The organism is Maribacter sp. Asnod1-A12, from assembly GCF_045063735.1.
Classification (GTDB): Bacteria; Bacteroidota; Bacteroidia; order Flavobacteriales; family Flavobacteriaceae; genus Maribacter.
This window is the reverse complement of sequence record NZ_JBEFNZ010000006.1, coordinates 574,316-631,986: the sequence shown is the minus strand read 5'-3', so window position 1 is coordinate 631,986 and position 57,671 is coordinate 574,316. Positions and strand designations below refer to the sequence as shown.

At 34.1% G+C, this 57,671-nt stretch carries 45 protein-coding genes and 2 tRNA genes (2 of these 47 running past the window's edge); 24 read left to right on the top strand and 23 right to left on the bottom strand.

Annotated elements, in window-relative coordinates; translation table 11 throughout:
* The 4 genes from fabD to ACJJVP_RS02720 all read left to right on the top strand — a co-directional run.
* Positions 1 to 14, top strand: the 3' end of a protein-coding gene (gene fabD / locus ACJJVP_RS02735; RefSeq protein ID WP_405410558.1) for an ACP S-malonyltransferase. 874 nt of this gene lie to the left of the window's left edge; 14 of the gene's 888 nt are visible here — the last part of the coding sequence; its start codon lies off the left edge, out of view; its stop codon occupies positions 12 to 14.
* A gap of 156 nt (positions 15 to 170) precedes the next feature.
* Positions 171 to 4,634, top strand: a complete 4,464-nt coding sequence (locus tag ACJJVP_RS02730; RefSeq protein ID WP_405410556.1) for a Calx-beta domain-containing protein — start codon at positions 171 to 173, stop codon at positions 4,632 to 4,634.
* 8 nt (positions 4,635 to 4,642) lie between these two features.
* Positions 4,643 to 5,623, top strand: coding sequence for a type IX secretion system membrane protein PorP/SprF (locus ACJJVP_RS02725; RefSeq protein ID WP_405410555.1), 981 nt, complete (start codon positions 4,643 to 4,645; stop codon positions 5,621 to 5,623).
* Positions 5,624 to 5,634: 11 nt separating this feature from the next.
* Complete coding sequence (locus tag ACJJVP_RS02720; protein WP_405410553.1) at positions 5,635 to 7,545, top strand: OmpA family protein; 1,911 nt, start codon at positions 5,635 to 5,637, stop codon at positions 7,543 to 7,545.
* A 129-nt stretch (positions 7,546 to 7,674) separates the two neighbouring features.
* Here ACJJVP_RS02720 and ACJJVP_RS02715 read toward each other — a convergent pair whose 3' ends face one another.
* From ACJJVP_RS02715 to mutS, 4 genes are all read right to left on the bottom strand, one after another.
* The gene (locus tag ACJJVP_RS02715; RefSeq protein ID WP_405410552.1) at positions 7,675 to 8,310 is read right to left on the bottom strand and encodes a vancomycin high temperature exclusion protein; all 636 of its coding nucleotides are present in this window, start codon (positions 8,308 to 8,310) and stop codon (positions 7,675 to 7,677) included.
* 101 nt (positions 8,311 to 8,411) lie between these two features.
* Positions 8,412 to 8,498, bottom strand: a tRNA-Leu gene (locus tag ACJJVP_RS02710).
* A 42-nt stretch (positions 8,499 to 8,540) separates the two neighbouring features.
* Positions 8,541 to 8,612: transfer RNA gene (locus ACJJVP_RS02705), tRNA-Gly, on the bottom strand.
* Between the two features lie 97 nt (positions 8,613 to 8,709).
* Positions 8,710 to 11,292, bottom strand: a complete 2,583-nt coding sequence (gene mutS, locus ACJJVP_RS02700) for a DNA mismatch repair protein MutS (protein ID WP_405410551.1) — start codon at positions 11,290 to 11,292, stop codon at positions 8,710 to 8,712.
* 167 nt (positions 11,293 to 11,459) lie between these two features.
* Here mutS and ACJJVP_RS02695 point away from each other — a divergent pair, with 167 nt between their 5' ends.
* Positions 11,460 to 11,990 (top strand): RNA methyltransferase, encoded by a 531-nt coding sequence (locus ACJJVP_RS02695; protein ID WP_405410549.1) that lies wholly within the window; start codon positions 11,460 to 11,462, stop codon positions 11,988 to 11,990.
* Between the two features lie 118 nt (positions 11,991 to 12,108).
* On the opposite strand, the gene folK is transcribed toward ACJJVP_RS02695, so the two are convergent.
* A complete protein-coding gene (gene folK / locus ACJJVP_RS02690) occupies positions 12,109 to 13,251 on the bottom strand; it encodes a 2-amino-4-hydroxy-6-hydroxymethyldihydropteridine diphosphokinase (RefSeq protein WP_405410547.1) in 1,143 nt (380 codons plus the stop codon).
* 71 nt (positions 13,252 to 13,322) lie between these two features.
* Between folK and sppA the strand changes: the two genes are divergently transcribed.
* From sppA to ACJJVP_RS02675, 3 genes are read left to right on the top strand one after another with little or no spacing between them, the layout of a single operon-like run.
* Complete coding sequence (sppA, locus tag ACJJVP_RS02685; protein WP_405410545.1) at positions 13,323 to 15,083, top strand: signal peptide peptidase SppA; 1,761 nt, start codon at positions 13,323 to 13,325, stop codon at positions 15,081 to 15,083.
* Between the two features lie 3 nt (positions 15,084 to 15,086).
* Entirely contained in the window at positions 15,087 to 15,806 is a 720-nt protein-coding gene (locus ACJJVP_RS02680) for a queuosine precursor transporter (protein WP_405410543.1), read from the top strand.
* A 28-nt stretch (positions 15,807 to 15,834) separates the two neighbouring features.
* Positions 15,835 to 18,579 (top strand): AsmA-like C-terminal region-containing protein, encoded by a 2,745-nt coding sequence (locus tag ACJJVP_RS02675; RefSeq protein ID WP_405410541.1) that lies wholly within the window; start codon positions 15,835 to 15,837, stop codon positions 18,577 to 18,579.
* On the opposite strand, the gene ACJJVP_RS02670 is transcribed toward ACJJVP_RS02675, so the two are convergent.
* Positions 18,572 to 19,366 (bottom strand): DUF2797 domain-containing protein, encoded by a 795-nt coding sequence (locus ACJJVP_RS02670; RefSeq protein WP_405416120.1) that lies wholly within the window; start codon positions 19,364 to 19,366, stop codon positions 18,572 to 18,574. The genes ACJJVP_RS02675 and ACJJVP_RS02670 overlap by 8 nt on opposite strands.
* Before the next feature lie 79 nt (positions 19,367 to 19,445).
* Here ACJJVP_RS02670 and ACJJVP_RS02665 point away from each other — a divergent pair, with 79 nt between their 5' ends.
* Positions 19,446 to 20,960 (top strand): GH3 auxin-responsive promoter family protein, encoded by a 1,515-nt coding sequence (locus ACJJVP_RS02665; RefSeq protein WP_405410539.1) that lies wholly within the window; start codon positions 19,446 to 19,448, stop codon positions 20,958 to 20,960.
* A 252-nt stretch (positions 20,961 to 21,212) separates the two neighbouring features.
* Positions 21,213 to 21,770 carry a hypothetical protein gene (locus ACJJVP_RS02660; protein ID WP_405410538.1) on the top strand — a complete coding sequence of 186 codons (558 nt, stop codon included), beginning with the start codon at positions 21,213 to 21,215 and terminating at the stop codon, positions 21,768 to 21,770.
* Positions 21,771 to 21,850: 80 nt separating this feature from the next.
* Here the strand turns inward: ACJJVP_RS02660 and clpX are convergent, their stop codons facing one another.
* The 6 genes from clpX to ACJJVP_RS02630 all read right to left on the bottom strand — a co-directional run bounded on the left by clpX (position 21,851) and on the right by ACJJVP_RS02630 (position 27,226).
* Positions 21,851 to 23,086 carry an ATP-dependent Clp protease ATP-binding subunit ClpX gene (gene clpX / locus ACJJVP_RS02655; protein ID WP_405410537.1) on the bottom strand — a complete coding sequence of 412 codons (1,236 nt, stop codon included), beginning with the start codon at positions 23,084 to 23,086 and terminating at the stop codon, positions 21,851 to 21,853.
* A gap of 87 nt (positions 23,087 to 23,173) precedes the next feature.
* Positions 23,174 to 23,854, bottom strand: a complete 681-nt coding sequence (clpP, locus tag ACJJVP_RS02650) for an ATP-dependent Clp endopeptidase proteolytic subunit ClpP (protein ID WP_405410535.1) — start codon at positions 23,852 to 23,854, stop codon at positions 23,174 to 23,176.
* 88 nt (positions 23,855 to 23,942) lie between these two features.
* A complete protein-coding gene (gene tig / locus ACJJVP_RS02645) occupies positions 23,943 to 25,265 on the bottom strand; it encodes a trigger factor (protein WP_405410533.1) in 1,323 nt (440 codons plus the stop codon).
* Positions 25,266 to 25,365: 100 nt separating this feature from the next.
* On the bottom strand, positions 25,366 to 25,713 hold the full coding sequence (locus ACJJVP_RS02640) for a phage holin family protein (protein WP_084684625.1): 348 nt from the start codon (positions 25,711 to 25,713) through the stop codon (positions 25,366 to 25,368).
* A gap of 26 nt (positions 25,714 to 25,739) precedes the next feature.
* Positions 25,740 to 26,516, bottom strand: a complete 777-nt coding sequence (locus tag ACJJVP_RS02635) for an alpha/beta fold hydrolase (protein ID WP_405410531.1) — start codon at positions 26,514 to 26,516, stop codon at positions 25,740 to 25,742.
* On the bottom strand, positions 26,513 to 27,226 hold the full coding sequence (locus tag ACJJVP_RS02630; protein ID WP_405410530.1) for a pyridoxine 5'-phosphate synthase: 714 nt from the start codon (positions 27,224 to 27,226) through the stop codon (positions 26,513 to 26,515). Before ACJJVP_RS02630 ends, ACJJVP_RS02635 begins: the two co-directional genes overlap by 4 nt.
* A 92-nt stretch (positions 27,227 to 27,318) precedes the next feature.
* Here ACJJVP_RS02630 and ACJJVP_RS02625 point away from each other — a divergent pair, with 92 nt between their 5' ends.
* The 7 genes from ACJJVP_RS02625 (at position 27,319) to ACJJVP_RS02595 (ending at position 34,546) form a co-directional block, all read left to right on the top strand.
* Positions 27,319 to 27,975, top strand: a complete 657-nt coding sequence (locus ACJJVP_RS02625; protein WP_405410529.1) for a CBS domain-containing protein — start codon at positions 27,319 to 27,321, stop codon at positions 27,973 to 27,975.
* Between the two features lies 1 nt (position 27,976).
* Positions 27,977 to 28,858, top strand: coding sequence for an NAD kinase (locus ACJJVP_RS02620; protein WP_405410527.1), 882 nt, complete (start codon positions 27,977 to 27,979; stop codon positions 28,856 to 28,858).
* Positions 28,859 to 28,971: 113 nt separating this feature from the next.
* On the top strand, positions 28,972 to 29,658 hold the full coding sequence (locus tag ACJJVP_RS02615; RefSeq protein ID WP_405410525.1) for a DUF6089 family protein: 687 nt from the start codon (positions 28,972 to 28,974) through the stop codon (positions 29,656 to 29,658).
* An 8-nt stretch (positions 29,659 to 29,666) separates the two neighbouring features.
* Entirely contained in the window at positions 29,667 to 30,407 is a 741-nt protein-coding gene (locus ACJJVP_RS02610; protein ID WP_405410524.1) for an isoprenyl transferase, read from the top strand.
* A gap of 4 nt (positions 30,408 to 30,411) precedes the next feature.
* Entirely contained in the window at positions 30,412 to 33,006 is a 2,595-nt protein-coding gene (locus tag ACJJVP_RS02605; protein WP_405410522.1) for an outer membrane protein assembly factor, read from the top strand.
* A 103-nt stretch (positions 33,007 to 33,109) separates the two neighbouring features.
* Positions 33,110 to 33,982, top strand: coding sequence for an OmpH family outer membrane protein (locus tag ACJJVP_RS02600; protein WP_405410520.1), 873 nt, complete (start codon positions 33,110 to 33,112; stop codon positions 33,980 to 33,982).
* Between the two features lie 54 nt (positions 33,983 to 34,036).
* Positions 34,037 to 34,546 carry an OmpH family outer membrane protein gene (locus ACJJVP_RS02595; protein ID WP_405410518.1) on the top strand — a complete coding sequence of 170 codons (510 nt, stop codon included), beginning with the start codon at positions 34,037 to 34,039 and terminating at the stop codon, positions 34,544 to 34,546.
* A gap of 48 nt (positions 34,547 to 34,594) precedes the next feature.
* Here the strand turns inward: ACJJVP_RS02595 and ACJJVP_RS02590 are convergent, their stop codons facing one another.
* The 4 genes from ACJJVP_RS02590 to gcvP form a co-directional block, all read right to left on the bottom strand.
* Positions 34,595 to 35,449 carry a glycosyltransferase family 2 protein gene (locus ACJJVP_RS02590; protein ID WP_405410517.1) on the bottom strand — a complete coding sequence of 285 codons (855 nt, stop codon included), beginning with the start codon at positions 35,447 to 35,449 and terminating at the stop codon, positions 34,595 to 34,597.
* Positions 35,450 to 35,464: 15 nt separating this feature from the next.
* On the bottom strand, positions 35,465 to 35,986 hold the full coding sequence (locus ACJJVP_RS02585) for a methyltransferase (protein ID WP_405410515.1): 522 nt from the start codon (positions 35,984 to 35,986) through the stop codon (positions 35,465 to 35,467).
* Positions 35,987 to 35,988: 2 nt separating this feature from the next.
* The gene (locus ACJJVP_RS02580) at positions 35,989 to 37,047 is read right to left on the bottom strand and encodes a 3-oxoacyl-ACP synthase III family protein (protein ID WP_405410513.1); all 1,059 of its coding nucleotides are present in this window, start codon (positions 37,045 to 37,047) and stop codon (positions 35,989 to 35,991) included.
* Positions 37,048 to 37,210: 163 nt separating this feature from the next.
* Positions 37,211 to 40,063: an aminomethyl-transferring glycine dehydrogenase gene (gcvP, locus tag ACJJVP_RS02575; protein ID WP_405410511.1), complete on the bottom strand. Its 2,853-nt coding sequence runs from the start codon at positions 40,061 to 40,063 to the stop codon at positions 37,211 to 37,213.
* A gap of 129 nt (positions 40,064 to 40,192) precedes the next feature.
* Here gcvP and ACJJVP_RS02570 point away from each other — a divergent pair, with 129 nt between their 5' ends.
* Positions 40,193 to 41,026 carry a hypothetical protein gene (locus ACJJVP_RS02570; protein ID WP_405410510.1) on the top strand — a complete coding sequence of 278 codons (834 nt, stop codon included), beginning with the start codon at positions 40,193 to 40,195 and terminating at the stop codon, positions 41,024 to 41,026.
* A 219-nt stretch (positions 41,027 to 41,245) separates the two neighbouring features.
* Here the strand turns inward: ACJJVP_RS02570 and ACJJVP_RS02565 are convergent, their stop codons facing one another.
* Positions 41,246 to 41,800, bottom strand: a complete 555-nt coding sequence (locus ACJJVP_RS02565) for a sigma-70 family RNA polymerase sigma factor (RefSeq protein ID WP_405410508.1) — start codon at positions 41,798 to 41,800, stop codon at positions 41,246 to 41,248.
* 72 nt (positions 41,801 to 41,872) lie between these two features.
* Between ACJJVP_RS02565 and ACJJVP_RS02560 the strand changes: the two genes are divergently transcribed.
* Positions 41,873 to 42,226 (top strand): rhodanese-like domain-containing protein, encoded by a 354-nt coding sequence (locus tag ACJJVP_RS02560; RefSeq protein ID WP_405410506.1) that lies wholly within the window; start codon positions 41,873 to 41,875, stop codon positions 42,224 to 42,226.
* Here the strand turns inward: ACJJVP_RS02560 and ACJJVP_RS02555 are convergent.
* Together ACJJVP_RS02555 and ACJJVP_RS02550 are read right to left on the bottom strand one after the other, a co-directional pair.
* Positions 42,223 to 42,636, bottom strand: a complete 414-nt coding sequence (locus ACJJVP_RS02555) for a response regulator (RefSeq protein WP_405410505.1) — start codon at positions 42,634 to 42,636, stop codon at positions 42,223 to 42,225. The two genes, ACJJVP_RS02560 and ACJJVP_RS02555, sit on opposite strands and share 4 nt — an antisense overlap.
* A 9-nt stretch (positions 42,637 to 42,645) precedes the next feature.
* The gene (locus ACJJVP_RS02550) at positions 42,646 to 46,416 is read right to left on the bottom strand and encodes a PAS domain-containing protein (RefSeq protein WP_405410504.1); all 3,771 of its coding nucleotides are present in this window, start codon (positions 46,414 to 46,416) and stop codon (positions 42,646 to 42,648) included.
* 351 nt (positions 46,417 to 46,767) lie between these two features.
* Here ACJJVP_RS02550 and ACJJVP_RS02545 point away from each other — a divergent pair, with 351 nt between their 5' ends.
* The gene (locus tag ACJJVP_RS02545) at positions 46,768 to 49,341 is read left to right on the top strand and encodes a toxin-antitoxin system YwqK family antitoxin (protein WP_405410503.1); all 2,574 of its coding nucleotides are present in this window, start codon (positions 46,768 to 46,770) and stop codon (positions 49,339 to 49,341) included.
* Between the two features lie 175 nt (positions 49,342 to 49,516).
* Here the strand turns inward: ACJJVP_RS02545 and ACJJVP_RS02540 are convergent, their stop codons facing one another.
* The 4 genes from ACJJVP_RS02540 to ACJJVP_RS02525 form a co-directional block, all read right to left on the bottom strand.
* Complete coding sequence (locus ACJJVP_RS02540; RefSeq protein WP_405410501.1) at positions 49,517 to 50,527, bottom strand: hypothetical protein; 1,011 nt, start codon at positions 50,525 to 50,527, stop codon at positions 49,517 to 49,519.
* A 207-nt stretch (positions 50,528 to 50,734) separates the two neighbouring features.
* Complete coding sequence (locus ACJJVP_RS02535; protein WP_405410499.1) at positions 50,735 to 52,753, bottom strand: M3 family metallopeptidase; 2,019 nt, start codon at positions 52,751 to 52,753, stop codon at positions 50,735 to 50,737.
* A gap of 51 nt (positions 52,754 to 52,804) precedes the next feature.
* Positions 52,805 to 53,293: a 5-(carboxyamino)imidazole ribonucleotide mutase gene (gene purE / locus ACJJVP_RS02530; RefSeq protein ID WP_299321156.1), complete on the bottom strand. Its 489-nt coding sequence runs from the start codon at positions 53,291 to 53,293 to the stop codon at positions 52,805 to 52,807.
* Between the two features lie 5 nt (positions 53,294 to 53,298).
* Entirely contained in the window at positions 53,299 to 54,453 is a 1,155-nt protein-coding gene (locus ACJJVP_RS02525) for a 5-(carboxyamino)imidazole ribonucleotide synthase (RefSeq protein ID WP_405410497.1), read from the bottom strand.
* A gap of 136 nt (positions 54,454 to 54,589) precedes the next feature.
* On the opposite strand from ACJJVP_RS02525, the gene ACJJVP_RS02520 reads away from it, so the two are divergent.
* The 4 genes from ACJJVP_RS02520 to ACJJVP_RS02505 form a co-directional block, all read left to right on the top strand.
* On the top strand, positions 54,590 to 55,699 hold the full coding sequence (locus ACJJVP_RS02520; protein ID WP_405410495.1) for an adenylate kinase: 1,110 nt from the start codon (positions 54,590 to 54,592) through the stop codon (positions 55,697 to 55,699).
* Positions 55,700 to 55,755: 56 nt separating this feature from the next.
* Positions 55,756 to 56,757, top strand: coding sequence for a GTPase ObgE (gene obgE, locus ACJJVP_RS02515; RefSeq protein WP_405410494.1), 1,002 nt, complete (start codon positions 55,756 to 55,758; stop codon positions 56,755 to 56,757).
* Between the two features lie 8 nt (positions 56,758 to 56,765).
* Positions 56,766 to 57,470 (top strand): ion transporter, encoded by a 705-nt coding sequence (locus tag ACJJVP_RS02510; RefSeq protein ID WP_405410492.1) that lies wholly within the window; start codon positions 56,766 to 56,768, stop codon positions 57,468 to 57,470.
* Between the two features lie 97 nt (positions 57,471 to 57,567).
* A protein-coding gene (locus ACJJVP_RS02505) for a DUF4136 domain-containing protein (protein ID WP_405410490.1) crosses the window boundary here: on the top strand, positions 57,568 to 57,671 show its start. It continues 415 nt past the right edge of the window; the window shows 104 of its 519 coding nt (coding positions 1-104); the start codon lies at positions 57,568 to 57,570; its stop codon lies beyond the right edge, outside the window.

The following is a 57,671-nucleotide window of genomic DNA, read 5'->3' as shown; positions in this document are numbered from 1 at the left end:
AGCTAGCGGACTAGGTACTAATTACTTAATATTACCATTTAACCCATAAATCCTTTTTTCAACTGTTTCTGAGGAGTTTACCTTGATTTTTTTGTAATATTGAGACCCTCATTTTTGATTGTAGATGTAGAACATTCCCAATCAGAATGTTGGGTATGATAAAGAATGCTATGAAAATAAGTAAATACAATAGTACGTTTAATAATCTTGAGAATAGTGGTTTTAAGAAGTATCTGTTAATTTTCGGATTTATTTTTTTAGGATTATTTTCGCAAGATGTTTTGTCTCAAACTGTAAACATTGAAAAAATAGAAGATGCTTCAGAAGAGGATGAGGTGTCCGGTATATTTAGGATAAGTGTAAGTAATTTGGGATTTGGAGGAGGTAATGTAAATGTTATTTATAATGTTTCAGCTATTAGTTCGGCGTCATCAGATCTTGATTATGATGAGTTAGATGAGGCGATTCAAATTAATTATCCCTCTTTCGGTACTGGAGAGGCATTTATAAATATTGAAGTGAATGATGATAATTTTATTGAGGGACTAGAGACTATTGTTATTGAATTAGTTGAAGTTGATTCCGAATATACGGTAGGTACAAATGATGAGATAACGGTCAATATTGTAGATAATGATTTTGGCGAAATAACCGTTGAGGCTGACAGACCAGAAACGTTTGAAGGGGCTACGCTTGCTGCGGATAGAGGAAGATTTAGATTAGACTTAAGTTCGCCTAATAATACTGGCGGTAATGTTGTAGTAGACTATACTTTATCTGGTACTGCTACTGAAGGAGCTGCTGCTGATTATACAACTACAGGAAACGCAACTTTTGTAAATACCGCATCTTTTTCATATATTAATATAGTACCTGTTAATGATGAATTGGTAGAGGGAGATGAAACAGTGTTTATAACACTAAATAGTGTTAATAATAGTTCTTTCTCCATCGCAGCTCCCGGTACGGATAATGTTACTATTTTAGATAGTGAAGTATTTACAGCGTCTATTGGTGCAACAGATAATGAAGCTACAGAAACAAATACGGTAACTGATACTGGTGTTTTTACAGTCAGACTAGACAAAATAAATGATACAGGTAATCCTATTACAGTAAATTATAGTGTTGCAGGTACTGCTACCTCTGCTTTGGATTATACGGTTCTAAGTGGCGAAGTAGTTATTGAGAATGGAGAACAAGATAAAACATTTTTTGTGACTCCTATTAATGATGAATTAGTTGAAAATCCAGAAACTGTAGTTGTAACTCTGGTAACAGGTAATGGTTATGTTCTTGATAGTGTAGATTCTATTACAGGCACTGTTACCATAAATGATACCGATACTTTTGAGGTGTCAATTGAATCAACGATTGCAACAGCGTATGAAAATCCGTTAAGTGAAGGGGTTTTTACAGTAGATGTAAATAAAGTTAATGAAACAGGTGCAACTTTAGATGTTGAATACTCGATTGACGGTACAGCTGATGTTGGAGATGATTTCACTGCTCTTTCCGGTATAGTTTCTATCGAAAATGGGGAAAGTACAGGTATTATTAGATTAACTCCTGTTGATGATGATGATATAGAAAGTAACGAAACAGTCGTTTTAACTTTAGAAGATGATATAAGTTATAATGTTGGTACACCAAACAGTGCAACTATTGTTATAGTTAGTGAAGATATCAATCAAGTTCAGATTACAGCATCTGATGCTACTGCAGCAGAAAGTAACGGGGCTGTCTCTACAGGCGAATTTACTGTAAGTCTTAGTGAAACTAATAATACAGGAAGCCCAATTACTATTAATTATGTAGTTAGCGGTACATCTGTTAACAGTACAGACTATACCGCGATTAGTTCAAATGCCGTTAATATATTAAATGGGCAATTGTCAGCGGCAATTGAAATTGAACCTATAGACGATTTAATTCAAGAGGGTACGGAAACGGTGATAATTACTTTGGCTAGCGGAACAGGTTATATTCTAGGTGCAACAAATACACGAACTGCAACAGTTCAAATTAATGATAATGATCAGGCTACACTGACAATTTCGAACGAGGCTGTAAATGAGGATATTGTATCGGGTGAATTGGAGTTTGAGGTAGTTTTAGATATAGCAGTTGTAGGTGGTACAACGGTTTCCTACTCATTTGTTGATGATACGGCAACAGGTGGTGGTGTCGATTATACCGGTACAAATGGCTCATTGGAATTTGATGGTACTGCCAATGAAACTATTAGTATAATTGTGCCTGTGAATAATGATGCAATTTTAGAAAACACAGAAACCTTTGAAGTTCAATTAGGAGTACCTTCCAATAATGTTCAATTAGTGAATGGTGGGTCGGCTATCGGAACTATTCAAGATGACGATAACTGTGTTGCTGCGCCGGTTTTAGATGAAACTGTTTCTAATATTTACTGTGTAGAAGCTGCCGGAGATTCTTTTTCTGCTAATTTATTCGATTTTACAAGTAGCACAGCCCCTACAGGAACTGTATTGACATGGAGTAGAATATCAGACCCTTTAAATACAAATTCTCATTTAACCGCGGCAGAAGCTGAAAATGTTGGGTTGCCAGCATCTTATTACGGGTTTTTCTATGATGAAACCAATGAGTGCGCGAGTGGTACTATAGAAGTTCAAATTGTTCGTAACGTAATTCCACAATTAATTAAAATTAACGATAATGAACGTTGTGGTCCTGGTACTTTATTATTAAGCGTTGAGCCATCTGAAGGTGCATCTATAATTTGGTATGATTCTTTAGAATCTACTAATTCAATTGCAATGGGCGAAACCTATACAACTCCATCTTTAAATGCTACCGCTACTTACTATGTGGAAGCTGAAGAAAACGGATGTATTTCTGAAAGAGAACCGGTTGTTGCACGAATTGGCTTTCAGGCAACTACGGGTACAGCGCAAAATGGAGCTATATGTAATATTGCGGCAAACGGTCTAACGAGTTTAGATTTAGATACGAGATTATTCGGTGCTGATCCAGGTGTCTGGGTGTTTCTTTCTGGGCCTGAGAGTAATGTAAATATTAGTTCTACAAATGTTGTGGAGTTTGATGGTTTAGAATCTGGTGCATATATTTTTAGTTTTACTACAACAGATTCTACAGCCCCATGTGAAAATATTAGTGTAGAGGTAACCATAAACGTTAGTGACTGTGAAACCGATGATGACGAAGATGGGCTTTTGGGTGGTCAAGAGGTAGCTTTAGGTACAGATTCTAATGATTCTGACACTGATGGTGATGGTGTTGAAGACGGTGATGAGGTTGGTGACGATATTAATAACCCTTTAGATGAAGACGGTGATGGAATTATTGACGCTTTAGAGTCAAATATCGATGATGCTGATAATGATGGGGTTAATGACCAACAGGATCCTGCAAATAACAACCCATGTCTTCCTAATAGATTTAATGGTAGTTGTGATACCGATGGAGATGGTATTTCAGATTTGGACGAACAAACAAGTGGTTCTGACCCCGATGACCCGTGTGATCCAGTGGCTACTCCAAATTGTGATGATCCAATTGACTTAGAAGTTTTGAAATCTGTTGATAATATCGATGCATTGATAGGTGATACTATAATCTTCAAAATTTTGGTGACCAACCTGTCTGATAGAACAGCTAGGGCAATTGTAATAGGTGATTTGCTGGAACTTGGCTTTGATTTTGTGTCTGCCGATTCTGCAGATTATGATGAAATATCTGGTAATTGGTCAATTTCAGAGCTTGCCGCAGGTATTTCTACAGAGCTTTCAATTACTGCAATAGTAGCTGAACAAGGACCATATACGAATACGGCTACCTTATTAGAATCTATACCAGCTGATAATAACTCTGAGAATGATGAAGCAACTGTAGAATTGAGTACAGAAGCTCCAGAAGGTATAGATCTTGAAGTTGTAAAGAGAGTTAGCAATATGACTCCATTAGTCGGAGAAGAAATTACCTTTACCATTAGTGTGGAAAATAAATCTAAAAATAGAGATGTTATTGGTAATATTGAAATTGATGATATTCTTCCAAGTGGCGAAGAAGCTGGATTTGTTTATGTAAGTGATTTTTCAAGTACAGGTGATTATGATGAATCAACAGGAAGATGGAGCATCGCATCACTTGAATTTGGTGAACAAAATGCGGCTACTTTAGATATTACTGTTTCTGTGCCTATTGTTGGTACATTTAGTAATACCGCTACGTTGATAAGGTCTTCGCCAGGAGACAGTAATGTGGATAATAACAGTGATGAGGTTATGGTAGTGGTAGATGTGCCTACCGCAGCAGATCCAGGATTTCTTTTTAATCAATTTTCCCCAAATGGAGATAATACTAATGATGTTTTAAGAATAAACCTTCGAGATGAAGATTCTGGTTTAGATGCAGGAATAAATTATAAAATTATCATTCATGACCGTTATGGTAATCGTGTTTTTGAAGGTGGTGAGATTATAAATGACAATACTCAAAGAACTGCCGATGTATGGGATGGTACTTATGAAGGAAAAGAAGTACCTAAAGGAACTTATTTCTACATCATGAATTATAGAATTAATAATGAAGACCCAATTATAGATAAGGGTTGGATACAGCTTATTAGATAAAATAAATTATGGATTATAACTTTAATAAATCGAGTTATACTATTGCTCTTGTTCTATTTACTCTGTTAAGCTTTAATGCATTTTCACAGAAAGAACCTCAATACACGCAGTATATGTATAACATAGGTAGTTTCAACCCGGCCTATGTAGGTACGGTAGAAACGCCAGAGTTGTCTGGTTTATACAGGGCGCAATGGATCGATATTCCAGGTGCGCCAAGAACTTTTCGGTTCGGAGCGAATTTGCCTTTTAAAAATGAAAAAGTTGGTTTAGGACTTAATGTTGTTAACGATGAGTTGGGGCCTGTAACTCAAACTTATGCCGACATTTCTTATTCCTATCAAATAATGGTGACCGATGAGACTAAACTTTCTTTTGGTATTGATGCAGGTGGTTCATTTTTGAATGTTGATTTTTCAAAGGGGACTTTTGAAAATCCAGGTGAAAACCTTAGTCAAGAAACGTTAAGTAAGTTTTATCCAACAGTAGGTGCCGGTGCTTTTTTATATTCAGAAGATTGGTATTTAGGTGCTTCTGTACCAAATTTTTTAACAGAAGGGGTGTACAATGACGAGGTTGCATCAATAGTAGAAGATAAGCTACAGTTTAATTTTATTGGTGGTTACGTTTTTGAGCTTTCAGATAATTTAAAGTTTAAGCCGGCTTTTTTGGTTAATACCATTTCTGGTTCACCTGTTAATCTTAATTTATCGAGTAATTTTTTGATTTCTGAAGTTGTTACTGCTGGTGTTTCTTATCGTTTAGATAATGCATTTAGTGGCTTGGTAGGTTTTCAAATTTCCAATCAATTATTTGCAGGGTATTCATACGATTATAATACAAATTTACTGGGGGAATTTAATAATGGCTCTCATGAGATTATTCTTAAATTCTATTTAGGAAGAAAAGGACCTTCAAAATCAAAAGGGAGTAGTGATAAGAATGCTAAGGGTAAACCGAAACAAATTGATTCACCTCGATTCTTTTAAACTGAACTATAATGAGATTTAAACTAATCATAGCATTTCTAATTTTTGTACCATTTTTAAGTACGGCTCAAGATAAAAAATCTAAAGCCGATAATCTTTTTTATGGCTATCAATATGAAAAAGCCATAACGGAGTATAATAGTGAAATGGAGAAAAATCCATTAACTAATCATCAGTTATTAAACTTGGCTGATTCTTATTTTAGTACGAATAATTATGAAAAGGCGTCTAAATTGTATTTAGAAGTCAACAAGAATGATACTATTATGTCTGTTAACAGATTTAATAAAATGTTACAGAGCCTTTCGAAAAATTCTGAAAGAGATAGAGTAAAGACATTTTTAGGGTCTAAGGCCGATAAATTATCTCCAGAATTGTTAGAAAATGCAGAGTTTAATTACAGCTTGTTGGAAATTCCGACAAATACAGATAACAGTTTTGTACGTGATTTGGGTGTCAATAGTGCGCAAGGAGATTTTTCGCCTACGTTTTATAAGAACGGAATATTGTTTAGTAGCAGTAGAGGGCGAAATAGTAAAAACGTATACGAGCCTACTGGTGAATCTTATTTAGATATCTATTTTGCAAGACTAAGTTCTAGTAACATTTTGGTAGATGTTGAAACATTTAAGGTAATTCCAGCGACGGACTTTCATAAGGCTACCCCATATTATTCTGAAAAACTGGAAACTTTTTTTTATATCCTATCCAATGAAGAAGATGGTGAGCTTAGGTATAATGAGAATGGTAAAAATGCATTGGCAATAGGTACGCTTACAAAGGATAATAGATTTCGATTTATATTAAAAGATTTAAGTACGTCATTTTACTATCCTTTCTTTGATGATGCTACAGGGCGTTTATATTTTGCAGCCAATTTTGAAGATAGCTATGGCGGCACAGACTTGTATTATGTGTATACGAATAACGGGCAAATTATGTCTGCGCCAATAAACTTGGGACCTAGAATAAACTCGCCAGGAAACGAAATTGCTCCATACGTTTTTGACGGTAGTTTGTACTTTTCTTCGGATATTTTCTATGGTCTTGGAGGAATGGATATTTACAAATCTAATATGTTACCTAATGATGCTTACACTATACCGGTAAACCTTGGTGAGGGAATTAATTCAACAGCAGATGATTTCGGATTCATAATTAGGAATATTGAGAACACAGGGTTGTCAGGTTTTTTTGCTTCTAATAGAACGGGTGGAAAAGGTGGAGATGATATTTATGGTTTTCAGCTTAAAAATGCACCAGGCTTAAAAACATTTGCTTTAGGTGGTAAAGTGGTTAACCTTAGAAATAAAGTAGGCTTAAAAGGAGCCCAGGTAAGATTATTAAATCAACAGGGAGAGGTATTAAAAGAAGTTATTGCAGGTAATGATGGTACCTTTAGAGTAGAAGTGCCTTGGATGTCTCAGGTGACCATACAGGCTATGAGTGACGGTTATTCTATTTTTTCAACTACTTACTCTGAAGAAGGGATGGAAGAAATTCAAAATACGTCTTATAATATGGGGCTTGCAAGAATGGAAGACTTGGTAACTCAAACAGAAGATAAAACGGTAATAAAACTTAATAAATTCTATTTCGATAAGGGTAAATCGGTACTTAACCCTCAAGTTGAAACTGAATTGAATAAAGTTGTAGATGCTATTGTGCGTTTTCCACAGATGAGGTTGAGAATACAATCCTATACTGATACAAGAGGTAGTACGTCGTCTAATAAAAGGTTGTCGCAGGCGAGAGCAGACGTAATTAAGAACTATCTTTTAAGTAATGGATTGAATTCAAGTAATATTATTGAAGCAACCGGTTATGGTGAAGAAAACATTGTAAATAATTGTGTTAATGGTGCTTACTGTTTAGATTTTCTTCATAAACAAAACGAGCGTACTTTATTTATCGTTGAATAGCTAAGAGTTTATCTTTGAGGTCTTAATTGTTTAAGCAGCACAAAAGTTTTTAGAATTTTAGCTGTTTTAAACGTTGTCAAGAAACTTGTTATTGTAGAGATATTAGTTGTAAATAAGTTTTAGTGTAATTTATTTTATTTCGATAGTTGTACCGTAAAATTTAGGTTGTGTATTAAGAATCATGTCTATAAATACTTTTACACGGGCAAGGTATTCTCTGATTTGAACTTTTAAACCTTGGCTTGTAGAAACATCTTTTGCATTAAACCCTATAGCATTTAATCCTTTTTGTTTGGCAATATATATAGCTCTTTCATTATGGAATTTTTGCGAGATAACGGTAACATTGTCTAAGCCGAATATAAACTTTGCCCTAAACATGGAATCTAGGGTTCTGAAACCTGCATAGTCCAAGAATATAACTTTTTCTGGTATACCCGCTTTTACCAAATCTTTTTTAAAGGTATCCGGTTCGTTATAATAGATGCTGCCATTGTCCCCGCTAACCAATATAAATTTAATCTTACCGGCATTGTAAAGTGCTTTGGTTGCATTTATTCGGTAGGTGTAATATGGGTTGGGAGAACCGTCTGTTAATCTGTTAGAGGTCCCTAAAACAAGACCGACACGATTACTTGGAATTGAGGATATATCAGAATAAGTTTTTTCTTCTGCAGTGCTAGAAATAATACTATTGCAGACAAATATCATTAGAATTAATGCTAATAGTAATAAGCCAGATATTTTTAATATTTTTTTCAGCATGCACTTATAATGAAAACTAAAGTTAATGAATAACTGAAGACTTCGATTTGAAATGTATATAAAATAAAAAACCCCTGAAATCAATTGATTTCAGGGGTTTGTGGTACTCGAGGCGGGACTTGAACCCGCACGCCCCAAAGAGCACAGGATTTTAAGTCCGGCGTGTCTACCAATTCCACCACTCGAGCATACTTAGCATTGAAAAAAATGTTGACCGGCAACATTTTCTGAGCGAAAAACGGGATTCGAACCCGCGACCTCCACCTTGGCAAGGTGATGCTCTACCCCTGAGCTACTTTCGCAAATTTTAAAGAACGTGCATCTCTTAAAAGATGCGGGTGCAAATTTAATACAATTCTGTAAAAACCAAAGTAAAAATGCGCAAAAGAATTAAAAAAATTACGAAGTCGCTTTTTTGTCCTTGGTTAACAGCCTTTTAATCTCATTTAATTTCATCAAAGCTTCTACCGGAGTTAGCGTATCTATGTCTAAATGTGTGATTTCTTCCTTAATTTCTTCCAATAATGGGTCGTCTAGGTTAAAAAAGCTGAGTTGCATTTCGTCAGAATCACTTTTAAGTTTATCACTTACATCTTCACTAACATGTTTATTTTCCAACTTTTTCAAAATCTTGTTTGCCTTCTGAATTACTTGTTGTGGCATACCCGCCATTTTAGCCACATGTATACCAAAACTGTGTTCACTACCACCAGGAACTAATTTTCTTAGGAATAAAACGGTATCTTTTAATTCTTTAATAGCTACATTATAGTTTTTGATGCGATTAAAGGTGTTGGTCATTTCATTGAGCTCATGATAATGTGTGGCAAACATGGTCTTTGCTCTTGCCGGGTGTTCGTGTAGGTATTCTGAAATTGCCCATGCAATGGAAATACCATCATAGGTACTTGTACCTCTACCGATTTCATCTAAGAGAACCAGACTGCGTTCAGATAGGTTGTTAAGAATAGATGCTGTTTCATTCATTTCTACCATAAAAGTAGATTCTCCCATTGAAATATTATCACTAGCGCCTACACGTGTAAATATTTTATCTACAACACCAATTTTTGCTGTTTCAGCGGGTACAAAACTACCCATTTGCGCAAGTAAAACTATTAATGCCGTTTGTCTTAATAAAGCAGATTTACCACTCATATTAGGACCGGTAATCATTATAAATTGTTGATTGGAACGGTCTAACTGTAAGTCGTTGGCAATATATTGCTCACCTAATGGTAATTGTTTTTCTATAACGGGGTGTCTTCCATCTGTTATTTCTAAATCTGTGGAATCGTTTAAAGACGGACAATTGTATGCGTTTTCTTTTGCCAATTGAGCAAAACCGCAAAGGCAATCTAGCTGAGCTATTAAGTATGCGTTATTTTGAACTGGGGCAATGTATTCTTGCATCCATACCACCAGTTGTGAAAATAATTGTTGCTCCAAGGTTGAGATACGATCCTCTGCACCTAGAATTTTTGCTTCATATTCTTTAAGCTCATCGGTAATGTAACGCTCGGCATTGACCAAGGTTTGTTTACGGGTCCAGGTTTCTGGAACTTTATCTTTATGGGTGTTTCTAACTTCTATATAATAGCCAAATACATTATTAGATGCTATTTTTAGGGAGGTAATACCTGTTGCGGCAGTTTCCCTTTCTAACATATTGTTCAAGTAATTTTTACCCGATGTCGCCAAACCTCTTAATTCGTCTAGTTCTTCTGAAAAACCTTCGGCAATGGTGCTACCTTTTAAAATGTTAACGGGTGCCTCTTCGCTAAGCATCTCTTTTATTTTGGCTCGTAATAAATCGCACGACTGTATTTGGTCTCCCGTTAAGGCTAACGATTCGTTTTTAGAAGAGGTGGCTAATTGTTTAATAGGAATTAAAGCTTCTAGAGAATTTTTTAATTGAACTACTTCTTTCGGGTTGACTTTGCCTGTAGCGACTTTAGAAATCAATCGTTCTAAATCGCCCATTTGTTTAATATGGTGTTGAAATTTTTCTAGTATAACTTCTTCATCATACAGAAAGGAAACAATCTGCTGTCTCCTTTTAATTTTTTCTAAATTTTTAAGAGGTAAGGCAAGCCATCTTTTGATCATACGCCCACCCATGGGTGAGATGGTTTTGTCAATGACGTCTAAAAGTGTTACTGCATTGACATTAGTTGAATGGTAAAGTTCTAAGTTTTTAATGGTGAATCTATCCATCCATATATAATCATCTTCCGCAATACGTTGCAGTTTTGATATATGCTGCAATTGGCGATGTTGGGTTTCACCTAAGTAATGTAAAACTACGCCAGATGCTATGATGCCACAGGTTAAATGGTCAACACCAAAACCTTTTAGGGTATTGGTGTTAAAATGTGATGTAAGATTTTCTAAAGCATAATCTTCTTGAAAAACCCAATCCTCTAGATAAAATAGGTGGTGATTTTTACCGAAGACCTCTAAGAATTCTTTTTTATGCGCTTTGGATATTAATACTTCATTAGGTGAAAAATTCTGAAGTAATTTGTCAATCTGTTCTTCACTACCTTCTGACGTTAAAAACTCACCTGTAGAAATATCTACGAACGAAATTCCTATTTTCTTTCTTCCAAAGTGAACGGCACAAAGAAAATTATTTGTTTTAGAGTTTAAGATGTCATCGTTCATTGCCACTCCTGGGGTAACCAATTCGGTAACACCTCTTTTGACAATGGTTTTGGTCTGCTTAGGGTCCTCTAACTGATCACAAATAGCAACTCGCTGACCTGCTTTTACCAATTTTGGTAAATAGGTATTTAAAGAATGATGCGGAAAACCAGCTAATTCGGTTCTTTCTCCACCATTATTTCTGTTGGTTAAAATAATACCTAATATGCGTGAAGCCTTTACTGCATCTTCACCAAAAGTTTCATAGAAATCACCTACACGAAACAGCAATAATGCATCAGGATACTTGGTCTTGATGGTGTTGTATTGCTTCATTAAAGGAGTTACCTTTTTTGTCTTGCTTTTATCCGCCACTTTATCTTTATCTCATTAATTTTGCTCCTTCACGAAAGTATAATTTAATCTCTGGAAATTAAATCATTGTTGATATTTCAGGATAAGTTTATAACCTTTTCAAACTAATGAAAATTGAATTTTAAAGTATGAGAAAATTAAGAAATGAGGAGTTGGATAGAATTGATGTGGAAGGGTATAAGCTTGCCGGAAAATCTCCTATGATAATTGTTCTTGATAATATAAGGAGTTTAAATAATATTGGTTCTGTTTTTAGAACCGCGGATGCTTTTTTGGTCGAAAAAATATACTTGTGCGGAATTACCGCTACGCCACCTCATAAAGATATTCATAAAACCGCTTTAGGAGCTACGGATAGTGTTGACTGGGAACATGTAGCAGATACTGTTGAATTGGTAACTAGGCTTAAAGTAGATGGATGTCATATTATTTCTGTTGAACAGGCAGAAAATTCAACTCAGCTAAATGACTATGCGCCAGCAAAAGATAAAAAGCAAGTGCTTATTTTTGGAAATGAGGTTAAGGGTGTTGCTCAGAACGTAGTTTCTGCTAGTGATGAGGTTTTGGAAATTCCGCAATTCGGCACCAAACATTCTTTGAATATCTCAGTGAGTGTTGGCGTTGTGGTTTGGGATTGTTGGAGTAAGTTAAACGCATAAAAAAACCTGGTCGTAGACCAGGTTTTTTAGTATAGTTTGAGTTAGTTAGTTGCACGTATGCTTGCACAATAAAAGATTTTCTTTTCATTTACGCAAGAAATAATTTAATTTATTATCGTTATAAGTTAGCTAGGGCAAAGTCTTCGATCTTGGTTAAAATGGCTTCATAATCTCTTGAATGTCTCACGAAATCTAGCTCGCTAACGTCTATAATCAATTGATTTTCTTTAGGGTATGTCTTTAAAAAGTCGAAATAACCCCGGTTAATTTTTTCTAGATAGGTAAGCTCTATATTTTGCTCATAATCTCTGCCACGTTGCCTTATTTGTTGTAATAATCTTTCTGTGGTTTGGTACAGATAAACGTAGACTTTTGGCTTTTTAACTTCCTTATACATGAAATTGAATACCTTTCTGTATAAATCAAATTCGTTTTGTTGTAGTGTAACCTTGGCAAAAATCAGCGATTTAAAAATATCATAATCGCTTACCATAAAACTTTTAAATAAATCTAATTGATTGGTGTCTTCTGTAAATTGTTGATATCGATCTGCTAAAAACGACATTTCTAACGGAAAGGCATATCTGGCCTGGTCTTCATAAAAATTAGGTAAAAACGGATTTTCGGCAAATCGTTCTAAAATCAATTTTGCATTGAAATCTTCTGAGATTTTAGTAGCCAATGTTGTTTTACCTGCACCAATATTACCTTCTATGGCAACATATTGTAGGCTAGCAAAAAATGAATGTCTACTTTTAAAAAGTCTTTTTATTTGTTTGGTTATAGTACTCTTATCTTTACATTCTTGCAGTAAATTTCTAGTGTCTTTGTTGAATATGGGGTGATAGAATTGCGGAGTAATATCTGCAAGCGGTTTTAGAATAAACTTTCTGTCTTGCATTTTAGGGTGTGGAACCGTTAAGTTCTCTGTCTTGATAATATCTTTTTCGTAATAGATAATATCAATGTCTAAAGTTCTACTTTGGTAATTGTCACTTTCGTTTCTTTCTCTTCCAAAATGAGTCTCTATAGCTAATAGCTTGTCCAATAAATCTTCTGGAGCAAGTAATGTCTGCAATTCTAAACAGGCATTCAAGAAATCTTCCCCTTCAAAACCCCATGACGGAGTTTCATAGACAGCGGAAACTTGCCTAATTTCACCGGTTATTTTTCCGATTTCGAAAATGGCTTTTTGTAATAACAATTGACGATTGCCTAGATTACTGCCTATAGATAAGAATGCTGTTTTGTATACTCCCATAATATTAGGACAAAATAACTAAAACATATCCACATTAGTTATCTTTGTTTACTATTAAAATAAAGATTTAAATGAATTTTTTAAGAAATTTTCTTGCTTCAATTTTAGGTTCCTTGTTTGCATTTGGGATCATGTTTGTTATGTTTTTAATTTTTGTAAGCCTTGTCAGTAGTGGTGAAGACACCGTTGCTGTTGAGGATAACTCTGTACTTGAATTACAATTGCAAAGACAGATTTCAGATTATACGGGTAGTAATGAGTTGGATCCATTTGCAGGTATTTTTGAGGAGTCGCAAGGGTTAGATGAAATAATACAGGCTATTGAAGTAGCAAAAAATGATGATCGTATTAAAGGTATCAGTATCAATAACAATTTCATTATTGCTGGTTTAGCTCAAACGCAAGCTATTAGAAAATCATTGGAGGATTTTAAGGCTGAGGGGAAGTTCATATACGCATATGCGGATTTTTTTATGCAGCGCGATTATTATTTGGCCAGTGTTGCCGATTCAATTTTTATTAATCCAGTAGGGGTTTTAGATTTTAAAGGTTTGTCAACAGAGGTGCTTTATTACAAAGAGCTTCAAGAGAAATCTGGAATTAAGATGGAGGTTATACGTCATGGTAAGTATAAAAGTGCTGTTGAACCATATCTTGAGAATAACATGAGTGAAGCCAATAGGAGCCAATTGACTTCATTGCTTCAATCTCTTTGGAATTCTATGATTGTAGATATTTCAAAAACAAGATCTATTTCTGAATCTGATTTAAATATTATAGCGGATACCTTAGGCGGTAGAAACCCTGAATATGCTAAGCGATCTGGTTTAATTGATGATGTAGTTTTTTATGATGAGTATGAGGGTAAAATCGCAAGTGCGCTTAAGATCAAGAAAGATGAAGACATCAATTATACCAAATTAGATGACTATGTAAAGTATTCGAATAAAAAGAAATTGAAATCTGGTGATGATAAAATCGCAATTGTATTTGCGCAGGGTGAAATATTATATGGTGAAGGTGGTCCTAATATAATAGGCCAAGGCATTATAAATGAAGCATTGATTAAAGCTCGTGAAGACGAAGATATAAAGGCAATTGTATTGCGGGTAAATTCTCCAGGTGGTAGTGCTTTAACTTCAGATATTATTTGGAGAGAGGTTGCACTTGCCAGGAAAGTGAAACCTGTAATTGTATCTATGGGTAACGTTGCCGCATCTGGCGGTTATTACATTGCTGCCGGTGCAGACAAGATTTTTGCAGAGCCAACAACAATAACAGGATCTATAGGTGTTTTTGGTACAGTGCCTAATATGACCGAGTTGGCAGATAATGTTGGTATTAATGCTGAACAGGTAGGTACCAATAAAAATGCTGTAGACTATTCGCTTTTTGAGCCAATGCAAGAAAGTTTTAAAAATCAAATTCAAGAAAGTATAGAGGAAACTTACCAAACATTTCTAGGAAGAGTGTCAGAAGGTAGAAATATGACAATGGCACAAGTGGATAGTGTTGCCCAAGGTAGGGTTTGGAGTGGTACTGAAGCATTAGAGGTTGGTCTGGTTGATGAACTAGGTAATTTAGATGATGCAATCAATGCTGCCGCAGAGATGGCTGAATTAAGTGCTTATGGTATTAAGAAATTCCCTAAGTACAAAAGCGGATTTGAACGCTTTATGGAAGATTTAGAAGGAGCTAGTCTACAAATAAAAGAGAACGTGTTAAAAAATGAAATAGGTGAGGAGGCATATAAAGTGTTGAAAGAGCTGCAGTCTTTTAAAGAGCAAAAAGGTATACAGGCTAGAATGCCGTTTGCATTAGATATTAAATAATATATGACCTTAAAAGATAGGAAATTAGCACAGCGTATTTATCTGTATTTAGGGGCTTTGTTTATCACTTCTCTAGTGGTTTCAAACCTTATATTTCAAAAGTTTTTTTATTGGAATCCCTTCGGGGATTTCACTGTTTATGGGGTTTCTCTTTTTGAGGTTTCTGTGGGCATTTTACCTTATCCCATAACTTTTTTAATTACGGATCTAATATCCGAGATATATGGAAGAAAAATGGCAAACCAGATTGTCACCGCTGGTATATTTGCTTCCTTCTTTTCCATGGGTATTATTTTGTTGGCAGAAGTAGCGCCTGCAATTCCTTCTTCACCTATAAATGACGAAACTTTTACACAAGTTTTTGCGCTTTCGCCTATTGCGGTCTTGGCTTCGATGATAGCTTATTTGTTAGCGCAATACGTCGATGTGGCTATATATCATTTTTGGAAAAGATTGACCAAAGGGAAATATTTATGGATCCGTAACAATTTTTCTACATTCTTATCACAATTTCTTGATACGTTTACCGTTGTGGGGTTGTTATGTGTCTTCAAAGTACTGCCGTGGCACCTTTTTTTCGGTCTTGTTGTAAGCGGATTTATTTTTAAGATTTTTATAGCATTTCTAGACACCCCTTTTCTCTATTTCTTCGTATATATTATGAGAAAACGGTTTAATCTAAAACCAAATGAGGAACTGGATTTAGATGTTTTAGAAAAATAACATTTAATAAACAGTATAAAAATATACTATGGGTAAAAAGATATTGAAAATTGTAGGAGTATTAATTGTGTTGATTATTGCAGTTTTAATTGCAGCTCCATTCTTCTTAGAAGCTAAAATAGGTGAGATTATTAAGAATAATGTCAATGAAAACGTTAATGCCACATTAGATTTCTCTGAGGCTAATTTAAGTTTGATCAGTAGTTTTCCTAACGCAGAAGTAGATTTTAAAAATGTTGTTTTGTTAAATAAAGCTCCTTTTGAAGGTGATACATTGTTTAAGGCTGAAAATTTGGACTTAACCATGGGTATCATGCAATTGTTTAAAAGCGAGGGAGATGCCATAGCAATAAATAATATCAATTTAGACGGTGCATTCATTAATGTAGTGGTAGATAAAGAAGAGAACGCTAATTATGACATAGCTTTGGCGTCTGATACTTCTGCTACGGTAGAAGAGGAGGCTAGTACTACCGATGGTTTTAATCTAGATTTACAGTCGTACGAAATCACGAATACACGAATTTATTATACTGACAATTCAACAGGTATTGCTTTTAAATTAGATGATTTTCAACATACAGGAACTGGCGATTTGTCTTTAGCTACTTCTGAGTTAGATACACATACCGATGCTTTTATTTCATTGGAAATGGATAGCGTAAACTATTTGAGCAAGAATAAAGTTAAGTTAGATGCCCTTATTGGTATCGATTTAAATGAGAATAAATACTCCTTTTTAAAAAACGAGGTATTATTAAATCAGTTGCTTTTGGTTTTCGATGGTTTTATTAAATTAAATGAAACAAATCAAGAGGTAGATTTAACCTTTAAAACGCCTTCTTCAGATTTTAAAAACTTCTTAGGAGTTATTCCTGAAGTATATTCGAAGGATATTGAAAATGTGAGTACTACTGGAGATTTTTCAGTAAACGGTAATTTTAACGGAATCGTTGACGAAACTCATATTCCAAAATTTCATATTGAGTTAAAATCTGACAATGCTTCATTTAAGTATCCAGATTTACCTAAAGCAGTTAGTAACGTATTTTTTGATATTCAATTGGATAACAAAACTGGTATTGTAGAGGATACTTATGTTAATGTAAATAAAGCTTCTTTTAAAATTGATGAAGATAAATTTAATCTTACCTCTAGTATAACCGAGCTTATGGGTAATACGAAAGTAAAAGCTCATATGGACGGGAACATGAATCTTGCCAATATTTCTAAGGCTTACCCTGTGCCGGCAGAATATGATTTAAAGGGAATGCTTAAGGCAGATATTACAACTGCTTTTGATATGCAATCTGTAGAAAACGAACAGTATGAGAAAACTAATACTTCGGGAGATTTAAGCTTAACCAATTTTGAATACAACTCAGACGAATTGGCTAATCCTGTAAAATTTAATTCTGCTCGTTTAACCTTCAACCCAAAGACGGTTACTTTAAATCAATTGAATGGTACAACGGGTACAACAGATTTTGATGCCACTGGTACCATAAATAATTTACTAGGGTTTATGTTCAATGATGAAAAAGTGGAAGGTAATTTTAGTCTTAAATCAAATACTTTTGCATTAACCGATTTTATGGTTGCAGAGACAGAGGTGCCTGCAGAGACAGGTGTAGGTCAATCTAATTCTGGTGATGCTGTACAAGAGGAAAAAATTAAAATTCCATCTTTCTTAGATGCTACGATAAATGCAGATGCTAAAAAGGTATTGTATGATGATATTGTTTTAAGTGATGTAAAAGGAGTTCTAAAAATTAAGGATGAAACTGCTACACTTAGTAACATGTCTGCTGGTATGTTTGGAGGTAAAATAGGTTTTAGTGGTGATGTGTCTACAAAAAATGAGACTCCTACTTTTAATATGAAGTTAGATTTGAATCAATTAGGAATTCAAGAAACATTTGCTTCAATTGATTTATTTAAGGCTGTAGCGCCTATAGCTCAAATGCTAAATGGTAAATTAAGTTCAGACATTTCTTTGTCAGGTAACTTAACAGATGATTTAATGCCAAATTTATTATCATTAAGTGGGGATTTGTTTGCTGATTTAATGACTGATGAGGTGAATACCGATTCTGCTCCTGTGTTAAATTCTTTAGTGTCTAATTTAAATTTTATTGATTTGGAACAGTTGAGTTTAAAAGATTTAAAAACTTCTCTATCTTTTAAAGATGGGATAGTGGCAGTTAAACCTTTTACTTTAAACTATAAGGATATAGCTATAAATGTAGATGGTAGCCATTCTTTTGATCAAAAGTTGAATTATAAAGCAACTTTACAAGTGCCAGCAAAATATTTGGGCTCTGATATAACAAAATTGATAGCTAAAATCAATGACCCTTCTTTGACAGATTTAACAGTACCTGTTGTGGCCAATATAGGAGGCCTTTATAATAGCCCCACAGTTAGTACTGATTTGACATCGGGGGTTAAGCAATTAACCACAAAGCTTATTGAGGTAGAAAAACAAAAGCTGATTGATAAGGGTACAGATAAGGCGAAAGACTTAATAGGAGGTCTGTTAAGTGGTAATAAAACCTCTTCAGATTCAACTAGTCAACAGACGACGACTTCTAATGCTTCGACGAAAGATATTCTTGGAGGTTTACTATCTGCAAAAAAAGATACCGTATCTGCAGCCTCGGAAAAGACAGATGCAGTACCTGCAGAAGCAGAGAAAGAAGCGGTCAAAGAAAAGGCAAAAGATATTTTAGGAGGACTGTTTGGGAATAAGAAAAAAGATAGTACTAACTAATAGTAAGACCAACATATTGCCCTTCGTTACCTCTTACGTTGAAAACGGTATTGTCTTCAAAAATGAGATATTGACCTTTTATACCTTTTAGCTTACCTTCAAAAGTGGGTGTTTTGGTCAGGTTAAGGCTTTTAACCTTAGTTGGGTATTGTAGTACTGGAAACTGTATTTCTGTCTCTGAACTTGAGTCTAGAAAATAGGGTAGAGCTTCTTCTGGTATGTACTGCTTTAGTTTATTTCGCCATTCTTGAAGATTTTCATCAACGACGGTGTTGGTTAGCATTGTGCGCCAATTGGTTTTGTCGCCAACGTGATCTTTTAATGCAACTTCGGTAATTCCGGCTAAGTATCTATTTGGTACTTCTACAATTTCTATGGCTTCATGAGCACCTTGGTCAATCCAACGTGTTGGTATTTGTCCTTTTCTGGTAACTCCTACTTTTACATTACTAGAATTGGCTAAATAAACAATGTGTGGCTGAAGTTGCACTTTTTTCTCGTAAGCCAAATCTCTGTCTTCTTGATCTAAATGCGCTTTGCTTAGCTCGGGCCTCATAATCCAGTCTCCTGCCGAAGGTATTTCAAAAAAACAAGTTCTACAGAACCCTTGTCTATAAATGGGTCTGTCATTACCACAATTAAGACATTGATGTTTAATAAATTCTATTTTTAATGTTTTGTCAAGAATTTGATTTACATTTAAAAAATCAGATTCAAATAACATATAATATTGAATTGGACTTCCTTTTTCTGTCTGCATTTTTCTAAGTACTCCTTCGTATTGCATGTAAATTTTGCTTAATGAATTATCAATTTGAAAATGATAGTTAGATGCGCTATTTTTAACAGCACAAAGATACTTATAAATGCCAATTACTCTGTTCAATTCCATAGCCTCTTGGTTGCTGAAGAAAAGATTTCATCAGATAGAGCTTTTTTTGAAGTACCCAGAAGAGGTGCAAGAAGAAGTATTATTGCAATTGTTAGAATTCGCCGAAGATACCGAAGTCGGTAGAAAGTACGATTTCGTGTCTGTTAATTCCTATAGTGATTTTAAAGAAAGATTGCCTATTGTTTGTTATGAAGAAATTCAGCCGATCATTGAGCGCACAAGAAAAGGAGAGCATAATTTATTCTGGCCAACAAAGGTAAAGTTATTTGCAAAAAGTAGTGGTACTACCAACGCTAAAAGTAAGTTTATACCTGTAAGTACAGAAGCTCTTGAAGATTGTCATTTTAAATCAAGTAAAGATTTATTATGCCTTTATCTTAATAATAATGAAAACTCTCAATTGTTTACCGGTAAGAGTCTTCGATTAGGTGGTAGTAAAGAGTTGTATGAGGATAACGGATCTTTATTTGGCGATCTCTCTGCTATCTTGATTGATAATATGCCATTATGGGCAGAGTATAGTAGTACGCCTAGTAATAAGGTTTCCTTAATGAGTGAATGGGAGAGTAAACTTATGGCTATAATTCATGAGAGTGTTCATGAAAACGTAACTAGTCTAGCAGGTGTGCCGTCATGGATGTTGGTTTTAATGAATAAAGTACTTGAAGAAACCGGTAAGGAAAATCTTTTTCAAGTTTGGGATAATTTGGAAGTTTATTTTCACGGTGGAGTAAATTTTAGTCCATATAAGGAACAGTATAAAAAGATACTACCACGAAGTAATTTTAGATATTATGAAATTTATAATGCTTCAGAAGGCTTTTTTGCTATTCAAGACAGAAATGGAGCTGATGATTTGTTATTGATGTTAGATTACGGAATTTTCTATGAGTTTATTCCTATGAATGTTTATAGCTCTATAGATGAAGAGGCAATACCCTTATGGGAGGTAGAACTTGGTAAAAATTATGCCATCGTTATCACTACTAATTCTGGATTATGGCGATATAAAATCGGTGATACTGTACGTTTCACTTCTAAAAGTCCATACCGTATAAAAGTTACAGGGCGTACAAAGCATCATATCAATGTGTTTGGAGAGGAACTGATAATAGAGAATGCTGAAGAAGCGTTAAAAATTGCTTGTGCTAAGACCGGCGCAGAAATTATTGACTATACAGCAGGACCAGTTTTTATGGTAGATAAGGAGAAAGGTGCTCATGAATGGATTATGGAATTTAGAACCTTACCTGAAGATTTTAGTGCATTTGTAGAAATTTTTGATAATGCATTAAAAGCTCTTAATTCTGATTACGAGGCCAAGCGGCTCAATAATATTACATTAAATTCTCCATTGGTGCATAGTGCTCGGAAAAACTTATTTTATGACTGGTTAAAACTTAATAATAAACTTGGTGGTCAACATAAAATTCCGAGACTTTCTAATAAGAGAGATTATTTAGAAGAGCTTTTGCCAATGAACCGGTAATTTGCTCTATACACACTAAATATTAACCTAATCACAACAAAATTTTATTTTTAATCTGTTGATGGTATATTTTTATATCCTGATACGTAATTTTTGTCTTATAGTTAATTTGTAGGTTTTTTAATCTAGGATTAGGACTTGTAAATGGAACTACATCGATAATTTGAGCGTGTAAACAATTAAATAGTAGTAGTAGGTGTTAATATTTCAACTTGCAGGAACAAAACTTAACCAAACTATAAATTTATTATTATGGCAGAGAAATTAGTAATCGTTTCCGATATGTGGGGCGCTAAGAAAGGTTTATGGATTACATCTTATTTAGGATACCTTCAACAATATTTTGATATTACTTTTTATGATAGCCAACAATTGGCAAATTTGGATATTCTTGTTCAGACCGAAGAGAATGTGCATAATGCATTTATAGAAGGTGGTACTGAGACTGCCGTTTCACATTTATTGAAAAAAGAAACTGAGCCTTGCTATTATTTAGCTTTTAGTACTGGTGCGACAATCGTATGGGAAGCTGCTAAAAAGGGACTGCCAGTTAAATCCTTATATGGCGTGTCGCCTACTAGAATTCGTAAAAAGAACGATAGACCTAATGTGCCTTTTCAATTAGTTTATGGTGCTAATGATAAGTTTATGCCAAGTCAAGAATGGGCGAATAATTTAGGTGTTGATATGGAGATATTATCCAATTATGGTCATACATTATATACAGATGAGAAAATCATTCAGAAAGTATGTATGGATTTATTACAAGAAGTAACTCAAATTGCGCCACAAATTAAAAAAGTGGTATGAAAATAATATAGAAAGTAAAGCATAAAAAAAGCGAAGATTTAAATCTTCGCTTTTTTTATATTCAGTAGTTTGTAAAAGTTTTATGAGACAGCCTTTAATTTTTTAATGGTATCATGGGATAACATTTCTTCTGCATAAGGTTTGGTGACTTTAAAATTAGTTTCACCTGAGCTTGGCATTTCAAACATGGCATCTGTAAAAATTGCTTCACACAAAGATCTTAAGCCTCTTGCTCCAAGTTTATACTCAATTGCTTTTTCTACAATATAGTCTAAAGCCTGATCTGTTATGCTGAATGTAATATCATCCATTGCAAACAGCTTTTCATATTGTTTAATGATGGCGTTCTTAGGTTCTGTCAATATAGCTCTTAAAGTCTTTTTATCTAGCGGATTCATATGGGTAAGTACCGGAAGTCTGCCAATAATTTCGGGTATAAGTCCAAAATCTTTTAAATCTCTAGGAATGATATATTGTAATAAATTGCTATCGTCTAAAGTGTTATCTGACTTTGAAGCACTATAGCCAACAGCCTGCATATTCAATCTTTTTGTAATTGCTCGTTCTATGCCGTCAAAAGCACCACCTGCAATAAATAAGATGTTTTCCGTGTTTACTTCAATGAATTTTTGATCAGGATGCTTTCTGCCTCCTTTTGGTGGTACATTTACTGTTGTGCCTTCTAATAATTTTAGAAGACCTTGTTGTACGCCTTCACCCGATACATCTCGGGTAATAGATGGGTTGTCGCTCTTACGGGCAATTTTATCTATTTCGTCAATAAAAACAATACCTCTTTCTGCTTTTTCAAGATTGTAATCTGCAGCTTGTAAAAGTCGGGTCAGAATACTTTCTACATCTTCACCAACATAACCTGCTTCAGTCAATACAGTGGCATCAACAATTGCTAATGGTACATTAAGTAATTTGGCAATGGTCTTTGCCATAAGGGTTTTACCGGTGCCGGTTTGCCCTACCATAATAATGTTACTTTTTTGAATTTCAATGTCATCTTCTGCAGATGAAGGTTGTAATAACCTTTTGTAGTGATTATAAACAGCAACAGACATTACCTTTTTGGTACGCTCTTGTCCTATAATAAAGGTGTCTAAAAAGCCTTTAATTTCTTGAGGTTTTTTTAAAACAAGTTCAGAAGAAAGATCGTTGGTCTTTGTCTGCTTTGATTCTTCGGCAACAATGCCGTGAGCTTGCTCAATACAGCGATCACAAATATGCGCATCTAACCCAGCAATCAATAAATTGGTTTCTGGCTTTTTTCTACCGCAAAATGAACACTCTAAATTTTCCTTTGCCATTATCTATCTTCTCTATTCTATTCCTTAACGATCTAAAATCGTTTTTGGTTTAAAAATCATTAATTTATTTGATTCAATTGGTCGAAATTATTTCTTTTCCCTTACCAATATTTCATCAATCATGCCGTATTTAAGAGCTTCGTCTGCTTTCATCCAGTAATCACGGTCACTATCTTCACGAACCTTTTCTAAATCAGTTCCAGAGTGATTTGCAATTATTTGATATAACTCGTCTTTTAATTTCAAAATCTCTCTAGCTGTAATTTCAATATCACTGGCCTGACCTTGAGCACCACCTAGTGGTTGGTGAATCATGACGCGAGAGTGTTGAAGACCACTTCGTTTACCTTTTTCACCTGCGCATAAGAGAACAGCTCCCATAGAAGCGGCCATACCAGTACAGATGGTGGCAACATCTGGAGTAATGAATTGCATCGTGTCATAAATACCTAAACCTGCATATACACTACCACCTGGTGAGTTGATGTAAATTTGAATATCTTTTTTAGCATCAACACTCGCTAAAAATAATAATTGTGCTTGTATAATATTTGCTACTTGGTCGTTTATACCAGTGCCCATAAAAATGATGCGATCCATCATTAAACGTGAATAAACGTCCATTGCAACAATGTTCATAGAACGTTCTTCAATAATGTTAGGCGTCATGTTCGTTGGGTACATGCTGCTCATGATAGAATCGTAATATGTGCTACTAATACCTTGGTCGTTTATAGCGAAATTCTTGAATTCTTTTCCGTAATCCATAAATTGTATGTCTATATTTTAGAGTAAAAAAAGGTGCCGAAAATTTCATTTCCGGCACCGTAAAGATACTTAATTTATTGTTTGGAATTTATCCATAAACTTCTTTCACGAAATTTTCATAGGTAACTTCCTTTGTCTTAAGATTCGCTTTTTCTTTGTAAAGATTCAATAGTTTCTGACTCATCAATTGTTCTGATAGTCTTTTTACTTCATCTTGGTTGCCAAGAACTCTTGCAGCAATAGAATCTAATTCTTCTTCTTTAGGATCTAATTGACCAAATTGTGCCATTTGAGAACGAATAAATCCTTTAGAGAATTCTTTCAATTCATCAAACTGAACTTGTAGTTCATTATCCTTTATTATTTTACCTTCAATAAGTTGGTAACGTAAGCCTTTTTCAGATTTAGCATATTCTTCAACAGCTTGTTCCTCAGATAATGGCTCTTCACCAGTCATTTGAATCCATTTTGTCAAGAAACCAGTTGGTAATTCAAATTTTGTATTGTCAATAAAATATTCGGTAACATCGTTCAATAACTTTTGATCCGATTGTTGCTCAAATTGTTTTTCAGAATCCTCTTTGATGCGCTCTTTTAATTCCTTTTCGGTCTTAACGCTGTCTGGGCCAAAAAGTTTATCAAATAATTCTTGATTTAATTCAGCAGCTTCTCTTTCGTTAATTTCAGAAATGGTGAAAGTAACTTCAGTATCCAATGCCTCAGCTTTCTGTTTATCAATGCCTAAAGCGCTTGATAACATATGCTCTTCATTGAAAAGACCCTTTGTTTTCAATGTAACAACATCGCCAACTTTTTTGCCTTTTAAAGCGTCTAAAGCTTTTTTGCTCTTCAATTTGTCAGTCTCAATCAATGTTTTGTTGTCGATTTCTTCTGCTTCATTAGCGAAAGTTCCACTTACTTCATCATTCTTGCTAACAACATCTTTGCTTACAAGTTTACCGTATTGCTTTTGAATACGTTCAACTTGCTCGTCGATCATTTTCTTGTCGGCAACAATTTTATATTGAGTGATCGCTTTTTTGGTTTTCAAAGAAACTTCAAAATCAGGAGCTAATCCTAATTCAAATTCAAAAGCCAATTCATCTTGGTCCCAATCAAAATTGTCTTGTTGTTTTGGTAAAGGGTTACCTAAAACGTCTAACTTTTCTTCAGTTAGGTATTTGTTAAGATTGTCTTGCAACAATTTATTTACTTCATCTACCAATACGGCTTTACCATACTGCTTTTTAATAAGACCCATAGGAACTTGGCCTTTTCTAAAACCAGGAATATTAGCTTGCTTCTTATAATCCTTTAAAATGGTATCAACCTTATCTTGGTAATCTTCTTTTGTGATAGCAACTTTAACTACTGCATTTAAATCGTCTATCTGCTCTTTCGTAATATTCATTCCTTAATATCTATTTGCATGTGTAAAATGGGATGCAAAAATACTACATTTTGCAAAGTCAACCAATTTTTTAAAGTATTGAATTTCAAATCACAAGCAACTATGACTTGTCATCTTTTAACAGTGTAAAAAAGATTGATTGTAAAAATGATAGCAAGAGACTAAAAATCAATGCCCACCAAATATTTCCAACCGCAAATCCGTCAATAAGTTTATCTGCCAATAAAATAATTATTGCATTAATGATCAACAAGAAAAGACCAAAGGTAATAACGGTTACCGGTAGCGTTAAAATCACTAAAATAGGTTTTACTAGTAGGTTTAAAATGCTTAAAACAACTGCTACGATTACTGCGGTAATAAAACTGTCTACAGATACATTGGGTAATACATTGGCTAGAATTACAACGGCAACTGCACTTAATAGAATTCTTAAAATTAGTTTCATGGCTTATGGTATTAAAGGTTTATAGTTTATTCTTGGTTTAAAAAGGTAATTGATTTTTCAAAGAACTGTTTTGGGTTTTCTGCATGTAACCAGTGCCCAGCATTATCAATAGTTTCAACTCTAGCCTTAGGAAAATGACGGTGTATGATATCAAAATCATTGTTGGCTACATATTCAGATTTATCACCTCTTAGAAATAGGGTCTGACCATTAAAACTATCAGAACTATTGATGTTGTCACCAATTTCTTCCATCTTATCGCTCAATACTTCTAAATTAAATTTAAAGCAAAGCTTTTTGTCATCGTTTCTTTGTAGGTTTTTCAATAAAAATTGTCTGATGCCTGGGTTGGATAGATGTTTCTTTAATTGCTCGTCGGCATCTTTTCTAGATTTTAAATTGGTGGTGTCTATAGCATTTAGACCATCAATGATTTCTTGGTGATGTGGTGGGTAATATTTTGGGGCTATGTCCGCTATAATTAATTTATTGACCCGTTCATGGTAAGTGCATGCGAATTGCATGGCGGTTTTACCTCCCATGGAATGACCTATTAATGCAGTATTTTCTATATCGTGTGCATCTAAATAATTTAGAAAATCATCAGCAAGTATGTCATAGTTGAAATCTGGCGAATGAAAACTTTTACCATGATTTCTTTGGTCGATGAGGTGAACACGGAATCCATTTTCTGCGTATTGTGCACCTAGTGTTTTCCAATTGTCAAGCATGCCCAGAAATCCGTGTAGAATACATAAAGGTTTGCCTTCTCCTAAAATTACCGAATGTAATAGCTGTTTCATTTTAATCTATGTAAATACATGTTCACCACATTGTCTAGCCCTAAGTATAATGCTTCACTAATTAGCGCATGACCAATAGATACTTCTAGTAAGTTAGGGATATTTTTGGCGAAATATTCAATGTTGTCCAAACTTAAATCATGACCGGCATTAATTCCAATTCCTAATTCGTTGGCACGTTTGGCGGCTTCAATAAATGGTCTTATAGCTTCTTCTTTATTTTTTTCGTAGTCCGTAGCGTAACTTTCAGTGTATAATTCTATTCTATCTGTACCTACCGCTTTTGCGCCCTCGATCATTTTTGGATTGGGGTCAACAAATATTGAAGTACGGATGCCGGCTTCTTTGAAGGTTTTGATAACATCGGTTAAGAATTCTTTGTGCTTTATAGTATCCCAGCCTGCGTTTGATGTGATGGCATCTACAGCATCTGGTACCAGTGTAACTTGTTCTGGTTTCACTTCTAGAACCAATTCAATAAATTTTGAAACCGGATTACCTTCAATATTAAATTCTGTAGTTACCGTGTTTTTTAAATCTCTCGCATCTTGGTATCTAATATGACGTTCATCTGGTCTAGGGTGAATAGTGATCCCCTGCGCTCCAAAACTTTCTAAATCTTTAGAAACCTTAAGTAAATCTGGAACATTGCCGCCACGGGCATTTCTAAGAGTTGCAATTTTGTTTACGTTAACGCTAAGTTTTGTCATTATGTCTTATTTACCTTTTAAGAGCATCAAAAATACAAATAAGGCACGCCTTTTGATATTATTAATTGTTATTTTGCGTTATATAAAGGTCTATGAATATTCAAGAACATATCATTACGAGCTTACCGGTATTCGATATCAACGATACTGCTGAAAAAGTATTGGCTTTTTTTCATGATACCACTTATTCCCATATCGCTATTTTGGAGGATGGAAGGTTTTTAGGACTTTTTTCTGAAATAGATGCAGACGGATTGCTGCCGGAGTCTAAAATTGAAGAGTTTAGATACGATCTTCAAAGTTTTTTTGCTCGTAGAGATACCAATTGGCTAGATGTGTTGGAAGTTTTTGCTAGAAATGAAGCCAATTTAATTCCGGTTCTTAATGAAAAAGAAGAAGTTACGGGTTACTATTGCTTAACCGATGTTGTTGCGGAATTTATTGATACTCCTTTTTTTACCGATCCTGGTAGTATTTTGGTAGTGGCAAAGGGTGTTAAAGATTACTCCTTTAGTGAAATCGCACAAATAGTTGAAAGTAATAATGCAAAGCTTTTTGGTGGTTTTATTACTGACACCCAAAATGATGTCATACAGGTGACTTTAAAGATTACTGCCCATAATTACAATAAGGTAGTGCAGACTTTTAGGCGTTATAATTATCATATTATATTCGGTAACAGCGATGATGAGTTTTTGGAAGATTTAAAGAATAGGTCAGATTACTTGGAGAAATACCTTAACGTATAATATGAAAGTAGCTGTTTACGGTCAAACTTATCAAGATAATGCCATTGAATACCTCATTGAATTGTTAGATGAGTTAAAGATGGTATCTGCAGTAGTTTATATAGAAAAAGAATTTTACGAATTATATAAGGTTAAAGGTAATAGTCAAACCTTTTCTGTTTTTACAATGGAAGAAGGGTTAAATGCTTCTTTTGATATGTTCGTTAGTTTTGGTGGCGATGGTACCATATTAAGGGCAACAACTTTTGTAAAAGACCTTGGTATTCCTATTGTTGGTGTTAATACCGGTAGGTTAGGATTTCTTTCAACTTTTAAAAAAGAAGATGTTAGAAAAGTAGTTCAAGAATTCAAGCAAGGTGCATATACTGTTGTGGAGCGTAGTTTGGTGCAATTGAATACGGAGAAATTGGATGCCGAGTTTGGGGATTTAAATTTTGCATTGAATGAAATTACCGTGAGTAGAAAAGAAACTACTTCTATGATTACGGTAGAAACATATTTAAATGACGAATACTTAACATCATATTGGGCAGACGGACTGATTATTTCAACTCCAACTGGATCTACCGGGTATTCCTTAAGTTGTGGAGGTCCTGTAATTGTGCCTACTGCTAAATCATTGGTGCTGACCCCAATTGCTCCGCATAACTTAAATGCGAGACCACTGGTTATTTCTGATGATACTATAATTCGTTTGAAAGTGTCTGGTAGAGAAGAAAACCACTTGGTTTCATTAGATTCTAGAATTGCATCATTAGAAAATGGAGAGGAGATAACTATTAGTAAGGCTCCTTATACCATTAAAATGATAGAGTATACTTCAGAAAGTTTTTTAAAGACCTTAAGAAATAAGCTTCTTTGGGGCGAGGATAGGCGAAATTGAGCCGACTTTTAAACAATAATTGTCTTTAATCGCTGTTTATCTTTTGAGAACATAAAAATTATTGCGTTTTCAATCCTATTTATATTATCTGCAATAATTGTAAAATCTATTTTATGCGTTACATAACGTTGTTAGTATTACTTTTTTCACTGTCAGGTCTGCAGGCGCAAACTTATGAGGTGGGTATTTTTGCTGGTGGCGCCAATACAATTAGTGATGTTGGTAGAACAGATTATCTTTTGCCTTCTAATATTGCCTTTGGCGGTTTATTTAAATGGAATGTGAGTAAAAGATATGCGTGGCGTGGAAGTTTAACTTATGGTAAATTTACTGCAGATGATAATAAATCTAGTTCAACTGCAAGACAACAAAGAGGCTATGTAATAGATAATTCTGTTTTGGAAGGTTCTGTTGGTTTAGAATTTAATTTTGTAGAATATAATTTACACAAGCTTGGTCCGGCATTTACACCTTATTTATATTCAGGTCTAACCTATTTTAGGTATGATTATCAATATTTTAATGGTGGTGTTTTACAAGATATAAATCAAAAAGAAGGAAGTTTTGCAGTGCCAATGACTGTTGGTTTTAAGTATCGTATCAATCAGTTTCTTATTTTTGGGGGCGAAATAGGGGCTAGGTATACTTTTACTGATAACTTAGATGGTAGTAATCCTGAAGGTTCTAACTTTGAAGAGTTCCAATTTGGTAATATTTTTAGCGATGACTGGTATGTGTTTTCTGGTCTAACCTTAACGTACACTTTTGGAAGAAAGCCTTGTATGGATTGTTTTGAGTAAATTTTAAGATGAGTGATATAAACGATATTGATAAACTGAATGTTCCAAAGCACCTTGCTATTATAATGGATGGTAATGGTAGGTGGGCTAAAGAACGTGGTAAACTAAGAGTTTTTGGTCACGAACATGGTGTAAAAACAGTCAGAATTGTAGTTGAGCAATGTGTTCAATTGAAAATTGATTATCTGACATTATATACTTTTTCTACAGAAAATTGGAATAGACCTAAGATAGAAGTGCAGACACTTATGCGCTTATTAGTGTCTTCATTAAAGAAAGAACTTAAAACTTTTAACAAAAATAACATACGTTTAAATACTATTGGTAACATAGATGCATTGCCTGTCAAGGCATACAAAGAGTTGGTCGAGGTAATGGATCAAACAAAGCAAAACACAGGCATGACGTTAACTTTGGCTTTGAGCTATGGGGCTCGTGAAGAGTTGCAATCAATGGTCAGAGAGATAAGTACCAAAGTTAAAAATAATATAATTTCAATTGAAAACATTGACCAAGAAATTATAAATAACCATCTTTACACGCATGATTTACCAGACGTAGACTTACTTATTCGTACTAGTGGAGAACATCGAATAAGTAATTTTTTATTATGGCAAATAGCGTATGCAGAGTTATATTTTATTGATGTATATTGGCCTGATTTTAGAGAGCATCATTTAGTTGAGGCCATAAGAAACTACCAGAACAGAGAACGAAGATTTGGAAAAACTAGCGAACAACTCACTTAAAGATATGACTAGGTTCATATCATTGAACCATTTTTTAACCACCCTATTAATTTTAACTACTTGTATTGCCGCTGCACAGGATGACACCTATGAAGACGGTAAAAGTTATATTTTAGGAGGATTAGATGTTACTGGTCTGCAAAGTTATAATGAACAAACTGTAAAAACGTATACAGGCCTTAGAGTAGGGCAGCCTATTACTTTGCCAGGAGAACAAATTAGCGAAGTCATAAAAAAACTATGGGGTCTTGAGCTTTTTAGTGAAATCGATATCTTTATAACCAATGTAGAGGAAAATACAGTTTTTCTTGAATTGAATATAATAGAACGCCCAACGTTAACTAACGTTAAGTTTTATGGAGTTAAAAAAGGTAAGGTCGAAGGGTTGATAAAAGATACCGACCTTAAAAAAGGGAAAAAAATCACTCAAAGTTTAATTTCAAATTCTAAAAACTACATCACCAATAAGTATAAGAAGCAAGGCTATTTAAATGCCGAGGTTAATATTGCTACATCTAAAGATACTACTGATGCTAATACGCAGTATATGGTAGTTAACGTTAAAACTGGTGATAAGGTCAAAATTCGAAATATTATTTTCGAAGGAAATGAGCAATTAGCAGATAAAAAATTACGTAAGGCCTTAAAAAGTACAAAGCAGAAAAAATTAGGTAGATTCTGGAAAAAATCTAAATATATTCAAGAAGATTACGAAGAAGATCTTGGTTTATTAGTTGATAAATTTGCGGAAAACGGTTACCGAGATGCCAGGGTAATTTCAGATTCAATTATTAAAGTTGATGAGAATAATATAGATTTAAAAATTAAGGTAGAAGAAGGGGATAAATACTATTTTGGTAATATTGACTTTGTCGGTAATACTGTATATACAGATCGTCAGTTAAACCAAGTATTGGGTATTAAAAAAGGCGATACTTATAATGGTGTTTTATTGCGTGAAAGAATTGCCGATAATTCAAAGCCAGATCCTAGCGATGTTACAAGTTTATATCAAAATAACGGGTATTTATTTTCTACGATTAATCCAGTAGAGATTTCAGCTGCTAATGATACCATCGATTTTGAGATAAGAATTATCGAGGGTAAAGAGACTTTCTTGGATCACGTTACCGTTTCAGGTAATGATAAAACTAATGACCATGTTATCTATCGTGAACTTCGTACAAGACCAGGTCAAAAGTACAATAAGGCCGATATCATTAGAACTATACGTGAATTAGGTCAACTTGGCTTTTTTGATGCAGAGCAGATAACACCAGATGTATTGAATGCCAACCCGAATGAGGGTACAGTTGATTTAGCATGGAACTTGGTAGAATCTGGATCTAGCCAAATAGAGCTTCAAGGTGGTTATGGTGGCGGTGGTTTCATAGGTACATTAGGTCTGTCTTTTAGCAATTTCTCTATTCAAAACCTATTTAATAAAGAAAAGTATAAGCCGGTACCAATGGGTGACGGTCAAACTTTTGCTTTGCGTTTACAAGCGAGTCAGACTTATCGAGTATATAGTTTAAATTTTGCTGAACCATGGCTAGGAGGTAAAAAACCTGTTCGTTTTAATTTAAGTGTTTCTAGAACTCAACAATTTGCAGCGTCTTATGATACAAGTGGTAATATTGAAATAGATAAAGATCAGCAATTTTCCATAACCGGTGTTACTGCAGGTTTGGCTAAACGAGTTCAATGGCCAGATGATTTTTTCACGATTTCTCATTCTTTAAGCTATCAGTTGTACGATTTTAGAAATTATGATATTGGTTTGTTCAATTTTGGTGACGGAAAAGCAAATTCTTTAGCGTATACGTTTGGGGTCTCAAGAAATGCAACTCTTGGTGGGCGAATCTTTCCAAGAGGTGGATCTAACTTTGAGATAAGTGCTAAGTTTACTCCACCATGGTCGTTATTCAGTGACAAAGATTTTAGGGAATTGAAAAATAGATCAGAAGAATTAGAATCAATGTCTAGTTTGACTACTGCAGAGCAAACAGAGTTAGAAGAGATTGATCAAGAACGATTTAAATTATTAGAGTACTATAAAGTTAAATTTAAAGGAGACTGGTATACTACGTTGGTAGATAAATTAGTGCTACGTAGTAATGCAGAATTTGGTTTCTTAGGTAGTTACAATAGCGCTGTAGGTAATGTGCCTTTTGAACGATTTTATGTCGGTGGTGATGGGTTAGGTAACTTCACGCTTGATGGTAGGGATGTTGTTCAGTTAAGAGGTTATGATGAGCAGGCAGTAACCCCTTATTCTGATGATGGTACTTCTGTAGATGGAGCTTTAATTTATAATAAATTCTCATTAGAATTGCGTTATCCGTTAACATTAAAGCCTTCTGCCTCTATTTACGGACTGGCATTTTTAGAAGGAGGTAATTCTTTCAACAATTTTCAGGACTTTAATCCGTTTGAATTAAAACGATCGGCCGGTGTGGGGCTACGTATCTTTATGCCAGCATTTGGTTTGTTGGGTATTGATTTCGGTTACGGGTTTGACGAGGATCTTAATCCAGCTTCTGCGGGACAGGGTCCAAGCGGATGGCAAACACACTTCATTATTGGTCAACAGTTTTAATTTTCATTGAATTATTATAATCGTGCTTAGTGCTAATCCTTTAATTTTAAAAGATTTAGTAATTTTGGCACGATATTTTCTATAGGATTAAACGACATTAACAATGAGTGCAAAAGCAAAAGTTCTTTTAATAGTTTCAGTCATTTTTATGACAATGCAGGTTGTTGCCCAGAGAGGCGTGAGAATGGCCTATGTAGATATGGAATACATATTACAAAATGTTGAAGAATATAGAGATGCAACCGAACAGTTAGAAGCTAAAGTACAGCGTTGGAAGATTGAAGTAGAGCAGAAACAAAGTATTGTGGAGCAGATGAAGAAAGATTTAATGGCAGAGAAAGTGCTATTGACTCCAGAATTGATTGCAGAACGAGAAGAGGAAATACAAATCTTGGAAAGGGAGATGATCGAGTATCAACAAGATCGTTTCGGACCACAAGGCGATTTGGTTTTGCAAAAAAGAAGGTTGATACAGCCAATACAAGATCAAGTGTTCAATGAAGTACAAAAAATTGGAACGAATAAAAAGTATGATTTTATTTTTGATAAATCTGCGGATGTTGTAATGTTGTATTCCGAAAAAAGACACGACATCAGTGATTTGGTCTTAAGAGGTATTGCCAGAACAAGAAAAGTTAGCAAACCGACAAAGAAGTCAAATGATCGTAGTAGATTAGATGATTTTGATGATGAAGAGACAGAAGAAATTAGTGATGCATTACAAGAACGTATAGATAATGCAGCTGAAGCGGCTGAGACAAGGGAGAAAACTGCTGCAGATGCTAAAGCTGAACAATTAAAATTGCGTGAAGAACGTAAGAAAGCTTACGAAGAAAGAAGAAAGAAGTTGTTGGAGGAACGCGAAGCTAAGAGATTAGAGAAATTAAAAGAAAGAAGCGAAAGCAAGGAAGACGAAGATAATACAGAAGACGAAGAAAATAGCGATACCGAAAAAGACGATAACGGTACTATTTAAATAGGTTTAACGACCGTACATTAACACTCAAAATTGAATTAAATTTTTACACTCATGAAACAAGTAAAACAAATTGTGGTAGCCTTATTGTTGTTCGTAGCAACGACAAGTTTTGTAAATGCCCAAAGTAAAGTAGCTCATATAGATGTTACTCAATTATTATCTGGAATGCCAGAAATGAAAGCGGCAGAAGCTGAGCTTAAAAAATTGCAAGAAACTTACAATGCTGATATTGAAGGTTCAATGACAGAATTGCGTAATAAGTATACACAATACCAAAATGAAGCTGCTGCAAAATCAAAAGAAGAGAACGAAAAAAGAGCGGTAGAATTACAAGGTTACGAAAAGAATATTGGTGAGGCTCAACAAAGAGCTCAACAAGAATTTCAAAAGAAACAAGCTGAGTTATTCGCTCCTATCTCTGAAAAAGCAAAAGCGGCCATTGAGCAAGTTGCAGCTGCACAGGGTTTTGATTATGTTATCGATGCACAAGCAGGTGGAGGTTTAATCGTTGCAAAAGGTAAAGACCTTTTAGCTGATGTGAAAAAGCAATTAGGTTTCTAATAAGAGACTTATATTAAAAAAAAAGCCATCTTAATTAGATGGCTTTTTTTATGCTTTGATTTTTCTCTTAATATTCGTCCATCGTAGTTTTTTGATGAATATGCCTTCTTCTTCGGTTACTAAATAAGCAGTATTATTTCGTGTGGCTTGTATGTACCCAAGCATATTGTTCCAAAATGACTTTATGGATTTATTTTTCATAGCCATTTTCAAAGAGGCAATACAGGTGATTATAAATCCATAGCGCATGGTATACATTGCCTTACCTTGTAATCTTTTTGCTTTGGCGTTATATGCTTTTCCGGTGGGTCTTAAATGCTTTACCTTAAGTTGGGTATCAGTATGAATAGAAAACCCGTTAAACCTTGCCAAGAGCTCATCTACTGTATCCCATCCCATTGCGTTCTTCAATCCGTCTATTGCCTTAAAACAAGCTTTAGAATAGGCTTTGATTGCGCCTCTAACATGATCTTTATCCATTGGGTGATTTAAAACCCATTTACCTGTGCTATTTTGCTCATAAATAAAGCCACCCGCAATACCTAATTTTTTATTTGTTTTAAAATGTGCGCTTATCACTTCAAAGTAATTAGAGGGTAATATTACATCGGCATCTAATTTTACAATGAAATCGTAATTGTAATCTAATAAGTTAAGTCCCTTGTTGAAAGCGTTTATTACTTTGCTCCCAGGCATGTGTTGTGTAGAAGAATTGGAATTTAATTTTTTAAACAAGGTGTTTTCAGAGCAGTATTTGTCTATTATAGATTCTGTAGTGTCTGTGGAGTTATCATTAACCAAAATGACTTCTTTGGGTAAAAGCGTCTGTTGTAAAATAGAGTCTAGCGTGCTTTTTAAAAAAGCCTCTTCGTTGTGTATAGGAATAACTATGTAGTAATCCATATTTGATATAGTCTCTTATTTTCTGGTAGCGTAAACAATATAGTACCTAGGTGTAAATAACCTCAGAAAAGGTCTAAAGCCCAGCTTTTTTACAGGATTGCTCCATTTCATTGAATCTTGTATTTCCCAACCGGCTTTTTCCAATAGCCAATCAAATTGCCAATCCTCAAACTCATGATAATGTCTATCCCATTTATCTGTTTTGCTTCTATACGCGGGTGAAAACCAAAGTTTTAATGGAATACTTGCTACAAGTTTTTTAGATTTAGAATTAGATAAGAGGTGTAACGGAGCTAACAAGTGCTCAAATATTTCAAATGCTGTCATCACCTCGGCATCTGTATTGGTTACCACACTAAAGTCAATATCTAAATCCTCTCCGTTAGTATTGGTTACTTGGTAACCGTCTTGTTGCATTATTTTAGTAAACGGATTCTCTACCCCTAAATCTAGTATAGACTCATTGGTGTTGATGTGTTTACGTAAAAATTGTAATGTATGCTTGTAGCGTTTGTTCGGAAAAGTGTTCTCGTACATGTTTAGATTCTGTATACCATTGCATTGACGTTCATTCCGGCGCCAACACTAGCAAAGATAACAACATCTCTCTTTTTAATTTCCTGATTTTCTAATTTACCTTCTTTCACGAGGTCAAATAGGGTAGGTATGGTAGCAACAGAGCTGTTACCTAACTTAGAAATACTCATTGGCATAACACCTTCCGGCATTTCTTTGCCATATATTTTGTAGAAGCGTTTTACTATGGCTTCATCCATTTTTTCGTTTGCTTGGTGAATAAAAATCTTCTTTACCTCTTCAATTTTAATACCGCTGTTATCTAGACATGATGCCATAGCTGATGGTACATTGGTAACGGCAAATTCATAAATTTTTCTTCCTAGCATTTTTATGTAGTATGCCTTTTTTTCGTCGTCTTTATTATAAGTTTCACCAAAGAAAAGAAAGTTGGCTTCGTCATTTGCAAATGTTGCCGACTCATGAGCAATGATTTCCCCGCCATCATCTGATCTTTCTACGATAGTAGCACCGGCACCATCTGAATAGATCATAGAATCACGGTCATAATTATCTACAATTCTTGATAATGTCTCAGCACCTATGACCAAGCACTTATTCGCAATACCACTTTTTATAAACGCATTAGCTTGGATCATACCTTCTAACCAACCTGGACAACCAAAGATTAAATCATAAGCTACACATTTAGGATTTTTTATCTGTAATTGATGTTTTACCCTGGTAGCTAAACTTGGTAACGTATCTCCTTGTATATAGTCGTCTTTAAGGTCTCCAAAATTGTGGGCAACGATAATATAGTCTAGCGTTTCTTTATCTAGTTTGGCATTTTCTATAGCCTTCTCTGCGGCAAAGAAAGCTAGGTTAGATGTAGTATATTCTTTGGGGGCATAACGTCTTTCTTCAATACCTGTTATGGCTTTGAACTTCTCTATAATAACCTCATTATTATGTTTGAAGGAAGTGCCGTCTAAATTTAAAAAATTATGGTTATTAAAATCTGTATTAGAAATTTTTAAATCAGGAATATAACTTCCTGTTCCCGTAATTGAAATGCTCATTTTTAAATTTTGAATTGTAACCGAAATTTAATCAAATTGTAAAAAATATTATATGCATGCATAATAAATTTTACGATGGTCAAGCCATTTTATTTTATTTGCGGAGTATAAAAAAAGCCTTTTCAAAATGGTGAAAAGGCTTTGTAGTATAGGTTTGTAGCTATTATTCAGTTTCCATATACGCTTCTATGGGTGCGCAAGTACAAATTAAATTACGGTCTCCATATGCATCGTCAACTCTACGTACAGATGGCCAAAATTTATTATCGGCAATGTAGGGTAGAGGAAAAGTTGCTTTTTGTCTGGAATATGGAAATTGCCAATCATCTGTGGTAGCCATTTCTAAAGTGTGCGGTGCATTTTTAAGTACATTATTTGGCTCGTCAATATTTGATTCGTCAATTTCTGCACGGATAGATGACATGGCATCACAAAAGCGGTCTAATTCAGCTAAATTTTCGCTTTCGGTAGGTTCTATCATTACCGTTCCTGCTACAGGAAAAGAAACTGTTGGTGCGTGAAAACCATAATCCATAAGTCGTTTTGCAATATCTGTAACTTCTATACCATTTTTTTTGAATGGTCTACAGTCCAAGATCATTTCATGGGCAGCTCTTCCTTTTTCACCTGTATAAAGTACATCGAACTTACCTTCAAGTTTATGCTTAATGTAGTTGGCGTTCAAAATTGCAATTTTTGTAGATTGAGTTAGACCTTGCTCTCCTAACATTTTAATATATCCGTAGGAAATAAGGCAAACCAATGAGCTTCCCCATGGTGCTGCGGAAATAGCCGTAATGGCATCTTCACCACCAGTTGTTATTACCGGGTTACTTGGTAAAAATGGTACTAATTGCGGAGCAACACATATTGGACCAACACCAGGACCACCACCACCATGTGGTATGGCAAAAGTCTTGTGAAGGTTCAGGTGACAAACATCTGCACCAATAGTTGCAGGGTTAGTTAAGCCTACTTGTGCATTCATGTTGGCGCCATCCATATAAACTTGTCCGCCGTGGTCATGAATTAATTTTGTAATCTGTTTAATCGATGATTCAAATACGCCATGCGTAGATGGGTAGGTAACCATCAAGGCAGCTAATTTGTCTGAGTGTAATTTTGCTTTCTCTTCTAGGTCGGCAACATCGATATTTCCTTTTTCATCCGTTTTGGTTACCACAACTTTCATACCTGCCATTACCGCAGAAGCCGGATTGGTACCGTGTGCAGAAGAAGGAATCAAGCAAATATTTCTTTCAGATTCTCCTCTAGATTCGTGATAAGCTCTAATAACCATCAATCCTGCATATTCTCCTTGTGCACCAGAGTTTGGTTGTAATGATGTATCTGCAAAACCTGTGATAACCGATAGATCTTTTGCAAGTTCTGTTAATATGGTTTGGTATCCTTGCGCTTGGTCTACCGGTACAAATGGGTGAATATTACCCCAATTAGATGAACTTAAAGGTAGCATTTCACTAGCTGCGTTTAACTTCATGGTACAGCTTCCTAAAGAAATCATACTATGGTTAAGGGCTAAATCTTTACGTTCTAGTTTTTTAATGTAACGCATTAATTCAGTCTCTGAGTGATAAGAATTAAATACCTTGTTCTCCATGAAAGAACTACTGCGCTGAATATTATTTGGTATTGAAGTTGAGTCTAATAAGCTTGTAACTTCTGGTGCTGACTTACCAAGAGCTTTCGCGAAAATAGATGCAATCTGATTAAGGTCTTTTAAAGAAGTAGCTTCATTGACCGCAATGGAAATAGTATCATTATCTACATAGTAGAAGTTTACTTCATTAGCTTCGGCTATTGTGCGTATTTTTTTAGCATCTGCCTTTACCGTTATTGTATCAAAATAAGCAGAGTTTATTTGATAAATACCCAAGTTTTCAAGAGTATCTACCAAAGTAACAGCAGTACCATGAATTTTTGAGGCTATGTATTTTAGTCCTTTTGGACCGTGGTATACACCGTACATACCTGCCATTACAGCAAGCAAAACCTGTGCGGTACAAATATTAGAAGTTGCTTTGTCTCTCTTTATATGCTGCTCTCTGGTTTGCAAAGCCATTCTTAAAGCTGGCTTACCATCAGTATCTTTTGTTACACCGATTATTCTACCAGGTATGTTTCTTTTAAATTCTTCTTTAGTGGCAAAGAATGCCGCGTGAGGACCACCATAACCAAGTGGAATTCCAAATCGTTGCGTGGTACCTACAACTACGTCTACACCAAAATCTCCTGGAGGAGTTAATAGCACTAAGCTCATGATATCTGCAGCTACTGCTACTTTGATATCATTTTTTTTTGCTTTGGCTACAAAACCAGCATAATCATATACTTGTCCATATTTACCAGGGTATTGTAATAATGCACCATAAAAATCAGAACTGAAATCGAACTCTTCATGGTTGCCTATAACCAATTCAATTCCTAATGGAATGGAACGTGTTTTTAAAAGTGATAATGTTTGTGGTAATATTTCTTCGGACACAAAGAATTTTACAATAGCATTCTTTTTCTGTTCACGACTTCTAACATCAAAAAGCATGGTCATAGCTTCTGCTGCTGCCGTACTTTCATCAAGTAGAGAGGCGTTTGCCAATTTCATACCGGTTAAATCCGATATAATAGTTTGGAAGTTTAATAATGCTTCTAATCTACCTTGGGCTATTTCAGCTTGGTAAGGAGTATAAGCGGTATACCATCCCGGATTTTCTAATATGTTTCTTTTGATCACCGAAGGAATCAAACTTTCATGATATCCTAAACCGATATAGGTTCTGAAAACCTTGTTCTTTTTTGATAACTCCTCTGTGTGGGCAAGAAACTTATGCTCACTCATGGCAGGATCAAGTTGTAGAGGCTCTTTTAAACGAATATGATTTGGTATGGTCTCAAAAATAAGCTGTTCCAGATTTTCAACACCTACCGTGTTGAACATGGTATTTAAATCTTCTTCCCTAATGCCGATATGGCGTAAAGCAAACACGTCAGTCTTCATAGATACTATTGTTATATAAAGTGTAAAATTACCACTTTTATGTGTTTTAATTAGTGCCGTAAGATGCTCATAACTTGAAAGTTTTTAACCAAAACAAAAGGTTATAAACACTTTAACTACTTTTGTTAAATGACCATGATCAAAAAGATTTTTGATTTTTACCTTGATGCTAGTATTCATGTGGCATTGGGGATATTTAGTTTAGTACATGTTACTGCATTAACGTTAGACATAAGTGTTCCATTACAACTCTATTTTTTTATATTTTTCGGGTCAATTGCTTGCTATAATTTTGTGAAATTTGGTGTTGAGGCTGAAAAGTATATTCTTGTGACAAATTCTTATCAAAAAAATATTCAATTTTTTAGTTTTGGTTGTTTACTTGTTGCAACATATCAATTATTTTTTTTGTCGGAAAGGGTATTTGTTGGTCTATTTATTCTAGCAGGTATTACAGGGCTTTATGCATTGCCTGTATTACCCAAGCATAAAAATTTCAGAAGCTTTAGTGGATTGAAGATTTTAATAGTTGCAGCAGTTTGGGCTGGTGCTACCGTGGTATTGCCGGCTATTTCTGTATTAGATTATATTTCTTGGAACGTAAAAATAGAAACAGTACAACGCTTTCTTTTTGTGCTGACACTTTTGGTGCCTTTTGAAATCAGAGATTTAAAATATGACAATGTATCGCTTAAAACTTTACCGCAAAGAGTAGGAGTAAAAGGCACAAAAAAGATTGGATATTGCTGGACAATTATTTTTTATACGATTACTTTTCTAAAAACAGATTTAGATACTGCCCATATTACTGTTAAAACATTGCTATTTATAATATTACTACTAATGATATATAAAACAGGATTAGGGCAAAAGAAATACTTTTCATCTTTTTGGGTAGAAGCAATTCCGTTATTTTGGTGGTTTCTTTTTGTTATAAGTAAAAAGTATTTTACTTTGTTTTAGAAAAGGATTCTTTCATTTTTTTCTTCTCTTCCTCAGTCAGTGCTGCAAGTCTTGCTTGATTGCAAAGTGAGGTTAACTTAGTGTTGTCTTTACTATGCTTTGCACAGGTTTTACACATAAGTAAGTGAAACTTTAACTTTATTTTTTCCCAAACAGATGCCTCCTTATATTGGGTTTTATTGCAAATTACTGCTGCCTTTTCACATGAAATCATCATAACTAAAACCAATTTTGATTTAAACAACCCATTAAGCCTGTTCTGGCTCTATGTATCATTACCCATAAGTTAGACGCATTTATTCCTAAAGCATTACAAATATCTTCAGTTTCCATTCCTTCAATGGTTTTCATTGTAAAAACTTGAGCTTGTTTTTTGGGTAATTTAGATATGCAGTTTTGTATGGCTAGACCTAATTCTTCATTTTCAATTGCATCATTTTCAAAATTGCTATTGGGATCGGCAATGCGTTCTTCTAACCAATCCCCTTCGGCATCGGTCTGCGTACTATAGCTCATACGAACTTCTGCTTTTCCTTTTTTTGAGTTTATTTTGCGATAATGGTCAATGACTTTACGTTTTAAAATTGCAATTAACCATGTGCGTTCGGCTGCATCTCCTTTGAAATTTTTAGCAGACTTAAGTCCCGCTATGAAAGTTTCTTGAACAAGGTCTTTTGCGATTTCGCCATCACTTACTCTGGTTACTGCGTAATTATATAGATAGTCTGCATAAAGATCTACCCACATATCGGGATTTAAGTTGTGTGTATCCATTTTTAATTCTGCATTTCAAAAGTAATTTAATTTTATCTATTATTATTACTTTTGGATATAAACGCTTTATTCATGAGAAATTTATTGTTTTTTGCCATAATACTTATGGTTCAAATTGTTTCAGCTCAAATGGAGTCTCAATCTATTAATGATTTCATAGGGCTTGATACTTCTAAAGAAATTTTATTAGATGTACGAACGCCTCAAGAATTTTCTGAAGGACATATAAAAGGAGCTTTGAATATAGACTGGTTGTCAAATAGTTTTAATCATAGGGTGTCATTTTTGGATAAAAGTAAAAAGATATATGTGTATTGTAAAATGGGTGGTAGGAGTCTAAAATCACAATCAAGGTTAAAAGAACTTGGTTTTAAAAATGTTGTGGACTTAGAAGGTGGTTTTGACTCATATTCTAAAAAAGACTAGCTTTTATTGCTAACAAGTTCGGTTAATATTTTTGTCAATTGGTTTTCGCGTATTGGTTTTATAATATATTCAGATACTTCGCTGATTTTTTTTGTTTTTTCAAAGTCTACTAAGTCTACTGACGAGGATAATATATATATGGTTATATTTTTTTCGATTTGTTTTATAACCGATATGTAAGCTGTCATAAATCCATAACCATCCATCACTGGCATATTAATGTCAAGAAATATAACATCTGGTAATATATTATGATTGTTCATATTGGCTTTGATAAAAGTCATGGCTTCTGCACCATCGGTAAACGGCATAATATTTCCAACAGAATTATGTGCTTCTAATGTATGAAGTATGGTGTATTGAAAAACCTCATCATCATCGATTACGCAGACTTTAATTTTATTGCTCATTTAATCAAATTAATTTAGTGTTATATAAAATGTTGTGCCAACATTGACTTCACTTTTTGCTGTAATTGATCCTCCCATAGATACCAATTGTGCTTTAGTTAAAAATAAACCAATACCCTTTGCTTCTGGGTGTTTATGAAATACTTTGTTAAGCCCGAATAATTTATGGCCATGACTTTTCATGTCTATGCCAAGTCCATTATCTTTAAATTCTAGTTTGGTTTTACCATCTATTGTTCTAGAGGTTATGCATAGTTCTAATACTCTTTTAGGTGATCTATATTTTAATGAATTACTAACTAAATTTAGGAAAATACTTTCTAAATAAACAGGATTATATAGTACATTTCTTGCTTTGGAAAAATCACAATTTATAATTGCACCGGTTTCTATTAATTCTGCAGCTAAGATTTCTTTTGTTTTGTCTAATGTTTTTTCAAAAGATAATTTATGTTGAACTTTTACTATACTCTCCTTTACTGTTATGGTTTCGATCAATGTATTTAAAGTTTCTGTTAAATGGTCTATTACGGTTTCGAATTTTTCAAATATTTCTACTTTTTTAGCTTCGCATGTAGCATTTCTATATAAATCTAATAGTGCATTTAAATTACTTACCGGAGACCTTAAATTGTGTGATGTTATATGATTGAATTCTGCTAATTGTTTATTTTTAGATGTTAGTGTTTTTGTGAACGCCTCTAAACTTTTATTCGTTTCTAGAATTTTTTGCTGAGCTTCTACTTGCTCGGTAATATCTTGACTAGATCCAATTAATTCAACAACATTGCCTGCGTCGTTAAGCAATACTGCGCCAATAATTTCAATTGTTCTAATTCTACCATCATTTTTAATGATACGGTGTTGGAATTTGTTGAACTTTTTTGTTTTGAGTATTTCTTGGCTTACTCTAATAACCTTTTCTTTATCGTCAGGGTGTACTCGTTTTAGATACTTATTGAAATTAAGTGACTTACCTGATTCAAAATCTAAAATCTTCAGAAGATTAACAGATTTTTCCATGACGTCATTCATAATGTCCCATTTCCAATGACCAATGCTAGATAATTGTTCGGCGAAGTTTAAAAGTTGATTTTTTTCTAATAGGTCTTGTTCTCTTTGTATACGATCTGTAACATCTTGAGCAGTACCAATTAGTTCAATAATATTACCATCGCTATCATTGACTATTTCAGCCATTAGCTCTAGTGACCTAATAGATCCGTCATTCATTAAGATTCGATATGATAAATTACCTTCGCTATTCTTGGTGCTAATAATATTATCTATATGTTTAGCTACTTTTTCAATGTCTTCTGGGTGTATTCTTGTTAAGAATAATTCCATGTCTATCTGTATGCCTACCTCAAGATCATATAATTTGTAAAGGTTATCTGACCATTTTGAAAAACCTGAATTTGGATTCCATTGCCAAGAACCCATTAGAGCCATTTCTTCTGTAAAGGAAAGTAAATGATTTTTTTCTTTAAGTAACTGCTCAGTTTTTACAATTTGGGTTATATCTTGTGTCGTACCTAATAATTCTACATCACCATTTTTGTCCTTAGTAATTTCTCGTCTTACTTCTAAGGTCTTTATTTCATTGTTGTCTAGTATAATTCTATATCTTGATGTAGGCTGTTCTATGCCTTTTAGTAGATTACTTATAACTTCTTTAACCTTTTCTTTATCTGGGGGATAAACCATTGATATTGCTCTATCGATATTTACTTCTGAGCTTGGTTCAAATCCGTATATTTTATATAAGCTTTCAGACCATTTAAAAATATTTTTTTGTGGTTTCCATTCCCACAAACCTAACATGGCAATTTCTTCAGCAAGGTTCAATTGCCGGTTTTTTTCTAAAATCTCTAATTCTTTGCGTTTAAATTCTGTTATATCTTGGCATGTGCCAGACATTTCTAAAACGTCGCCTTTTTTATTTTTAATGACTTTACCAACGGACTTAATGGTTTTAATTGAGCCATCATCTAATTGAATTCTATAGACAGATTCAGGAAAATCACTGGATTCCATAGCGCCTTTTAGGTTGGCATATACAGTGTCTCTATCTTCGTCATGTACATAATTAATATAGGTTTCAAAGGTTAAGGAGGCGTCTTTATCATGACCATAAATAGCATGAAGGTTATCTGACCAAAAAACTTCATTCGTAGGTGTATTCCATTGCCAATATCCAATCATTGCCATTTTTTCAGCAATGTTGAGCTGTAAGTTTTTTTTAGATAGTTCGTATTCTTTAGCTTTAAAATCAGTTATATCTAAACAAGTTCCTATAAATTCTTGTAACCCATCATATTCATTTAGGCTGGCTTTACCAACAATGTGAACAATTCTTACCTTATTATTTTTATGTACGATTCTATGGGTAAAATCATAAAAGTTATGGTCTTTAATTGATTGGTTTACAGATTTTTCTATAAACTCTTGATCGTCAGGATGAATTCTTTTGAAATAAGAATTAAAGGTTAGTTTTTCTGTTTTTGGATGATCAAATATTTTGTAGAGATTATTCGACCAATATGCCTCATTAGTTTCTGGCTTGTACCTCCAGTATCCCATTGTGGTATGGTGCTCTGCGAAATTAAGTATTTGATTTTTTTCTGTTAGTTCTTGTTTTGCTTTTATCTTATTGGTGATGTCTCGTGTTGTGCCAATCAGATCTTTATCATTATTACTTTTGTTTGAGACCATGTCTGCTGTAATCTCTAATGTTCTTATACTTCCGTCATTTATGATTATACGGTGAGTAAAATTGCATTTCGTACCGGTATCTTGAACAAATTGCATAGCATCATCAACAATGTGTATATCTTCAGGATGAATGCGCGTATAAAGAACCTCAAAATTCATAGGTTCTCCATAATCGAAATCCATAATTTTGTATAGGTTGTCAGACCATTTAAATATACCTGTGTCGGGGTTCCATTGCCAGCTTCCAGCCTCATTAGTGTTTTCCGTTAATTGTAACTGACGTTTTTTTTGTAAAAGCACTTTTTCTTCTGCTTTTTTCTCTGTGATATCTTGACAAGTGCCTACCATTTTTATGGCTTCGCCTTTTGCATTTGTTATTACTTTTCCTATAGAACTTATGGTTTTGATGGTGCCATTATTTAATTGAATACAAGAAATTGAATCAGAGAGGTCATTGGTCTTTAAGGCAAGTTCAAATTTGGCAGCTATTTTTTGACTATCATCCTTATGAACATAATTAAGATAAGTATTAAAAGAAATAGGTTCATCCTTAGAGTGGTCGAATATGTTATATAAATTGTCTGACCATTTTAAGACGTCCGATTGTAAATCCCATTCCCAAGATCCAGATTTGGCTAACCTTTCTGCATAGTTTAGTTGATTGATTTTATTAAGTATATCTGTGTTTTTCGAAATATCTACTGTTACGCCATATATTGCCCAGTTCTTATTGTCTTTTGGTATAGCCTGCGCAGATGTTCTTACGTGGCGGGTGTTCCCTTTTGCTGTTAAGATGTAATATTCCAACTCGAAAGAGATACCATTTGTTATAGCTTGGTTGTGTGCTAATAAAATTTGCTTTTTATCATTTTCATTTTTAAGGTTTCCATAGATATTTTCTATTTGCGGAATGTAATTATTTGGTACCTCATGAATTTCCTTTAAAATATTATTCCAAAAAGTTATATTCGAATTAACTTCAAAATGAAATATACCTAACCTATTGCTACCATTTGTTTTTGAAGATAGTTTTTCGGTTGTAGAAAGAATGTTGTCCCTATTCATTTCTAAAAGATATAATTGTTTTAAGCTTAGAGTGCATTGTAATTATTTATAACTAAAATATTTTTTGTGGTAATTTGGCTACAATATAATTATTAAATATTTGATTTCTAGTAAGTTTCTAATTTTTGTAAATTTTGAATTTCAAATAAAAGGATACGTGATTAGTTATTGAGATTATTTCTATTAACTACACTTGGTGATAATCAGAACGATGTTGGCCTCTAGACGACTTTTTAAAATTATAAAAAATCAATTATTATAATAGATTAGGTTCTGTAATGTTGTTAACTTAAATCCATTATTTTCGTTCACTAACTTATTTTGAAGTATTTTATGTGTTATTTAAAATTAATGGACATTTTTAAAAATGTTTTTAAGAATACAGTATTATTTTTAATTGTTTTTTTTACTTTTCTTAGTATCTATAAAGTTCAGGCCCAAAACGATACAATTTTTTATGACGCAAAATGGAAGGTTACTTCTAAACAAGACGCTTCTTTTTTTAGACCCAAAATTGAAAAGGTAGGCAATTTGTACAGGGTAGAAGATTATTTCATAAATGGTAATCTTCAAATGAGTGGTATTTCATCTAGTAATCTGAAAGATATATGGGAAGGTGTGGTAAGTTGGTATGATGAAAGTGGTAAGCTTTATCAACAAGGTACTTATGAGAATAATAGATTAAATGGAAAATATACTTCATATGATAATGGTGAAGAATTAATTGGCATTTATGAGAATGGGAGTTTTGTTTCGGGTAAAATGGTTTCTGATTATGGAGATGGACATTTTTACCAAGAAAAGAAAGGTGATTCATTATTGCAAGTGTATTATGATCAAGATTTTAATGGTATTCGGTATGAGAATTATAGCACTTCAAAAAAAGGTAATTACTTATCTAAATATTATGGTCAAAAGGGAAAATTAATAGGAGAAAGAGTTGTGCTTAATAATGGTTATGCAAAGGGGGTAGAAGTATTCTATTCTTATGGTCCTATGAAAGTACAGTCAATAAACTATTCTCCTTATGGTCGTCAACTAATATCTTCAATTTTCTATAATAATGGTCAGGTTAGGGAAAAGGCATTTATTAAAGATAAATGGGAAAAAGAGTTTTATTCTAAAAATGGAAGATTGCTTGGTAAACTGGCATATACTTTAGATAGAGATTATCTACGACCATTTAAGGGTGAAGAAATCAGGTTTCATACAAGAGATAATAAGGGGTATAGTGAAGGTATTAGTTCCATAACAAGCTATGATGACAGTAAAATAATTAAAGAACAGTTTTTTAATACTGATGGAATTTTAATAAGATTCACTGAATTCAATAATGGAGTTACTTCTCTTCAGGTAACATATAATGACGAAGGAAAGGAAATTTACAGAATGAAATATGAAAATGGCTTTCCCTATGATGGTATACAAACACTATCTGATAGAAAAACTGTTTACAAGGATGGTGAATTAATTGAAGAAATCCTTTTTTATAGAAATACGAAGTTGCCTCAAAAGAAAAAGACCAAAACTAATGAGGTTTATTATGATTTGGAAGGAAATGTTTTAGGAGAACTTGAACTTAAATATGAAAACCGATATGGTACGCCTTGGGAAGGAGAACAATTTACATTAGGTGCTGAAAGTGGTGAAATAATTGGCATATCGGAATATAAAGAAGGTTTTTTAGTAAAGCGTACCGATTTTAGAAAACGCTTAGTTACTAAAGATAAGTATCAAACATTTAAAAGAGTAGAGGAATACGCAGCTAAAAGCTATGATAAAATACGTGAAATTCGTTTTTATAGTAATGATATCATTCAGAGCTATATTACTTTTTTAAATTATCGTGAAGTAAAAGGTGTTTTTTATGATAAGAGCGGTAATGAAATAGGGGTTTATAACTATACTGAAAAAAATGGAAAGTTATATAAATTTTTCAATGATACAGATCTTGTACAATTATTTGAAGACTATGATAATGGTAGTATAATAGCATCTAAGCGCTACGAACAACAAAGTAAAACTAATTATTATGATCTGTATTCAATTTTAATATATGAATTGGATATCAATTGCTGTGAATCGTATTATAGTGCTAAAAATGGAGAGCTTATAGGTACGTTAATATACAAGAATAAAAGACCTTGGGAAGGTATTGCTTATAATAACAATGACAGAACTAAGTATGTCATAAACAACGGTATGCGTGAAGGCGATTATGTCAAATATGATTATAGTGATAAGATTGTAGAAGAAGGGCAATACACAGCTAATAAAAAAGAAGGTTTGTTCAACTATTTCAATTATAACGGTACATTAAAAAAGAGTGAAAACTATAAGGATGGTAAACTTGATGGCGAAGTCATTTATTACGATGATAAAGGAAAGTTAATTACAAAAATTACGTACCTGAACGGGAAACCTCAGAATGGTACAAAACTTTTAAGTAGATATTCAAGTAAGGGGTCAAATCAAGAAATCTTTAAAAATGGTTTATTGGTAAAACGTATTACCTATAGAGATAATGCAAAGAGTGTAAGTACTTTTGTAAATGGAACTGAAGATGAAACTATAGTATATTACCCAGAGTCTAATTTAATACGAATTAAATATCGAGTAAAGAATAATTATATAGATGGTGAAGTCATTAGATTTGATAAAGAAGGAAAAGAAGAGCATAGAGCAACATTAAATAAAGGGGGGTTGGTTTCAGGATCTATCTTGTTGACTTCAAATGACTATAATAATAGGGTAAGTCATATTCAAATAGTTAAAAACGAGGAATATGTTGAGGTAAGCATATTTGATATCGACGGAGTATCCATCTTTGAGGCGAAAGAAAAAATTATTCTTGGTTCTCAAATAGAATATTTAAACCGTTTAAATTTTCCCGTTAAGTATATTGATGCTTATCGATTGTATTAAGATAAACAATGCTTCTTATAAAAATATTACTAGTAGAGTAAGAAAGCGACTAGTTGAAGGAAGATTATTATTTATGTAAGAATATCATTTTACGGTTATCTTGTTTTAATATAAAAAAATGGGATCTTAACATTAAGGTTAAGATCCCGTTTTGGTTCAAATGTTTAATTTAATACTATTGCTCTAAAATTAATGTATTAGCTAAGTATAGTTTTATTTCATCTTCAGTGAGACCAGCTTCCGTTTCATTTTTATAGGCTAAACGAATTATGCCTTTTTCTATTTCTAAAAAGTCGTGGTCGTTACTTATGTTAGAACATAAAAAACTTTTTTCAATTTCGCATCTTTCAGAGTGACCAAACCCTAAAGCGTGACCTAATTCATGTTTGAACAATACTTTTGATGTACTAGATAACCATATTCTACTGTTGCTTAATACTGCGTTCAATTCATTGGTCATTGCATAACCGCTATAGGTTTTTCCATTAATTATTTCGAACATATCTTCCCATAAGCTTTCAACTTCGGCGGTTTCACCAAAAAATACATGGGCATTAGAAGCTTCTTTGGTATCAACTATGGTGATATTGAAATCACTGTTTTCAAAAATTTCATTGTATTCTTCAATGACTTCTTCAATGTTTATTTCTAATGTTTCTGTAGCACCGTCTAGAAAAATTTTCATGGGTTCTGTCCATCGTGTGTTATTTATTAGGTCATTGTGGGTCGGTGATTTCCATAAAGTCAAATAAATAAAATAATCAATCTCTTCTTTTTGATCATCTGTTAAAAGATCGTATTCGTTAACGTCATTAATTAATAACTCGAATTGCTTTTCGACCAAGTCTACACCGTTAAATGCAGAAACCGTAAAAGGTAATGTACTACTTGCTTCAAAATCTAAGACCGTATTTGCCCCTACACTTAGCTCACCTGTTGTTTCATTAATCTCTAAACCACTTTCAGTGTCAATCTCAAAAGAAAGTTGTGTGTCATTTGCTTGGGTTGCAGAAATAATCCCAATCGCTGTACCTTCTTGCGAATGCTCATCAATATTTAAGGAAACCGAATTTATGGTTAAAAGACTAGTTTCGCTTTCTTCGTTTAAATCGGTTGTTGTTACATCGGAATCGGTACTACAAGACACTATAAATAGGTATATTAACGGAATTATCAACTTTTTCATTAGGTATGATTTTGTTTTGAAACCTAAAAATAATAAGTCGATGTAAAGCTGAAAATAAATTGTTGTCATAACCCCTATATAAAGTGTATAGGGGTTGTTTGTGTATGTTTCTCGATTTTAATATTCGTTTTTTTACAAATACTTGGCGAGCTTACCTTGAAATTATTTGCTTCTTGATTTTTTTAAATTATGAGATTTATAAATTGTTCATAAAAGACCGGCACGTTCCAATAATGCTTCCACTTTGGGCTCGGCACCTCTAAATCTTTTATACAGCACCATTGGGTTTTCTGTGCCACCTTTAGATAGTACGTTGTCTTTAAACTTGGTAGCTACCTCTTTATTGAAAATACCTTTTTCTTTAAAGTAGGCAAAGGCATCGGCATCTAAAACTTCTGCCCATTTGTAACTGTAGTAGCCAGAAGAATATCCTCCTTGAAAAATATGTGAGAATGCTGTACTCATACAAGTTTCTGGTGTTTCTGGGTATAGGCTTGTGTCTTTAAAAGCTTCATTTTCATGTGCTTTTACATTGGTAATGCCAGTTGGGTCAACACCGTGCCAAGACATATCTAATAATCCAAAACTTAATTGACGTAAGGTCTGCATCCCTTCTTGAAAAGTGGCAGACTCTTTTATTTTTTCAACTAGTTGGATTGGTATCGTTTCTCCTGTTTCGTAATGTTTCGCAAACAACTCTAATGCTTCCTTCTCATAACACCAGTTTTCTAAAACTTGACTCGGTAATTCTACAAAGTCCCAAAATACAGATGTTCCAGATAGGCTAGGGTAGGTGGTGTTTGCCAGCATACCGTGTAAACCATGACCAAATTCATGGAATAAAGTTGTTACTTCATTAAAAGTCAATAATGAAGGCTTGCTCTTTGTTGATGGTGTAAAGTTGCAAACGTTCGATATATGCGGACGCACATTTTCACCGTTTCTCTTCCATTGCGATTTAAAAGAAGTCATCCATGCGCCACCTCTTTTTCCTGCTCTAGGGTGAAAATCTGCATAGAACAATGAAATAAAGTTTTTATCGGTATCGTACACTTTATATGTTTTAACCTCGTCATGATATTTTTCAATGTCATGAACTTCTTCAAATTGTAAATCGAATAAGTTTTCAGCTACTTTAAAAACACCGTTTATTACATTTTCAAGTTTAAAATAAGGCTTCAACTTTTCATCATCTAAGTTGAATAATTCTTGTTTTAATTTCTCAGAGTAGTAGCTGCTGTCCCATTTCTCTAAGCGGTCAATGTTGTCAAGTTTTTTTGCAAAGTCTTCCAATTGTTTAAACTCACGTTCTGCAGCTGGCTTTGCTTTTTCTAAAAGTTCATTTAAGAAAGAATGCACTTTTTCAGGAGTTTCTGCCATACGCTCTTCCAACACAAAATCGGCATGCGTTTTATAGCCTAATAGGTTGGCTCTCTCGAAACGTAATTTGGTTATTTCTAGCACATTTTTTTGATTGTCCAATTCATCGTTATGAAAAGCTTTGCTGCCAAATACCAATGAAAGTTTCTTACGAAGTTCTCTGTTTTTAGCATATTTCATGAAAGGTATATAGCTTGGGTAATCTAATGTGATTATCCAACCATCTTCTTTGCCTTTTGAAATCGCCAACTGTGCGGCAGCTTCTTTTTCACCTTCTGGTAATCCGTCTATATCAGCTTCATCCGTAAGGTGTAATTGATATTTATTGGTTTCGGCTAGTACATTCTCACCAAAAGTCAGTTTAAGTTTAGCCAATTTGGCATCTATAGCTCTTAAGCGGGTTTTCTTTTCTTCAGATAGATTAGCTCCGTTTCTACTAAAACTCTTGTATTTTTTATCTAAAAGAGTGTTTTGCTCCACAGTAAGGTCTAAACTTCCTTTTTGATCATAAACTGCTTTTACTCTTTTGAACAGGTCTTCGTTTAATGTAATGTCATTACCGAATTCTGATAATAACGGAGAAACCTCTTGAGCGATTTTTTGAATCTCCTCGTTTGTTTCTGCAGAATTTAAGTTGAAAAATACACTTGATATTCTATCTAATTGCTGTCCTGAAAATTCTAAGGCTTCTATCGTGTTTTCAAATGTAGGCGCATCGGTATTTTTAGTGATAGCATCTATTTCTGCCCTAGCGTCTTCAATAGATTGTAGAAATGCTGGCTTAAAATGCTCGTTTTCTATTTGTGAAAATGGAGCGGTATCAAATGGGGATAATAATGGATTCATATTTCTAGTATTGAGAAATTAGATTTGAGAATTGAAATTTCTTGTAGATGACTATTTACCGTTTACAGCTTTAGCGCCATCAATTACTTTTTGTTTTAAACCTTCTTTATATAAGATAATTTTGTCCAAAACACACTTGTCTGAGCTACCGATAATTTGTGCAGCTAATATTCCTGCATTTTTTGCTCCGTTTAATGCAACAGTAGCAACCGGTACACCACCAGGCATTTGAAGTATAGATAAGATAGAGTCCCACCCATCAATAGAATTGCTGCTTTTAACAGGAACTCCAATTACAGGTAGCGGAGACATAGAAGCCACCATACCTGGTAAGTGAGCAGCGCCACCGGCACCTGCTATAATTACAGAATAGCCATTAGTGTGTGCATTTTTACTGAAATCGAATAATTTTTCTGGTGTTCTATGTGCAGATACTATATCGACATCTACTTCTATATCAAAACCTTTTAAAATATCTATGGCATCTTGCATTACGGGCATGTCACTTGTACTACCCATTACTACGGCTACTTTACTCATATTTTTTATTTTGAAATCACTTGAATTGTTTCCTTTACTTTTTCGGCAATCGCTCTCGCTTTACCTAAGTCATTATTTACGATGGTAACATGTCCCATTTTTCTGAACGGTCTTGTTTGTGCTTTGCCATAAATATGAGGCGTTACTCCTTCCATGGCTAAAATTTCTTCTATATTTTTATAGACAACATCACCTGTGTAGCCTTCTGCGCCTACTAAATTGACCATTACACCAGCAACTTTGCTATCGGTGTTTCCTAAAGGTAAACCTAGAATACTGCGAATGTGTTGTTCGAATTGATTGGTGTAGCTGGCTTCAATACTGTAGTGCCCGCTGTTATGTGGTCTTGGTGCTACTTCGTTGACCAAAATTTTATCATCTTCGGTTTGGAACATTTCAACTGCTAACAAACCTGTAAGTCCTATTTTATCTGCTACTTTTAATGCTAGTGCTCTTGCTTTTTCAGCCACTTTCTCATCAATACGAGCAGGACAAATAACGTATTCTACTTGGTTGGCTTCTGGATGAAATTCCATCTCTACAACTGGGTATGTCTTAATTTCTCCTTCAGAATTTCTTGATACGATTACTGCTAATTCGTTTTTAAACGGAATCATAGTTTCGGTAATGCATTCTCCCGTAGGTAATCCTTGTAAATCGTCTAAACTACGAACAACTTTAACTCCTTGTCCGTCATAACCAAATTGAGCTACTTTCCACACAAACGGAAATTGTAAACCTCCGTTTTCAATACTATCTTCAATTTCACTCAAGTACGCAAAGCGCTGAAAATCTGCAGTTGGTATTTCGTTATCTACATAAAATAACTTCTGTTTTGCCTTATTTTGAATAATACGTAACGCTTTTGGTTGCGGATATACTTTTACGCCTTCATGCTCTAATTTTTCTAAAGCATCAAGATTTATATTTTCAATTTCAATGGTCAACACATCTACATTTTTACCAAAATTGTAAACGGTGTCAAAATCTAAAAGACTTCCTTGTACGAATTCGTTACATGACATTCTACTTGGTGCTTCAGAAGAAGCGTCTAGAACTTTGGTGTAAATATCCCATTTTCGCGTTTCGTACAACATCATTTTACCTAGTTGACCACCACCTAATATGCCTAATTTAAAATCTGAAGAAAAATAATCCATATAATTGTTGCTTTGGGCAGTTGAAAAAACGCCTTAAGTACAACAAAAATACGGTTAAATCTTAGAAACCAATTCCTTTCTAATCAAAAACACAAGGCAATACCTTATCTTTGCAGACCTTGATAATTTATGAAAATTGATACAAATTCACGACAAGTTTTTTAAACCTTACCTCAGCGAATCTGAAATTTTGCAGGCTGTAAAAACGGTTGCAGATAAAATTGCCGAAGATTATAAAGATGAGACGCCCATTTTTGTAGGTGTGTTGAATGGGTCTTTTATGTTCGTTTCAGATTTAATGAAAGCCTATGAACACCCTTGCGAAGTTTCTTTTGTAAGACTTAGTTCTTACCAAGGCTTAACTTCTACCGGTATTGTAGAGACATTGTTAGATGTGCCAGAAAATATTGAAGGGCGTAGTGTCATTATTTTAGAAGATATTATTGATACAGGGCGTACCTTGCAGAAATTGGTGCATTTATTTTCTAAAACCAAGGTTAAAGAATTTAAAATAGCCAGTCTTTTTTATAAACCAGATGTATATAAGGGCGAATATGCCATCGACTATTTTGGCTTGGCAATACCTGACAATTTTATTGTAGGTTATGGTCTAGATTATAAAGAACAAGGACGAAATTTAAAAGAAGTATACCAACTAAACCAGAAACATATGATTAATCTTGTACTCTTTGGTAAGCCAGGAGCCGGCAAGGGCACACAAGCACAATTTCTAAAAGAAAAATATAATTTAAAGCATATTTCTACCGGAGATGTTTTTAGATTCAATATCAAAAATGGAACGGAGTTAGGTACTTTGGCTAAGTCATATATTGATAAAGGAGAGCTAGTGCCAGATGAGGTAACGATTAAAATGTTGCAAGAAGAAGTGGAGAAGAACGCTGATGCTGACGGATTCATTTTTGACGGTTTCCCAAGAACTGCTGCACAAGCCGAAGCTCTTGATAATTTCTTAGAGTCTAAAGATATGAGTGTTAACGCTACTATTGCTTTAGAAGCAAATGACGAAATTTTAATTGATCGTCTTTTAGAAAGAGGTAAAGTTAGTGGCAGAACAGATGATCAAGATGTAGCCAAGATCAGAAATCGTTTTGATGAGTACAATGCAAAAACTACTCCTGTAAAAGAATTTTACGAGGCTCAAGGTAAGTTTCATAGCGTAAACGGTATTGGCTCAATAGCTGATATTACCGAGCGTCTAACGAAAGTAATCGAAGGCTTAAAATAATATTGATTTTTTATAGCAATTTGTTTGCTGTAAATTTTTGAACTGAAAGAATAATAATGACCGAAGGTAATTTTGTTGACTACGTAAAAGTGGGTTTGACTTCTGGTAAAGGAGGCAAAGGATCTGTGCATTTGCACCGTGAAAAATTTATTACCAAAGGTGGTCCTGACGGTGGTGATGGTGGTCGTGGCGGACATATAATTGTTCGAGGTAACGAGAACCTTTGGACCTTGATTAATTTTAAATATACAAAACATTTTAAGGCAGGTCATGGTGCGCACGGTAGTAAAAGCCGAAGTACTGGGGCAGATGGTGAAGATGTATACCTAGATGTTCCATTAGGAACTGTAGTAAAAGATTTTGAAACCAAAGAGGTGCTTTTTGAAGTTACTGAACATGGTGAAGAAAGAATTCTACTTAAAGGTGGTATGGGGGGGCGTGGTAATTGGCATTTTAGAACATCTACAAACCAAACACCTAGATATGCCCAACCCGGTATGGATGGCTTGGAAGGGGAATTTCTGTTAGAGCTTAAAGTATTGGCAGATGTTGGTTTAGTTGGTTTTCCAAATGCAGGGAAGTCTACTTTGTTATCAGTTATAACATCAGCAAAGCCAAAAATTGCCGATTACGAGTTTACCACGTTAAAACCTAATTTAGGTATTGTGGAATATCGAGATTTTAAGAGTTTCGTAATGGCAGATATTCCTGGTATAATTGAAGGTGCTGCAGAAGGTAAAGGTTTAGGACATTACTTTTTAAGACATATAGAGCGTAATGCAAATTTACTGTTCTTAATACCTGCGGATAGTAAGGATATCAGCAAGGAGTATGAGATTTTATTGGATGAACTACGTCGTTATAACCCAGAGTTGTTAGATAAAGAACGTCTTATCTGTATCTCTAAAAGCGATATGCTTGATGAGGAGCTGATGGATGAAATGAGAGAGGAACTGAATAAAGAATTAAACGGAATGCCTTTCATGTTTATATCATCTGTTGCGCAAATGGGTATTGTAGAATTGAAAGATAAACTTTGGGCAATGCTTAATTCTTAATAAGAATTATGAAACAATACCTTAAAAATATTGTTGAAATTAATGATAATAGGAAAAGCAGAATTTTTGCCTATTTCATTCAGATTTTAATCTTCATTTCTATTGTTGCTTTTTCATTTGAAACAGTATCGGATTTAGAGCCCAATACCAGAAAACTTTTAAGAGTAATTGAAATATTCTGTGTGGTAGTCTTTACCATAGAATACTTGCTTCGTATTTATGTTGCAGATACCAAACATAAATTTATATTTAGTTTTTTCGGAATAATTGATTTTTTAGCAATACTGCCTTTTTATTTGGCGCTAGGGGTTGATTTAAGATCTCTTAGGGCGTTACGCTTTTTAAGATTATTCCGTATTCTTAAACTAATGCGGTATAATAAAGCCATTAAGCGTTTTACAGCCGCAATTAGTACGGCAAAAGAAGAAATACTTCTGTTCTTATTTGTTACTTTAATATTGATTTATTTTGCTTCTGTAGGTATTTACTATTTTGAAAATGAAGCTCAGCCAGAGCATTTTGCATCTATTTTTGATAGTCTTTGGTGGGCAATTATTACACTAACTACTGTTGGTTATGGAGATGTTTATCCCATTACAGTTGGCGGTAAAGTTTTTACTTTTTTTATTTTAATGATTGGTTTAGGAGTCGTAGCTATTCCTACAGGAATAATTTCTTCAGCGCTTACCACGTCTGTTGATAAGAAAGAATAGGAGTATAGGAAGTTTTAGGTGTAACGCTTAGTCGAATACCTTCTAAAAAACATATATTACTCTTTTATTTTCTTTAAATTTAAGAAAATGCAATATCATGAGAATCCTTTTTTTTAGTGTTGTACTACTAGTTTTTACTTCTTGCGGATCAGCGAGGGTCAATTATGATTACGATGATCAGACCGATTTTACATCGTATGC

Bases quoted from the DNA above. Each gene is read 5' to 3' on its own strand.
- ACJJVP_RS02525 (WP_405410497.1), bottom strand. From the start codon at position 54,453: ATGGATTATTTTTCTTCAGATTTTAAATTAGGCATATTAGGTGGTGGT.
- ACJJVP_RS02540 (WP_405410501.1), bottom strand. From the start codon at position 50,527: ATGAAAAAGTTGATAATTCCGTTAATATACCTATTTATAGTGTCTTGT.
- obgE (WP_405410494.1), top strand. From the start codon at position 55,756: ATGACCGAAGGTAATTTTGTTGACTACGTAAAAGTGGGTTTGACTTCT.
- tig (WP_405410533.1), bottom strand. From the start codon at position 25,265: ATGAATATTACGAAAGAGCAGATAGACGATTTAAATGCAGTAGTTAAA.
- ACJJVP_RS02555 (WP_405410505.1), bottom strand. From the start codon at position 42,636: ATGAGCAATAAAATTAAAGTCTGCGTAATCGATGATGATGAGGTTTTT.
- ACJJVP_RS02620 (WP_405410527.1), top strand. From the start codon at position 27,977: ATGAAAGTAGCTGTTTACGGTCAAACTTATCAAGATAATGCCATTGAA.
- ACJJVP_RS02720 (WP_405410553.1), top strand. From the start codon at position 5,635: ATGAGATTTAAACTAATCATAGCATTTCTAATTTTTGTACCATTTTTA.
- ACJJVP_RS02550 (WP_405410504.1), bottom strand. From the start codon at position 46,416: ATGAATAGGGACAACATTCTTTCTACAACCGAAAAACTATCTTCAAAA.
- ACJJVP_RS02610 (WP_405410524.1), top strand. From the start codon at position 29,667: ATGAGTGATATAAACGATATTGATAAACTGAATGTTCCAAAGCACCTT.
- ACJJVP_RS02660 (WP_405410538.1), top strand. From the start codon at position 21,213: ATGGCAGAGAAATTAGTAATCGTTTCCGATATGTGGGGCGCTAAGAAA.
- ACJJVP_RS02670 (WP_405416120.1), bottom strand. From the start codon at position 19,366: ATGCAATACGAAGGAGTACTTAGAAAAATGCAGACAGAAAAAGGAAGT.
- ACJJVP_RS02675 (WP_405410541.1), top strand. From the start codon at position 15,835: ATGGGTAAAAAGATATTGAAAATTGTAGGAGTATTAATTGTGTTGATT.
- ACJJVP_RS02535 (WP_405410499.1), bottom strand. From the start codon at position 52,753: ATGAATCCATTATTATCCCCATTTGATACCGCTCCATTTTCACAAATA.
- ACJJVP_RS02625 (WP_405410529.1), top strand. From the start codon at position 27,319: ATGAATATTCAAGAACATATCATTACGAGCTTACCGGTATTCGATATC.
- ACJJVP_RS02545 (WP_405410503.1), top strand. From the start codon at position 46,768: ATGGACATTTTTAAAAATGTTTTTAAGAATACAGTATTATTTTTAATT.
- ACJJVP_RS02600 (WP_405410520.1), top strand. From the start codon at position 33,110: ATGAGTGCAAAAGCAAAAGTTCTTTTAATAGTTTCAGTCATTTTTATG.
- ACJJVP_RS02565 (WP_405410508.1), bottom strand. From the start codon at position 41,800: ATGGATACACACAACTTAAATCCCGATATGTGGGTAGATCTTTATGCA.
- ACJJVP_RS02725 (WP_405410555.1), top strand. From the start codon at position 4,643: ATGGATTATAACTTTAATAAATCGAGTTATACTATTGCTCTTGTTCTA.
- ACJJVP_RS02605 (WP_405410522.1), top strand. From the start codon at position 30,412: ATGACTAGGTTCATATCATTGAACCATTTTTTAACCACCCTATTAATT.
- ACJJVP_RS02630 (WP_405410530.1), bottom strand. From the start codon at position 27,226: ATGACAAAACTTAGCGTTAACGTAAACAAAATTGCAACTCTTAGAAAT.
- clpX (WP_405410537.1), bottom strand. From the start codon at position 23,086: ATGGCAAAGGAAAATTTAGAGTGTTCATTTTGCGGTAGAAAAAAGCCA.
- ACJJVP_RS02615 (WP_405410525.1), top strand. From the start codon at position 28,972: ATGCGTTACATAACGTTGTTAGTATTACTTTTTTCACTGTCAGGTCTG.
- ACJJVP_RS02595 (WP_405410518.1), top strand. From the start codon at position 34,037: ATGAAACAAGTAAAACAAATTGTGGTAGCCTTATTGTTGTTCGTAGCA.
- purE (WP_299321156.1), bottom strand. From the start codon at position 53,293: ATGAGTAAAGTAGCCGTAGTAATGGGTAGTACAAGTGACATGCCCGTA.
- ACJJVP_RS02635 (WP_405410531.1), bottom strand. From the start codon at position 26,516: ATGAAACAGCTATTACATTCGGTAATTTTAGGAGAAGGCAAACCTTTA.
- ACJJVP_RS02590 (WP_405410517.1), bottom strand. From the start codon at position 35,449: ATGGATTACTACATAGTTATTCCTATACACAACGAAGAGGCTTTTTTA.
- clpP (WP_405410535.1), bottom strand. From the start codon at position 23,854: ATGGATTACGGAAAAGAATTCAAGAATTTCGCTATAAACGACCAAGGT.
- sppA (WP_405410545.1), top strand. From the start codon at position 13,323: ATGAATTTTTTAAGAAATTTTCTTGCTTCAATTTTAGGTTCCTTGTTT.
- ACJJVP_RS02510 (WP_405410492.1), top strand. From the start codon at position 56,766: ATGAAACAATACCTTAAAAATATTGTTGAAATTAATGATAATAGGAAA.
- ACJJVP_RS02695 (WP_405410549.1), top strand. From the start codon at position 11,460: ATGAGAAAATTAAGAAATGAGGAGTTGGATAGAATTGATGTGGAAGGG.
- ACJJVP_RS02570 (WP_405410510.1), top strand. From the start codon at position 40,193: ATGACCATGATCAAAAAGATTTTTGATTTTTACCTTGATGCTAGTATT.
- mutS (WP_405410551.1), bottom strand. From the start codon at position 11,292: ATGAAGCAATACAACACCATCAAGACCAAGTATCCTGATGCATTATTG.
- gcvP (WP_405410511.1), bottom strand. From the start codon at position 40,063: ATGAAGACTGACGTGTTTGCTTTACGCCATATCGGCATTAGGGAAGAA.
- ACJJVP_RS02730 (WP_405410556.1), top strand. From the start codon at position 171: ATGAAAATAAGTAAATACAATAGTACGTTTAATAATCTTGAGAATAGT.
- ACJJVP_RS02580 (WP_405410513.1), bottom strand. From the start codon at position 37,047: ATGAGCATTTCAATTACGGGAACAGGAAGTTATATTCCTGATTTAAAA.
- ACJJVP_RS02560 (WP_405410506.1), top strand. From the start codon at position 41,873: ATGAGAAATTTATTGTTTTTTGCCATAATACTTATGGTTCAAATTGTT.
- ACJJVP_RS02640 (WP_084684625.1), bottom strand. From the start codon at position 25,713: ATGAAACTAATTTTAAGAATTCTATTAAGTGCAGTTGCCGTTGTAATT.
- folK (WP_405410547.1), bottom strand. From the start codon at position 13,251: ATGGGAGTATACAAAACAGCATTCTTATCTATAGGCAGTAATCTAGGC.
- ACJJVP_RS02715 (WP_405410552.1), bottom strand. From the start codon at position 8,310: ATGCTGAAAAAAATATTAAAAATATCTGGCTTATTACTATTAGCATTA.
- ACJJVP_RS02665 (WP_405410539.1), top strand. From the start codon at position 19,446: ATGCCAATTACTCTGTTCAATTCCATAGCCTCTTGGTTGCTGAAGAAA.
- ACJJVP_RS02585 (WP_405410515.1), bottom strand. From the start codon at position 35,986: ATGTACGAGAACACTTTTCCGAACAAACGCTACAAGCATACATTACAA.
- ACJJVP_RS02680 (WP_405410543.1), top strand. From the start codon at position 15,087: ATGACCTTAAAAGATAGGAAATTAGCACAGCGTATTTATCTGTATTTA.